We start from the raw sequence: 57,523 nt of genomic DNA on the forward strand, positions 1-57,523 counted from the left end.
CCCGCGCCCAGCCCTGCGAGGAGTTGCCCACGCGCAGGATCTCGCCGTTGCGGACATGCCACAGCGTGCCGTCCACGGCGCGCACCTGGGTGACCCTCAGGCCAACCGACTCCACGGTGCCGGAAGCTTCGCCCAGATCGACCACATCTCCGATGCCGTACTGGTCTTCGGCCACCATGAAGAGTCCGGACAGGTAGTCCTTGACAAGGGTTTGTGCGCCGAAGCCAATGGCAACACCGGCAATACCGGCGCTGGCCAGCAGGGGGCCAAGGTTGAACTCGAGCTCGGTGAGCACCATCAGGATAGTGAGGGTGGCCAGCACGATCGTGGTGATCGAACGCAGCACCGATCCGATCGTCTTCGAACGCTGGGCCCGGCGCACCGCGGCGATCGGCGAATCCTGCATCAGCCAGTAGCGCGGGTCTTTGCTGTTCTTGCGCACCGCTGCGGGATCGAATTTGTCCAGCTTGGCGGTCTCGCCGTCGGCGATCTTTCCGGTGACGCGCTTAATCACCATCCGCAGGACCATATTCGCCAGGAATCCGCCCAGCAGGATCAGCGACACGCGCAGCGGGGTGTCGAGCCAAAAGGCGGGGGTCGCCAGCCGTTCCAGGGTACTAATGTCCACGCGATCCATGGATAAGAACGGTAAGCGCCCGGTCAGGCCGCTGCCAAATGCAGCAACGGAAACGTGGCGAATCTCCCAGCCTGGTGATGGTTCGGGCTAAAGGATCTTGGTCAGGGGTGCGTAGCGCAGCAGCAACCGCTTCTCGCCGGCGTCGAACTTCACCTTGGCCACCGTTTTGTCACCTGCTCCTTCGAGGCTCAGCACCGTGCCGTTGCCGAAGCTGGTGTGGTTAACCTTGTCCCCGATAGACAGCGCGATGACTTCCTTTTGCGGCTGCACGCGGCCGGCCCGGGTCTTGGCGCTGGTGATGGACGGCGCCGATCCGCGCAGGTTGCTGATGTCCTGGTTACTGGCTGTACCGGCGCCCCAGTGGGAGCCTCCATAGCGGCTCGACCCGAAGCTGCCCGCAGAGGCAAACATCGGCCGCGAACTGCCCTCACGTTTCCAGTCGATGAGCTCGGCCGGCACCTCTTCGATGAACTGGCTGGCCGGATTGAACTGGCTCTGGCCCCACATGCTGCGGGACTCGGACCGGGTCAGGTACAGCCGCTTGCGGGCCCGGGTCAGGCCCACATAGGCCAGCCGGCGCTCCTCGGCCAGCTCCGACGGGTCGGACATCGAGCGCTGGTGCGGGAAGACCCCGTGTTCCATGCCGGTGAGGAAAACCACCGGGAATTCCAGCCCCTTGGCGGTGTGCAGGGTCATCAGCGTGACCACGCCCTGGTCCTTGGCCAGCTGCGCGGCCTCGGCATCCGGGGCGTCGGGGATCTGGTCGGCGTCGGCAACCAGCGCCACCTGCTCCAGGAATTCGGACAGCGACCCGTCAGGGTTGTCGCGCTCGTATTCCCGCACCACTGCCACCAGCTCCGCGAGGTTCTCCACGCGGGACTCGTCCTGGGGGTCGGTGCTTTGCCGCAGCATGGCCAGGTAGCCGGTCTGTTCCAGCACGGCTTCCAGCGCTGCGGCGGCGCCTGAACCGGCGGCGACCTCGGCCAGGTCGTCGATGAGCTTCACGAAGCCGGCCACCGCGTTGACCGAGCGGGTGGCCATGCCGGGCGCCTCCTCGGCGCGGCGCAGCGCCGCCATGAACGAGACCCGGTCCCGCTCCGCCAGCGCGGCCACGGCGTACTCAGCCCGGTCCCCGATCCCGCGCTTGGGTTCGTTGAGAATCCGGCGCAAGTTGACCACGTCATCCGGGTTCACCAGGACCCGCAGGTAGGCCAGCGCGTCCTTGATTTCCTTGCGCTCGTAAAAGCGGGTGCCGCCGACTACCTTGTAGGGCAGCCCCACCCGGACCAGCAGGTCCTCAATGGAGCGGGACTGGGCGTTGGTCCGGTAGAACACGGCAATGTCGCCGGGCCGTACCCCTTCAGAGTCCTGCAGCCGGTCGATCTCATCGGTAATGAACCGGGCCTCGTCGTGTTCGTTCTCGCCCACGTAGCCGATGATCTTTTCGCCGTCGCCCTCGGCGGTCCACAGCCGCTTAACCGGGCGGTTCGGGTTTCGCGAAATCACCGAGTTGGCAGCGCTGAGGATGGTCTGCGTGGACCGGTAGTTCTGCTCCAGCAGGATGGTGCGCGCGTTGGCGTAATCCTTTTCGAAGTCGACGATGTTGCGCACGTCCGCCCCGCGGAAGGCGTAAATCGACTGGTCCGAGTCGCCCACCACGGTCAGTTCGCCGGCCGGGAGCGCCCCGTCCTCGGACTCGCGGGTCAGCTCTCGCACCAGCCGGTACTGGGCGTGGTTGGTGTCCTGGTATTCGTCCACCAGCACATGGCGGAAGCGGCGGCGGTAAGAGTCGGCAATCGCCGGGAAGGCCTGGAAGATGAAGACCACTTGGGCGATCAGGTCATCGAAGTCCATGGCGTTGGCCTGGCGCATCCGCTGCGTGTACCCGGTGTAGACCGAGGCGACCGCCTGCTCGAACGGATCCGAATAGTTGGCGCTGGAGGCGAAGGTTTCGTCGTCGATCAGCTCGTTCTTCAGCGCCGAAATCTTGTGCTGGATGGACTTGGGCGCAAAGCGTTTCGGGTCCAGATCCAGGCCCTTGGCCACCTGGCTGACCATCCGCAGCGTGTCCGCCGAATCGTAAATGGAGAAGTTTGAGTTCAGCCCCACGTGCTTGGCTTCGCGGCGCAGGATCTTCACGCACGACGAGTGGAACGTGGAGATCCACATCCGCTTGGCCGGGTCCCCCACCAGCGACTCAATCCGCTCGCGCATTTCCGCGGCGGCCTTGTTCGTGAACGTTATGGCCAGGATCTCGCCCGGGCGAGCCCGCCGGGTGGCCAGCAGGTACGCGATGCGGTGGCTGAGCACCCGGGTCTTGCCGGATCCGGCACCGGCCACGATCAACAGCGGGGAGCCGGCATGCTTGACGGCCTCCTCCTGCTGCGGGTTCAGCCCGGAGAGCAGCTCTTCTGCGCCGGGCAGATGCGGGGCGGGCGGAGAGGCAACATGCGGGTCGAAGGCCGGGTCGGTGAGGAAATCCATGGTTCCTTAAGTCTATTAGCCGCCACCGACACTCGGGGACGGCCGCCAAATCTGCCGTCAACAGGCGGCAGATGCCTGCACCGGCATAATGGAGGCATGTCCAAAACCCCAGCACAGCGCGCGAAGAAACACGGTGCCGCGGCCGCCCCGGCCGCAGGCAGCGGCGCAGCAAAGCCTGCCATCCCTGGCAGCACCAGGTCTCCCCAGCGCGCGGCCGGCAACGCCAACCTGATTGTCATCGCGGGAGCGGTGGCCTCGGCGTTCTTGTTCGGTTATTCATTCCTGCTGGTGATGCCGCAGTTCGCCCAGTTGACCGGCGGATTGGGCCTGCCGGACACCCTCATCGGCGGGTACTCCACCGAATACGCGCAGCATCTCCGGACGGCGTTCGGCGAAGACGGTGCCGGGCAATACAACTACTGGCACAAGACCGCGGACACCATCTTCCCGCTGCTGTTCGGCTTTACCTGGCTGATCCTGCTGGGCCAGCAAGTCCGCTTACGGCTCTGGCGCTGGCTGGCCTGGGCCGTCGTCGTGCTGTATGTGGCAGCCGATCTGGGCGAAAACGTTGCGGTCGATGCCATGCTGGCGACGGACCCGGTGGGCGACGCCTCGCTGGCGAGCTTCCTCACGGTGGCCAAGTCCATCCTGTTCGGGCTGAGCCTGGTGGTGGCTGCGGTTGCGGTCTTCACCCGCAAGCCCAAGCCGGCCGAAAGTTCCGTTTCGGCCGAAGGCTGAGCGGGCCGGGGCCGAGCGAGACGGAGCCGCCGCTGCTTCCGCCGCCCGGCCCGCCGCACCGGCCCTACACGCCACTTAAGCTAAGCTTTTGGCGTTGCCCCCGTAGCTCAGGGGATAGAGCACCGCTCTCCTAAAGCGGGTGTCGGCAGTTCGAATCTGCCCGGGGGCACTGATCCTTACCCGTGCACTGCTGTGTACGCGGCGGCCAGCCATTGTGCGCTTAAGGCCAGCCATTGTGCGCTTAAGGCCAGCCATTGTGCGCTTAAACGGAAACAGGCCCCCGCCTGTGCAACCCCCCACGGAAGCACAGACGGTGGCCGGTTGTAGTGCATTTCCACCGAAGTGGGCAGGAATCCCTGTCAGCGTGGGACCGCTGGTTCCGTTCTTCCCGTTCCTCGGAGCCAGCGGCAGCTTCCTGCCACCTGTTGGCTGGCGACCGCGCCGTTCCCCTGAAGCACGTAGCCGCTCCGGGACCGTTCATTTCCCAGAGTGTGAGTACCCCAGGCACTGCCGCCACTACTTATCTAAATCGATTGGATTTAATAAAGCAAGTCCTGCGGCACGTCTGTCCACACGTCAAGGAATATGACGAAAGCACAGGATGGTTCAGCTGCGTGCGGTAATCCCTGCGGTTCAGCTGCCCAGCAGCAGCCCGCTGGCCTTCGGCGACAACGCGTCGTCCAGGATCAGGCAGGCGCCGCCAATGGCGCCCACTTCGAATCCCAGCGAGGACGAGAGCACTTCCACTCCATGGATGGCCCGGGAGACGAAGCGGGTGTTAATCTCCTCGTGCAGGATCGGCAGCGCCAGGTCCTCCAGTCCGATCCACAGCGGGCCGCCGAAGATCACCCGGTCCACGTCCAGAACATTCACCATCTGAGCCACCGTGCCGCCGACCAACCGGGCAGCCCGGCTGACGATCGCCGCGGCGGCTGCATCGCCCTCAACGGCCATCCGACACAGGGTAATGATGCTTTCGGCGGCCTGGTGTCGGTCGCCCAGCTCGGCGTCGGGCGGGAACACGCCGGACTCCACGGCCTGCTGGAACAGCGTGCCGAAATTCAACGCCATACCTACGCAATTGTGTTTCCCGCACTCGCATAACGGCACCTCCACGTCCACGGGGAAATGGCCGATCTCGCCGATGTTGCTGGAGGCCCCGCGCAGCACCGCGCCGTCGAGCACCACGCCGGCGCCCAGGCCCGTGCCCAGATAGACGAACACAAAGTTCTCGGGCTCCTGCCGTCCGCTGGCCCACAGCTCCGCCACCGCCGCCGCGGTCGTGTCCTTGTCCATCAGCACCGGCAACCCTGTCCGGCGGCTGAGCGGTTCGCGCAGCGGCACCGAGGTCCATTCGCGCATCATCGGCGGGTCCACGACCGTGCCCTCGGCCGCATCGATCGGCCCCGGTGCCGCCAGCCCGATGCCAAGGATCCGGTGGCGCTCGATGCCCGAGCCGGCGATCAGGTCTTCGACCGCCGCGGCCATGGCCGCCGTCATGCCATCGGGCTGGCCGGCACCGGGGTTGTCATGCCGGGCACGGGCCACCACCTCGCCGTCGAGATTGAGCATGACCAGGGTCATGACCACCGGGTCAAGATGGATGCCGATGGCCAACCGGCTGGAAACCTCCAGCTGCAGCACCGTTCGCGGTTTGCCCGGACCGCTGACCGTTTTGCGGTCTTCCCGGACCAGGCCTTCGTCCACCAACCGGCGCACTACGTTGGAGATCGTTTGCGGGGACAGTCCGGTGCGCTCCACCAGCTCCACCCGGGCGATGCCCTCATGGGCGCGGCGGATGGCATCCAGGATCACAGCCTGGTTGTAGCCGCCCAGGCGGCCCAGGTTGGTTCCTCGCTGCATTGCACCGCTTTCGCTCATCTGTCGCCGGGGACCCCACAGCAACTCTAGTCACTGACCGGCCGGAGCACACGCGCGGCGCGGCCGGCCTGTCGGCGCGGAGCGCTTCAACCCATCCGGATCAGGTGGCCACCGCGGCGTCGCTGAGGAACTGGGTCCGGTAGAGCTCGGCGTAGCGGCCTTCCAGCCCCAGCAGCTGGGCGTGCGTGCCCTGCTCCACGATCCGGCCGCCCTCCACCACCAGGATGCGGTCGGCGGAGCGCACGGTGGAGAGCCGGTGCGCAATAACGACGGCGGTGCGCCCCTCGAGTGCCTCGGTGAGCGCCGCCTGCACGGCGGCTTCGTTGGTCGAGTCCAGTGCTGCCGTTGCCTCATCCAGGATGACCACCCGGGGATGGCCCAGCAGCAGCCGCGCAATGGTCACCCGCTGGCGTTCGCCGCCGGAGAGCCGGTAGCCGCGCTCCCCCACCATGGTGTCCAGGCCATCCGGCAGCGACTTGATCAGTTCTTCCAGCCGTGCACGGCGCAGCACGTCCCAGATCTCGGCGTCGCTGGCTTCCGGCCGGGCCAGCAGCAGGTTGGAGCGGATGGTCTCGTGGAACAAGTGCCCGTCCTGGGTCACCATCCCGATGGTTCCGCGCAGCGCCTCGAAGCTCAGGTCCCGCACGTCGATGCCGGAGAGCTCAACCGAACCGGAGTCCACGTCGTACAGCCGGGCCAGCAGCTGGGCCATGGTCGACTTCCCTGCGCCCGAGGAGCCCACCAGCGCCAGCGTCTGCCCGGGTTCCACCCGGAAGCTGATGCCGTGCAGCACTTCTTCGCCGCCGCGCGCGTCGAGGGTCGCCACCTCTTCCAGCGAGGCCAGCGACACCTTCTCGGCGGAGGGGTAGGCGAACCGCACGTCCTTGAATTCAACGGAGACGGGTCCGGCCGGGACGGTACCGGCGTCGTCCTTTTCGGTGATCAGGGGCTTCAGGTCCAGCACTTCGAAGACCCGCTCAAAGCTGACCAGTGCGCTGGAAATCTCCACCCGGGCGTTTGCCAAGGCCGTGAGCGGTGCATACAGGCGGGTGAGCAGCAGCGCCAGCGTCACCACGTCGCCCGGATCCAGCTGGCCGATGATCGCGTAAAAACCGCCCAGCCCGTAGACCAGGGCCAGCGCCAGCGCCGACACCAGGGTGAGCGCGGTGACGAAGACCCACTGCATGACCGCCGTCTTGATGCCGATGTCACGCACGCGCTGGGCCCGCAGCTTGAACTCGCGGGATTCGTCGGCGGGGCGGCCGAACAGTTTGACCAGCGTGGCTCCGGGCGCGGAGAACCGCTCGGTCATCTGGGTGCTCATGGCGGAATTGTGGTTGGCAGTCTCGCGCCGGAGGTCCGCAAGGCGGCTGCCCATCCGGCGGGCAGGCAGAAGGAACACCGGCAGCATCAGCACGGCCAGCAGCGTGACCTGCCATGACGTGTTAAGCATGACGATCAGCGTCAGGATCAGCGCCACCACGTTGCTGACCACCCCAGAGAGCGTGCCGGCGAAGGCCCGCTGGGCGCCGATCACATCGTTGTTCAACCGGCTGACCAGCGCGCCGGTGCGGGTCCGCATGAAGAAGGCGATCGGCATCTTCTGCACATGGTCGAACACGGCGGTGCGCAGATCCAGGATGATGTCCTCACCCAGGCCGGAGGAGATCCACCGGGTCACCATGCTGAGGCCGGCATCGGCGATGGCCACCAGGGCGATCACCACGGCCAGCCAGACCACCAACTCGATGTCGGATTTGGCGACGACCGCGTCCACTACCCGGCCGGCCAGGACAGGGGTGGCAACGGCCAGCGCGGCTGTCACCACGGACAGCAGCACGAAGACGGTGATTTTAACCTTGTACGGCGCAGCGAACGCAAAGGTGCGGCGGACGGTCTCCCGGGAGAACGACTTCTGGTCCTTCGAATGCGAAAGCCTGTACAGCGAACTCCAGGCTGCACCTTCCATGGACATGATGGCTCCTTAGGGCTGATGGTCCTACTGCAACCCTAGAACCTTCCGGAGCCGTCCGCTGTTCCCGCATGCGCCGCCGCGGCCAGAATCTGTCCCGATCCCGGGCAGCGGGGCAGCCCTGAACCCATCTGGCCACCCCGGGCCGTCCCGGTCGAGCTCAGGGCTTAGCGGCCAGATCACCGGTTATACCCCCTGCTCTGGACGCCAAAGGATGACCTCGTCATGAGGTCGGGGGCAGCATCCGATGAGTCGGACGCCAGCCCCGGACCTGGACGCGCACCGGGCCCGACCCACCGGAGACCGGTCAACCGGGGCAGCCCCGTCAGGTCCGGGCCACCGGCGACCGGTCAAGCAGGGATCAGTCCGCCAGCGGCCGCCGCGTCAGCTGAGCTGCTTTTCCTCGTGCGGAATGAAGCGCACCGTCATCGCCTTGAAGCCCGGGGTGTTGGACTCGCGGGCCACCAGGTCCCGGTGGACCAGCGCGTTGGCTTCCGGGAAGTAGGCGGCGGCACAGCCGCGCGCCGTCGGGTAGGCCACCAGCCGGAACTCATCCGCGCGGCGTTCGGTTCCCTTGAACGTGCTGATCACGTCCACCAGGTCGCGGTCGGCGAAGCCCAGTTCGGCCAGGTCGTCGGGATGCACCATCACCACCCGGCGTCCGTTGGAGATGCCGCGGTAGCGGTCGTCGAGTCCGTAGAACGTGGTGTTGTACTGGTCGTGGCTGCGCAGCGTCTGCAGGATCAGGTGGCCTTCCGGCGCCTCCAGGTACTCCAGCGGGCTGACGGTGAACCGGCCCTTACCGATGTCCGTGGCGAAGGACCGGGTGTCGCGCGGCGGGTTCGGCAGCACGAAGCCGCTCTTGTTCCGGATCCGGGTGTTGAAGTCCTCGAATCCGGGCAGCACGCGGGAGATGTGGTCGCGGACCACGTCGTAGTCCTCGGCCATGGCCCGCCAGTCCACCGGGTGGTCGTCGCCGAAGGTGGCCTGGGCCATCCGGGCGATGATCACCGGTTCGGCCAGCAGGTGCTCGCTGACCGGCTCCAGCCGGCCCTGCGTGGAGCGGATCACGGACATGGAGTCTTCCACCGAGAGGAACTGCGCGCCCTTGGGGTGCTTGTCGTCCCGGTCGGTGCGGCCCAACGTGGGCAGGATCAGCGAGGTCTTGCCGTGCACCACGTGGGACCGGTTGGGCTTGGTAGACACGTGCACGGTCAGGCCGGCTTTCTTCATGCCGGCTTCCAGCGCCTCGGTCTCCGAGTTCGCCAGCGCGAAGTTGCCGCCCATCGACACGAAGACGTCCACCTTGCCCTCGGCGAAGGCGTCGATCGCCTCGGTGGAATCTACGCCGTGCTCGCGCGGGGAGGTGATGCCGAATTCCTTGTCCAGTGCGGCCAGCAGCCATTCCTTCGGCTTTTCCCAGATGCCCATGGTGCGGTCGCCCTGGACGTTGGAGTGGCCTCGGACCGGGCAGGCACCGGCGCCGGGCTTGCCGAAGTTGCCCTGCAGCAATAGCAGGTTGATGATCTCGCGCAGGGTGTCCACCGAATGCGGCTGCTGGGTCAGGCCGAGCGCCCAGCAGATGATGGTGGCCTTGGACCTGGCCAGCAGGCCGGCCACCTTCGCGATGTCCAGCCGGGAGAGCCCGGTGGCCTTCTCGGTCTCGGTCCAGTCGATGTGCCGGCGGGCCGCGACGTAGTCCTCGAATCCGTCGGTGTTCGCCTCGATGAAGGCTTTGTCCACCACGGTGCCGGGAGCGCGGTCTTCCTCTTCCAGCAGCAGGTGTCCCAGCGCCTGGAACAGGGCCAGGTCCCCGCCCACCTTGATCTGCAGGAACTCGTCGGCGAGCTGGGTGCCGCCGCGCAGCAGACCGTCCACCGACTGCGGGTCCTTGAACGCCATCAGCCCGGTTTCCGGCAGCGGGTTGACGGCCACGATGGTGCCGCCGTTGTCCTTGCACTCCTTCAGCGCGGAGAGCATGCGCGGGTGGTTGGTGCCCGGGTTCTGGCCCACCACGAAGATCAGTTCGGAGTGGTGGATGTCCTCCAGCGACACGGTGCCCTTGCCGATGCCGATGGTGGGGTTCAGGGCGCTGCCGGAGGACTCATGACACATGTTGGAGCAGTCCGGCAGGTTGTTGGTACCCAGCGATCGCGCGAACAGCTGGTACATGAACGCGGTCTCGTTCGCGGTGCGGCCCGAGGTGTAGAAGACGCAGCGGTCCGGCGTCGTAGCCCGGATACGCTCCCCGATCAGGCTGAACGCATCCGACCAGGAGATCGGCGAGTAGTGCGTCTCGCCCTCGCGGATGATCACCGGCTCGGTGATCCGGCCCTGCTGGCCCAGCCAGTACTCGGTCTTGGTGGCCAGCTCTTCGATAGAATGCCGGGCCCAGAACTCCGGCGTCACGGTGCGCTTGGTGTTCTCCTCGGCCACGGCCTTGGCGCCGTTTTCACAGAACTCGGCCGGTTTGCGCGGCCCGGTGATGGATTCCGGCCAGGCACAGCCGGGGCAGTCGAAGCCACCGCGCTGGTTGATCCGCAGCAGCGAACGGGCGGTGCGCGCGACGCCGGCCTGTTCGATGCCGCGCTCCAGCGCAACTTTTACAGCCGGAATACCGGCGGCAGCCTTCTTCGGTTCCTTGACCTTCAGGGTGCTTTCGTCAATGTCATTCACAGGTGCCGGGCGAGTCATGCCCCTAATGTATCCCGGCTCACACGGATTTCTCGACAGCCGCAGCCGGTCTCACACCAAATGGCCGACGGCGGCGCCAATCCGTGCCGGGTGTGTATACACATTGACGCTGCGGCCGCGGCTGAAACCGGCCAGCGTCAGGCCAACTTTGTCCGCCAGTTCGACGGCGAGCGAGGACGGCGCGCTGACGGCCGACAGGGCGGGGATTCCCGCCAGATGGGCCTTCTGGACCAGTTCGAAGGAGGCCCGCCCGGAGACCTGCAGCACCGTGTTCCGCAGCGGCAGTTTGCCCTCGCGCAGGGCCCAGCCCACCACCTTGTCCACCGCGTTGTGGCGTCCCACGTCTTCGCGCAGGCAGAGCAGTTCGCCGTCGAAGCTGAACAGGCCGGCCGCGTGGACGCCGCCGGTGCGTTCGAAGACCTGCTGCTGTTCGCGCAGCCGGTCCGGCAACTGCAGCAGGATATCCAGCGCCACCTCGCCACCGCCGTCGGTGCCGTCCGTGCCCGGGGCGGCACCGCTGTCGTCATCATGCAGCGCGAAGCGGGAGCGCTTGGTCACCGCGTCGATCGACGCTGTGCCGCAGATGCCGCACGCGCTGCTGGTAACCACCTGGCGGTCCAGCCGCGGATCAGGCAGTGCCACGCCGGGCGCCAACTGCGCCTCCACCACGTTGAAGGTTTGCCGGCCGTTCTCGTCCTCCCCGGCGCAGAAGCGCAGCGAGAGCAGCTGTTCGGGCGACCAGACGATGCCCTCGGAGACCAGGAAGCCGGCCACCAGATCGAAGTCGTCGCCCGGCGTGCGCATGGTGATGGAGAACGCGCGCCCGGCGAGCCGGATTTCCAGCGGCTCTTCCACCGCCATCACGTCCTCGCGGCGGCGCGGCGGCGCGTCAAGACTGAGTTTGAGCACCTTGCGGCGCTGCGTCAAGCGGCCCATGTACTTCTCCTCTATTGCCTGTTACAAGGGTAATCCACGCCACCACCCGCCGCGGCAGCCCGGAGGCGGGAGGCTAACGAGGCGGGCGGCCAAGGGCCGGGTCGCCGACGCCGGATCACCAGGGCAGCCAAGGCCCGGGTCACCGACGCCGGATCACCAGGGCAGGTCAAGGGCCGGTAACTGCTGGCCGGGGTCGGCGCCGGCGGCCGGTACCACCATCACGCCGTCGGCGGCAGCCAGTCCCCGCATCATGGCCGAGCCGATGTGGTCTGCGGGTACGGCGCCGCCGTCCGGAGCCGTACCGTAGGGCACCAGCCGGTCTTGGTTGTGCAGCGGCCGCAGGGCTGTTCCGGCGCGCACGGTGCGCAGCGGTGCCGGCGGGCGGCCGGTCATCCCTGCCAGCAGCGGGTCCGCCAGGGTCAGCAGCGCCATCATCGCCGCCAGCGGGTTCCCGGGCAGGCCTACGAGCGGTCGTCCGTCGGGCAGCCGGGCCAGCAGTGCCGGGTGCCCGGGGCGCATCCGGATGGACGGGACCAGGATGGTGGCGCCGGCGGCGTCCAGGACCCGGCGCAGATGGTCGGCGGCGGACGTGCCGGTCCCGCCGGTGGTGACCACCACGTCGCCGCCACAGCCGGCGATGGCCTCCGCCGTGGCGGCGAAGTCGTCGGGCAGCCGCCGGCTGTCGGCGACCTCGCCACCGAACCGGGCGATGATGGCCGGCAGGGTGGGGCCGAACGTATCGCGCACCCGGCCGGGCGCGGGGATCCCGGAGGTGACGACTTCGTCGCCGGTGAGCAGCAGCGCGACCCGCGGCACCGCGGCAACGGGAAGCGCATCGTGGCCACAGACCGCCGCGACGGCCAGATGCGCGGGGGTCAGCACGGTCCCGGCTGCTACCACGACGGCGCCGGCTGGGGTCTCCTCGCCGGCCGGACGGATGTGGCGTCCGGCGGCCAATTCCCGCTCCGAGGTCCCCGGGCACAACTCAAGCTGCTGCGTCGTCGTGGCCCCGCATTCGCTGCGCAGCACGCTGTCTGCACCGTCCGGGATCAGGCCGCCGGTGACCACCGGGGCGGCCTGCCCCGGCCGCAGCGGCGTGCCGGCCGGCACCAGCTGCCACGGCCCGGTGCCGGCGATGGCCCAGCCGTCCATGGCGGACGAGGCGTAGTGCGGCACCGGAAGCAGCGCCGGCAGGTCGGCGGCCAGCGTGCGCCCGGCGCAAGCTGCCAGTTCCACGGGGGTGGCCGGCCGGATGGCTGCCGCCTGGCCGGCCGCGTAGGCGGCGGCCCGGGCGTCTTCCCAGCGAAGCCCGGAGCTCACTCCTGTACTGCGCCGTGGCGGCGGGCAACTTCGTCGGCCACGCGGGAGGCAGCGCGCATGGCCACCTCCGGTGTGGCCTGCCCGGTGGCGGCCGCGAAGCCGGCGGCGTAGCCCACCACGAAGGTGGTCAGCGGCGCGGCGGGACGGACCACGCTGTGTGCGGCCACGCCGGCCAGCCCTAGCACGGCGTCGATGTCCACCGGCATGTCCTCAAGTTCCAGCGCCTGCAGCAGTTCGCTGACATACGGGGAGAGCTGTTCGGCCGCTCCGGACACAATGGCCTCCGATCCGCCCGGTAAGCGGGCAAGTACGACGTTTGTTTCAGGCTACGGCGCGGGCGGGGCAATGCCAAAGCGGTCCGCGTCTTGCCAGGTGTCGACGTCCGATGTGTACAGCCCGGCCCGCTCCAATAGGAGCTCTACCGCCGGCAGGCCGTCGAGCAGGTTCCGGACCGGTTGGCCGGCCAGCCCGGCCGCTCCCCCGGCCTCTTGCACCGCTGCCGCCAAGGCCGCGCTGTCCGCGCAGCACGCCAACTGCTGCCGCTTGCCGTCGGCGTCCACGGGGATCCAGAGCTTCGCCTCCGGTGCGCGGGCGGCACCGCCCAGCAGCAGTTCGGGCAGCCCGGCCAGCAACGGCATATCGCAGGCAAGGAGCAGGGTGAACGGCGCCCGGCCCGGGGCCCCGCCGTCGTCATCGGCCGTCAGGGCCTGGACCCCGGCCGCGATGCCCGCTGCCGGACCGGAGTACGGCGGGTCTTCCCGGGCCAGCAGGAGGCGGGGTGCGGGATCCACCGACCGGCGGAAAGCGTCCACTTCCGCCAGCAGGTCATCCGGGCCGACGACGGCGATCAGTCGGGAACCGCGGACGGCCTCCAGCGTGCGGCGCAACAGCGTGGACCCGTCGAGTTGCAGCAGTGCCTTGGGGCTTCCGCCCAACCGCGAGGAGCGGCCGCCAGCCAGCACGACGGCGTCGAAATCGGCAGCCGTCACGCGGCGGTATGGGTGTCGAGGAACTGGCTCCAGGCCGGTGCAGGCCGATCCAGGTCACGGATGCGCCAGCGGGCACCGCTGGGCGGACGGGGCGTGAACCGCAGGCTCCAGCCCATGTGGGCGAGGGTGCGGTCGCCCTTGGCGTTGTTGCAGCGCAGGCAGCAGGCCACTAAATTCTCCCAACTGTCCTCGCCTCCGCGCGACCTCGGCTTGACGTGGTCCACCGTGGTGGCCGTCTTGCCGCAATACGCGCACAGGTGGTTGTCGCGGCGCAGCACTCCGCGGCGGGTCACAGCGGTGTCCTGATTGTACGGGATCTTAATGTACCGGTTAAGCAGGATCACCGAGGGACGTCCCAGGATGTCGTTCGGGCCGACGACGGGATCACCGTCCTCGGCGATCACGCTGGCCTTGCCGGTGAGCACAAGAAGCAACGCCCGGCGGAAGGTGACGACCGCCAGCGGTTCGTATCCGGCATTCAGAACGAGTGTGCGCATGCACATTCCTCTTGGAGTGTGGCCTACCCGACCGGCGCTTCAGTTCCGGTCAGGGACTGGATTTTCTGCACTAACAGTCAAAGAGTATGACGGCCGGTACGTTCTGCGCTAACTTTTTTCGCTGCCGGTGGGGCGTATCGGACCGGAGCAGCCAGCTGTTACCGGTTGTTTCCCGGCCGCCGGTGGATCCACCGGCCGCGTTGCCCTGCGGCTTGAAACGCCGCCGGCCCCGGTGCACGCTGGGCGTGGACCGGGGCCGGTGGACGGTCCAGTGGACCGGGAAGGCGAAGCCTAGTTGACGCGGATGGCTACGTAGCCGGATCCGACGTCGGCGCTGGCCAACGCGGTGGTGTAACCGGTCCAGCCGCCGTGGACGGCCTGGCCGTTGCCTACGTAGATGGCGATGTGCGCGACGCCGGCGCCGCCGTCGGAGTAGTAGAGCAGGTCGCCCGGCTGCGGGGTGGAAACCTGCGTGCCGTAGCTGAGGAACTGAGCCGGGGCGAGGTCGCCCACCGACTTACCGGCGGCGCGCAGGGCCTTCTCCACCATGGCGGTGCAGTCCTGCGAAATACCGATCTGGCCGTAAGCGGAGGAGACCAGGGTGGACGCCACGCCGCTGGCGGAGGCAGCGGCCGGCGCGGCTGCCTTGGCGGGAGCTGCTGCGGCCTTGGCTACGGCCGGTGCGGCCGGTGCGGCCTTCTGCACGGCGGCGGGTGCTGCGTCTGCAGCCTCCTCGGCAACCGGTGCCACTTCCTGGGCCACGGCTTCGACCACAGGCTCCGGCTCCGGTGCCGGAGTGGACTTGATGTCGGGGCGCGAGAAGGTCAGTTGGACGGCGCTGGAAGCCTGCACGGTGTCCACCTGCACGCGGCTGGGGACGGACACGGTGGACGCGGTGCGTTCGACGGTGGCTGACTGCGCGGGGATGCCTGCGGTCAGGGCCAATCCGGAGGCGGCAGCAATAACGGCTGCAGAGCGACCCATGGATCCGGCATTGGATGAGACGGCTTTGGAAATCGTCTCCAGCGGGTTGGTGCGGACGGAAACGGCGCGGTGGCGCCCTGTAGCGGTGTTATTGAACACGTTAAAGGCCTCTCCCAATGCCTGCGAGGTGAGCTGTCGGATTCGGATGGGAGTGCACCCGGCCGTAGTCCTCCCCGGCAAAGCCTGAGAGTCCTGACGACTTAACCCCAAGGGTTCCTGTACGGAACCCGAATTTGGTTCCCCCGCCTCTGCCCGCGAAGTTTTTGCGAACGAACTCCGGTTGGTGGCAGAGCTCGGCAAATCCACCCGGAGGTCCCAGCCGTCTGACAGCTGGCACGAGTTAGAGCGTATACGATTCGGCGAGCATTGTCACGTTCTGATCACGGAACGGTAATCTTTAGGTTACGGAGGTTGTTCGGCAGGCACCGAAGCCCCCGCTCCGGCACCCGCATGCCGCCGTCGAACCGCGCCCTTAATGACCGACGGCGCGCCCCGAAAGGCGCGCCGCGATACAAACAGCTGAGAACGTCAGGAAGGCTTAGGCCGCCGGACGGATGAACACCGGGCCGGAGCCGATGTAGGCGCTGCCCAGGACAGTGCTGTAGCCGGCCCAACCGCCGTGGACCGCCTGGCCGTTGCCAACGTAGAGGGCCACGTGGGCCACGCCAGCACCGCCGTTGGAGTAGTAGATGATGTCGCCCGGCTGCGGCGTGGAAACCTGCGTGCCGTAGGCAAAGAACTGTGCCGGGGCGAGGTCGCCGACCGAGTAGCCAGCCGCACGCAGCGCGTTCTCGACCAGGGCGGTGCAGTCCTGGCCCACACCGATCTGGCCGTAGGCGGCGGCGACGATGGCGGCGGCCGCTCCGCTGGCGGCAGCTTCGCCGGCCTTCTTGGTGGACTTACCCTTGTCCGATCCGGCGTCGTCGCCGGTCGTCGGGTTGATCTCGTTCGATACGGCCTGGACGACGGTCTGCGGTGCCGGGGTGGAGGTGATCCCGGCACGTTCGAAGGTCAGCTTCACGGCCGCGGAGGCCTGTACGGCTTCCACCTGCACGCGGGCCGGGGCATCCACGCTACGGTCGGCACTGACGGCCTGTGCCGGAATGGCAGCGGTCAGAACCAGGCCGGTAGCGGCGGCGATCACGGCACCTTGGCGTCCAACAGTTCCGGCGTTTGCGGAAACAGCCTTGGAAATCGTCTCAAGCGGGCTAGTGCGGACAGGGGTCGCACGGTGGCGGCCCGCAGTAATGCTCTTGGACACGGTTGTACCTCTCCCAAATGCCTGCGAGGTGAGCTGTCGGGTTCGGATGGGAGTTCATCCGGCCGGCCGGTTTCCGGGCTGGTGGCCCGGTCCTGATCGGCTTTACCCCAAGGACGTCCTACGATGTCCGGGAAGTGGTTCCCCCGCTTCTGCCATGCGATTCGGTGCGAACGAACTTCGGGCGACGGCAGAATTCGGCATTCCGCCCGAAGGTGCCTGGCAGTTGATGCCAGGCACAGGTGAAACCTTATAACAGTTTGGTGCCTGAGTCACATTCCGGTTACGGCGTGTCAGTCAGAGCCAGCCGGTGGGGTCCACCAGTTTGCCGTTGACCATCACTTCGAAGTGCAAATGGCAGCCGGTGGACGCTCCGGTGGTGCCGCTTTCGCCCAGAACCTCGCCACGGGCCACGGCGGTTCCCACCGTTGTGTCGATGGTGCTTAGGTGGTTGTACGTGGTCTCCAGGCCGTTGCCGTGGTCCACCACAATCCGGTTGCCGCCACCGCCAACCTGGAACCCGGCCTCGACGACGGTGCCGCCGGCCGCGGCATGGACCGGCGTGCCGCAGGGGGCGCCGTAGTCCTGGCCGGTGTGCAACTCTCCGGCGTAACCGGTGATGGGGCTGACCCGGTAGCCGAACGGCGAGGTCTTGATCAGCTCGTCCATCGGCTGCGACAGGGTTCCCTCGCTGCCGATCGCCTTGGCCCTTCCGCCGGAGGCGACCATGACCTGCTTCAGCTTGGTGTCCGGGTCGAACTTGCTGGTCAGCGCGGCCCGTTCAAACGTCAGGCGCGCTTCGGTGGCCGCGGAAATGCTGCTGGTTGCCAGGGCTTCCTGCGGGGCGTCGGCTGTGGCGCCGGCCGTCGTCGGGAGCATCACGGTCAGCACCATGCCGGAGGCGGCGGCGACAATCGCGGTTTTGTGGCCGACGTCGCGGGCGGCCGCTGCTACCGGCGACGGTGCCGGCTGCGCCCGCCGCCGTCCGGCTGTCGCTGCGCGAGGGCGTGGGTGCTCGACCGGGGCGGTTAAACGGCGCCGTCCCGAGGCTTTATGTCCTGCCAAATCTATACCTCTCCCAAAGCGCCTGCGAAGTTAGCTGTCGGATTCGAGTCAAGAGAAAACTCGGCCGCACCGCACAGAGCAACAGTGGAACGATTCACCGAGGCTTTGCCCGCTGCGGCTTCACCCCAAGGCAGCGAACAAACTGCCGCTTGGTGGGTCCTCCGCCCCTGTCTCACGGATACACTCCCCCGCCGACAGGGTTCGGCTTGCGGAGGGTGCGGGACCGAAGTCTCGGTGCCCGGCACAACTATACGGAAAATCACTCGGAAGTAATAAATCCGTTATCCACGCCGCGGGATTCCGCGGCGCAACGTTTCATTCCATCGAAACAAAGATGTGGGCAGCGACTTCCGGAGGCAATTCCAAGGCGCCCTCGATTCCCGGCACGCGCACGGAAATGTACTCGCCCGCCGTCTCCAACTGCAGTGTCGCCCCGGGCTTCAGGCCGCCCTCTTCCAGCTGGATCAGCAGTTCCGGCTCCACTTGGATCGGCTCCGCAAGCCGGATGATGCTGACCTGCTTATCGGGCGTATAAGTGCCCATGGCCTGTGCCAGGTTGAGCAAGCCGAAGCTGGTTTCCTGAGCGGGCTGGCCGCCGAGCGCTTCCAAACCCGGGATCGGGTTGCCGTACGGGGAAACCGTCGGCTTGCCCAGCAGATCGTAGAGCCGCTGTTCCACCCGCTCGCTCATCACGTGTTCCCAGCGGCAGGCCTCGTCATGGACATAGGCCCAGTCCAGGCCAATGACGTCCGAAAGCAACCGCTCGGCCAGCCGGTGCTTGCGCATGACCTCGGTTGCCTTGCGCCGGCCCAGTTCGGTCAGTTCCAGATGCCTGTCACCGGTGACCACTACCAGTCCGTCCCGCTCCATCCGGCCGATCGTCTGGGAGACCGTGGGGCCGGAATGGCGCAGCCGCTCGGCAATCCGGGCACGCAGCGCGACGATGTTCTCTTCTTCGAGCTCGAGGATGGTGCGCAGGTACATCTCGGTGGTGTCGATGAGATCAGTCAATTGTTTCTTGCTCCTCGGCGCGCGGTGAAAAGGCTGCTCCAGCAGCAGGCATGAGGGTGGGGCCCCTCTCCAGCCTAGCCTGTTTTCCCTACACGACCGGCAGTTTCGCCACCGGTAGACGCGCCGGTGTGGCACGCAACATTGCCGGTTACAACTAACGGCGCCTGCCGGCGTTGGGGCAGAATGATACGGGCGTTCAACGGTGAACTGCCATCGAGATCACTGCCACCACGCCAGGAAAGGTATTCATGAGCGATACCCAGTCCATCCGCATTCCCGCCGACCTGCTCCCGAAGGACGGGCGTTTCGGCGCCGGTCCGTCCAAGGTCCGTCCGGAACAGGTCGACGCGCTGGTCGCCGCGGGCAGCAACCTGCTGGGAACGTCCCACCGCCAGGCTCCGGTTAAAAACCTGGTGGGCAGCGTCCGCGAGGGACTCCGCGAGTTCTTCAAGGCTCCGGATGGCTATGAGATCATCCTGGGTGTCGGCGGCTCCACGGCATTCTGGGATGTCGCCTCGTTCGGACTGGTCGAGCAGAAGGCCCAGCACCTCTCCTTCGGCGAGTTCAGTTCCAAGTTCGCCTCGGCCACCAACAAGGCCCCGTTCCTGGCCGAATCCAGCATCATCACCGCGGAGCCCGGTTCCCGGCCGGAGCCGCGGGCAGAGGCCGGCGTGGATGTGTACGCCTGGGCGCAGAATGAAACCTCCACCGGTGTCGCCGCTCCGGTGCAGCGTGTGGAAGGTGCCGACGACGGCGCCCTGGTTCTCATCGACGCCACCTCGGCTGCCGGCGGGCTGGCCGTGGACGTCAGCCAGAGCGACGTCTACTACTTCGCGCCGCAGAAGAACTTCGCTTCCGACGGCGGCCTCTGGCTGGGCGTCTTCTCCCCCGCGGCACTCGAACGCGCGGCCCAGATCGGCGCCACCGGCCGCTGGATTCCGGACTTCCTCAACTTGGAAACCGCGATCGACAATTCGTTGAAGAACCAGACCTACAACACGCCCGCGCTGGCCACCCTGGTCACGCTCAATGCGCAGATCGAGTGGCTGAACAGCAACGGCGGTCTGGACTTCGCCTCCGGCCGCACCGCCGATTCTGCCGGGCGGGTGTACCAGTGGGCCGAGGCCTCAGCGCTGGCCACGCCGTATGTGGTCAACCCGGAGCACCGCTCGAACGTCATCGCGACCGTCGACTTCGACGAGTCGGTTGATGCCGCGGCCGTGGCCAAGGTGCTGCGCGCCAACGGCGTGGTGGATGTGGAACCGTACCGCAAGCTTGGCCGCAACCAGTTGCGGATCGCCACCTTCGTCGCGGTCGATCCGGAAGACGTCAGCGCCTTGCTCGCCTGCATCGATTACGTGGTGGACCGTCTGCAGGGCTAAGCCCCGCACCGTACCTCGATAGGGTCCGGCTTCCCGATCGCGGGGAGCCGGACCTTATTCTTTTGGGTCCGTACCGGCCGCCGCTTAGACCGGCCGGTCCGGCACGCCATAGGTAATGCTCAGCTTCCGCCGGGCCGAGCGGTCGAACCGCAACCGCATGTGGTGCGCGCGCCAGGCCCACACAATCCCTACGGCGGCGGCGGCCACACCGGACAACGCCGCCACCCCAAGCCCCCAGCGCGGGCCGAAGCTATTGGACACCAAGCCGACCAATGGGGCACCGATCGGGGTCCCGCCCATCAGGATGGCCATGTACAAGGACATGACGCGTCCACGCATCATCGGGTCGGTGGTGGTCTGCACATACGCATTGGCGCTGGTCATGATGGTGATGGCCGCTGCCCCCACCGGCACCAGCGCCAGCCCGAAGAGCCAGACCGTCGGGGCCAGTCCCGCCGCCGTGCAGGCAACGCCGAAGGCCAGCGACGCGCCAAAGACATAGCGCAGCCGCGGCCTGTCCCGGCGCGCACTGAGCAGCGACCCGGTCACCGAACCGGCCGCCATCACCGAGGAGAGCACACCGAAGTCACCGGCATGGCCGCCGAATTCGGTGCGCGCCATGGACGCCACGAAAACGGAGAAATTCAGGCCGAAGGTGCCGATGATAAAGATGGCGGCCAGCACCACCACCAGATCCGGCCGGTCCTTCACATACCGGAAGCCCTCGCGGATCTGGCCGCGGCCCTTGGCCACCTTCTGCCGCGGGTGGAGTTCCTGCCTGCGGATGGCCAGCAGCGCCGCGATCATCGCCGCGAACGTGGCGGTGTTGATCAGGAACACCGGGCCCGGCCCGATGGCTACGGTCAGCACGCCGGCAATGGCCGGACCGATCATTCTGGCCAGGTTGAACGAGGTACTGTTCAGCGCCACCGCGTTGGGCAGGTAGTCGTCGCGGACCACGTCCGAGACGAAAGTCTGCCGCGCCGGCGCATCCACCGCCGTCACCATGCCCAATGCCAGGGCAAAGGCATACACGTGCCACAGCTGAGCCACGTCCGCGATCACCATCAAGCCCAGCGCAAGGCCCAGCACGGCCATTGAAATCTGCGTGGCCATCAGCAGCTTTTGCCGGTCGAACCGGTCGGCAATCAGCCCGGCCCACGGGGCCATCACCAGCTGCGGCCCCATCTGCAGCGCCATCACAATGCCCATGGCGGCGGCGTCCTGCTCGGTGAGGATGTCGTAAACCAGCCAGTCCTGGGCCGTTCGCTGCATCCACGTGCCGACGTTGGAGATCAGCGCGCCGATGAACCAGATCCGGTAATTGAACAGCCTCAGGGAACGAAACACGCTTTACCGCCCCTTCCGGCTGCAGAACCTGCCTCGTCGATCGGTCACGTCAGGACGTGGTTTTGGTGAAATCCTCGGTCGCGCCGCTTTCGGCTGCCTCTGTCAGATTCTCGCCAACGGGAGCAGCAGCCGCCTCGGCTGCGGGGGCCGCCTCGTCCGCTGCGTGCTCGTCCGCGGTTGCAGGGGCCGCCTCGTCCGCTGCGTCCTCGTCCGCGGTTGCAACGGCTTCGTCGCCCGCGGCCCCGTCACGGCCCGCAGTCTCGGAGAGGTCCTCCGCCATGTCCGTTGCGGGAGCCGCCTCGGCGCCTTCCTGTGCCTCGGACCCCGCAGCAGCCGGCTCGGCACCCTCCGGCGTCTGGGCCGCCTCTGCTGCCTCGGCCGCCTCCGCTTCCGCCGCAGCTGCCACCTCTTCAGGCCGCACCCGGTCCGCCCAGGGCACCCACTCGGGAGCCAGCAACGATTTCTCGGACGGGAGCAGTCCCACTTCGCAGACCGTGGCCTCCTTGCCGCGGGGGACCCGGGCCAACGTGGCATACCACTGCCAGCCCGCATAGCCCGCCAGCTTCGCCTCGAACCGGTGGGTGACGAGGCGGTCGCCGTCGGCATAGCTGCCGACGTGCGCACCGATTTGTTCGGACGGGGCAATCTCCAGCACGCCCTCCCGGGCACGGTCGACCGCGGCGGCCAGGACTAGGTCCAGTTTGGCGGTGCGGCGCGCAGCACGACGCCGGGGCGCAGCCTCGGCCTCGGACCCACCGGCGACGGGCTGCTCCACGGGCGCGGTTTCAGCGTCGGAGTCGATCAGGTTTTCAGTCATCAAGTCCGCTTAGGCGTCCAGGTCGTCGGCTACACGGCGGAGCACCGCAGCAACCTTGGACGCGTGGGAGCGCTCCGGATAGCGGCCCTTGCGCAGGCCGTTGGAGATGCCGTCCAGCAGCTTGATCAGGTCTTCGGTGATGACGGCCATGTCCTCGGCCGGCTTACGCGTTGCGCGCACCACCGAGGGAGCCGCGTCGAGGATGCGTGCGGACAGTGCGGACGGGCCGCGGCGGCCGTCGGCGATGCCGTACTCCATCCGCGTTCCCGCCTTCACGTCCTTGACGCCGGCCGGCAGCGCAGAAGCATGCAGGAACACTTCCTGGCCGTCTTCGCTGGCCAGGAACCCGAAGCCTTTTTCCGTGTCGAACCACTTGACTTTGCCGATGGGCACTTTGCTTACCTCGTTCTGCTTAATGTTGCGGCGGTACCGCCCGCTGCTGCGTTCTTACCATGTGCCCCGCCGGCAGTACACCGGCCGCAGGTGCGGCCGCGGCGTGGCGGGGAAAGTCTGTCTCTAGATTAGCTTGTTCCGCCGACGGCGGAGTGCGGTCCGCGGCCGTTTCCGCTGCCGGCTTGTGGGCGGGATTGGGCCGCGGCACGGCCGGGCGTTAATCTGGTGCCATGTCCGGAACCGTCCCCGCCCAGAACGCGCCCCGCCCCGCCGAGTCGGGTGCGCTGCACCGCGTGCTGGTCTTTTCGGCCGTCGTTCTACTGCTGGCAGGGTTGGGCAGCCTGGGCGTCGTTCTGGCAGGCGCCATGACCGGAACCACGGTGTGGACCGGTTTCATGGGGCTGGCGTGGTTCTGCTTCCCTATCGCCTTCGTGTTGATGGTAGTGCTGCTGGCCGGCAGCATCCGGCGCCGCCGCAGCAGCTAGCCGCACCGCCGGAGCCGGTGGAGGCGGTTCGCCGCCGGCGGCGTCGGCCGCAGTGCTGCGGGGTAACGTTAATCCGGTGTCCTCCATCCGTGCCTTGGCCGGCCAGTTGGCCGCCCGCAGCGACGCCGAGCTGCGCCAGCTGTTCAGCGCCCGGCCGGACCTCTGCCTGCCGCCCGTCCCGGACTTTTCCGCGCTAGCCGCCCGGGCCTGTACCCGGATCAGCCTCCAGCGGGTGCTGGAGAACCTCTCCCGGCCTGAGCTGGAAGTGCTTGAGGCAGTGGTGCTCAGCACCGATGTTGATGCCGGCCGCGCCGCCGACGCCCGCTCCCTTCGGCCCCTGCTGGTGCCGCAGGCGGACTCACCCGTCCGGCAGGATCTGGACTCGTATCTGGACCGCCTGCGGGACCTCGCGCTGCTGGTGCGCGTGGAACTGCCCTCATCTGACAACCATGCTTTTCCGGCCGACGACGGCGGGGGCCTCCCGCTGCCCCCGGCCTACCTCCCGGTGGCCAGCCTGGCCGAAGCGCTGGGACCGTATCCGGCCGGCCTGGGCCGCAGCTACGCCGCTTTGGCCGCCGCCGGCACGGTGGCCGCGGACCATCTGGTCCGCACGGTGCCGCTGCTGAATGAGGCCGGCTATGAGCTGCCGGCCATCATCCCCGAGCCAGATGGGGACGAACGCGCCGGCACAGCGGCAGCCCGGGCGGCCGCTGCCCTCGACGGCTGGCTGGCCGACCCGCGGACCTGGCCGGCACTGATGGCCCAGGCACCGGAGCACACCGACGAGCTGCTCGGGAAATTCCGCCGTTCCCCGCTCGGCGCGCTGCCGCACCCGCTGGCCGGCTCCAGCCCCGGCGAGGCGACGTCACCGATCGATTGGCTGGCAGCGCACGGGCTGCTGGTTCCCATCGACGCGTCGCACGTGGAACTCCCCTGGCCGGCCGGCCTGGCGGTACGCGGCGGCGCAGTGGCCGATCCGTGGCACACCCTGCCGCCCGCGCTGGCCGCCGGGCAGGTCCGGAATTCCTTGCGCGACAACGCGGCCTTCTCCGCCGCGGCCGAGACGCTGCGGCTGGTGGCCGAGCTGCTGGTCCAGGTCCGCCGGAGTCCGGTTGCTACGCTGCGCGCAGGCGGTGTGGGCGTCCGCGAAGTCCGCCGGCTGGCGGACACCCTGCGGATCGAACCGGACGAGACCAGTTGGCTGCTGGAGCTCGCCGCCGCCGCCGGACTGCTCATCCTGGACGTCGATACTTCCCGCTGGGTGGTCCATGCCGACGCGATGTTCGGCTCCTTGGCGCGCCAGGACCAGTGGCTGCTGCTCGTGTCGGCCTGGCTGCAGCTGGACCGCGCGCCCTCGCTGGTGGGCGGCAGGACGCCGTCGGACACCGTCATTAATGCGTTGGCCGCCGAAGCGTCCCGTCCCGATGCGCCGACCGTCCGGCGCCGCGTGCTGGAGGCGCTGGACGAACTGTGCACCCCGGCGGCTCCCGCCAAGGGCGCCGCCGGGCCAACCGTCGCACCGGACGCCGCGCCGGACTCCGCCGCAACCGGCAGCACCCCTGCCCCCTCGCCGGACGCGGTCACCGGCTACTTGGTCTGGCGCCGGCCGCGCCAGCAACGGCGGTTTGAGCGGCTGGTGCCGGGCATCCTTGCCGAGGCGGCGCGGCTGGGGCTCCTGGGGTCCGGCGCGCTGACCGGGTTGGGACGCGCGCTGGCGCAGGACAGGCTCGCCGATGCCGCCGAACTGCTGGCGGATCAACTGCCGGAACCGCTGGTCGAATTCGTGCTGCAGGCGGACCTGACGGCGGTGGCTCCCGGCTACCTGGCGCCGGACATCGCCGCCGAGCTGTCCCTGCTGTCCACCGCCGAAGGCCAAGGGCCGGCCACCATCTACCGGTTCTCAGCGGACAGCATCCGGCATGCGCTGGACGCCGGGCGCGATGCAACCGGCATCCTCGGCTTTCTGAACCGCCACTCGGCCACCGGCGTGCCGCAGCCGCTGGAGTACCTGGTGGAGGACACCGCGTCCCGGCACGGTGCGCTGCGGCTCGGCGCGGCCGCCAGCTTCCTGCGCAGCGACGACGAGGACACGCTGACGGACCTGCTCGCCGACCCGCGCACCGCCCGCCTGGGCCTGCGCCGGCTGTCCCCCACGGTGGCGGTTTCGCGCACCGCTGCCCGCGAGCTGCTCGCCTCGCTGCGCCAGCTTGGCTATGCGCCGGCGCCGGAGGCCGACGACGGCGTGGTGCTGGGCGGCGCGACGGGCACCGGCGGCGGTACCCGCGGCGGCGGCGGTATCCCTGCGGACGGCACCCCGGCGGACGGTGCCGCGACGGCGAAAGCCGGCCGGGCGCCGTCGTCGTTCCCGGTGAAGATTAATCCATGGGAACTCACCGCCGAAGCGACCGACGCCCAACTCGCGGCGCTACGGAGCACCGGAATTCCGGCCCGGCCGGCCGCCGAGGCGGGGCCGCTGCTGACGCTGGAGACGCTGCGGACCGCCATCCGGTTGAAGCAGCGGGTGCGGATCGGGATTGTGGAGCCGGACGGCAACCACCGACGGCAGGTCATGCTGCCGCTGTCCGTCAGCGGCGGCCGGCTTCGCGTGTTCGATCCCGACCGCGAGAGTGAACGCACCGTGTCCATCCACCGGGTGATGGACATTGAACTACTGGAGGGCAGCTGAGTGGCCGACGGACCCTTGATCGTCCAGAGCGACAAGACCATCCTGCTGGAGGTGGACCATGAGCAGGCGAACGAGGCCCGGCATGCCATCGCCGCGTTCGCGGAACTGGAGCGGGCACCGGAGCATATGCATTCCTACCGGATCACCCCGCTGGGACTGTGGAACGCCCGCGCCGCCGGCCTGGATGCCGAACAGGTGCTGGACACGCTGCTGAACTACTCGCGCTTCCCGGTGCCGCACGCGCTGCTGGTGGACATTGAGGAGACCATGTCCCGGTACGGGCGGCTGCGGCTGGAGAAGGATCCCCAGCATGGCCTGGTGTTGCGCACCACCGACTACCCGGTCCTCGAAGAAGTCATGCACGCCAAGAAGATCCAGCCGTTGCTGGGTCCGCGGATTGACGCCGAGACCACGGTGGTGCATTCCTCCCAGCGCGGGCAGCTCAAGCAGCTGCTGCTCAAGCTCGGCTGGCCCGCGGAGGACCTGGCCGGCTACGTCGACGGCAGGCCGCATCCGATCGCGCTGGCCGAATCCACGGAGCCGGGCGGTTGGCAGATGCGGCCCTACCAGCGGCTGGCCGTGGAGAACTTCTGGGCCGGCGGATCCGGCGTGGTGGTGCTGCCCTGCGGGGCCGGCAAAACGCTGGTGGGCGCTGCGGCAATGGCCACCAGTTCCACCACCACGCTGATCCTGGTGACCAACACCGTCGCCGCACGGCAGTGGAAGGACGAGCTGGTCCGGCGGACCTCGCTGACCGCCGAGGAGGTGGGTGAATACTCCGGCTCGGTCAAGGAAATCCGGCCGGTCACCATTGCCACCTACCAGGTGCTGACCATGCGCCGCGGCGGGCTGTACCCGCACCTGGAGCTGCTGGATGCCAACGACTGGGGCCTGATCATCTACGACGAGGTGCATCTGCTGCCCGCCCCGATGTTCCGGATGACGGCAGACCTGCAGGCACGGCGGCGGCTGGGGCTGACCGCCACATTGGTGCGCGAGGACGGCCGCGAGGGCGAAGTGTTCTCGCTGATCGGGCCCAAACGCTACGACGCCCCGTGGAAGGACATCGAGGCGCAGGGCTACATTGCTCCGGCCGACTGTGTGGAAGTCCGGGTGGATCTGCCGCGGGACGAGCGGGTGGCGTACGCCATGGCCGACGACGGGGACAAGTACCGGCTGTGCGCCACCTCCCCGACCAAAACACCGGTGGTGGATGCCTTGGTGAAGGCGCACGAGGGCGAACAGCTGCTGGTGATCGGACAGTACATCGACCAGTTGGACGAGATCGCCGAGCATCTGGACGCGCCGGTGATCAAGGGCAGCACCTCGGTCAAGGAACGGCAGCGGCTGTTCGACGCGTTCCGCCGCGGCGTGCTGCAGACGCTGGTGGTCTCCAAGGTGGCCAACTTCTCCATCGACCTGCCCGAAGCCACCGTGGCCATCCAGGTGTCCGGATCGTTCGGTTCCCGGCAGGAGGAAGCCCAGCGACTGGGCCGGTTGCTGCGGCCCAAGGCGGACGGCCGGTCCGCGCGGTTCTACACCGTGGTTGCGCGGGACACGCTGGACCAGGACTTCGCCGCCAAGCGGCAGCGATTCCTGGCCGAGCAGGGCTACGCCTACACCATCAAGGACGCCAAGGACGTGCTGCAGGGGTAACTTTTTTGCAAATGGGCCCCGACGCCACGGTGAGGCCCGGGCACCTATCGGCAGGAGTCCGGCGGGGCATGCTTGCACTGGTGGAGCTGTGCAGCCGCCTCGATTAACTGTGGGGCCGGCCGTCAGCGCAGGCCATGATTGCCTGCAGCATCCATTCAGCAAACTCCCAGAAACCGGGAGCACACTGGGAACGTGAAAAAGCCTGAGCCCGAAGCCAAACTGCTGGTCGTCGACGACGAGCCGAACATCCGGGAACTGCTGTCGACTTCGCTGCGGTTCGCCGGTTTTGAGGTAGTGGCTGCCGCCAATGGCCGCGAGGCGTTGGACGCCGCCGAAGCACATATGCCCGATTTGGCCGTGCTTGATGTCATGCTTCCGGACATGGACGGCTTCACCGTGACCCGCAAGCTCCGGGCCTCCGGCCGCCATTTTCCGGTGGTCTTCCTGACCGCCCGGGACGAGACCGAAGACAAGGTCACCGGCCTGACGGTGGGCGGCGACGACTACGTGACCAAGCCTTTCAGCCTGGACGAAGTGGTGGCCCGCATCCGGGCTGTGCTCCGCCGCACCCGGCCTTTGCTGGAAGACGACGCGGTCATCCAGGTGGATGACTTGGCGCTTGACGACGACGCGCACGAAGTCCGCCGCGGCGGCGAAGTCATCGATCTCTCCCCCACCGAGTTCAAACTGCTGCGCTACCTGATGCTGAACCCGAACCGCGTGCTGTCCAAGGCGCAGATCCTGGACCATGTTTGGGAGTACGACTTCAACGGAGACGCCTCAATCGTCGAATCCTATATCTCCTATCTGCGGCGGAAGATCGACACGAATCCGGACACGCCGCCGCTGATCCAGACCAAGCGCGGCGTGGGCTACCTGCTGCGTACGGCCGACCGCCGTTGATCGATGGTTGAACGCTGGAGGTCAGCATCCCTGCGGTCGCAACTGGTCCTGATTATGGGTGTGCTCATGGTCGCCACCCTGACGATCATTTCGGTGCTCACCCTGACCCTGCTGCATGACACGCTGGTGAAGCAACTGGACAACGACTTGGCCAAGAACCGTCAAGCCATCTCCTCCTTCCTGATCCGCCAGGCGACTAACCCCACCGAGACCTCGTACTCGGAGAGGTACTACGGCGCTTTGCTGTCACGCGACGGCCAGATCAGCATCGATACCAACCCCGTCGGCGACCGCCCCGACCTGCCGCCCATTACTCCGGACGAGGCGGCCGCCGTCCAAGGCAAAGACTTCTATGTGCCGGGGACCAAGCGGGACAGCGACGGCTGGCGGGTGTCGTTGACGCCACTGCAAAATCGCGCCGGTTCAGTCGCAATAGCGGTGAGCTACAAGGAGGTGAACGACACCTTCAACAAGGTTTCGGTGAGCACGCTTCTGATCGGCGTCTCGTCCACGGTTGCGGCCATCGGCATTGCGTGGCTGGCGGTGACCCGGTCCTTCCAGCCCCTGAGCCGGGTGGACAAAACAGCCGCAGCCATTGCCGCCGGCGACCTCTCGCGCCGCGTCGAGGTGGTCAACCCCGCTTCCGAGGTCGGCCGGCTCGCCAGTTCGTTGAATGCCATGCTCGCCCACATCGAAACGGCCTTCGCCTCGCGTACCGCGTCCGAGCAGCGGATGCGCCGCTTCGTCCAGGATGCCTCGCACGAGCTGCGCACCCCGCTGGTCACCATCCGCGGCTTTTCGGAGCTGTACCGGCACGGTGCGCTGCAGTCGCCGGAAGACGTCGGCGCCGCGATGGGCCGGATCGAAAGCGAAGCCAAGCGTATGGGCCAGTTGGTGGATGACCTGCTGACGCTGGCGAGGGTGGACGAACAGCGTCCCCTCGAAGCCAAACCACTGGACCTTCTGATGCTCGGCAACGATGCCGCCTTGGACGCGCGGGCCAGCGCACCGGACCGGGCGATTACCGTGGTGGGGCTCGACGGCGGGGCGCCGCGTCCGGCGCCCATCCTCGGCGACGAAGCCCGGCTGCGCCAAGTGGTGGCCAACCTGGTCACCAACGCCCTGCGGTACACGCCGGAGGGTTCGCCGCTGGAGATCGCCGTCGGCGTCCAACCGGTGATCGACGACCGGTTGGATTCCGTCCTCGAGATCCGCGACCATGGTCCCGGCATCTCCGAAGATGAGGCGGCGCAGGTGTTCGAACGCTTTTACCGGGCGGACACCTCCCGCCACCGCGAAACCGGCGGGACAGGATTGGGCTTGGCCATTGTGGCAGCCCTAGTGGCCCAGCACGACGGTACGGTCCGGCTGACGGAGACGCCGGGCGGTGGCGCCACCATGTCCATCAGGATCCCCTACCATCCGCAGGCGGACGAGGACGAGCCCTTCGACCTCAGCTAGTCCTCCACGCCCCTCCCCTAGCACTCCGGTTATCCACAACCGACTGCTGGAGCCTCGCTGCAGCTTCCGCCGCTGTCTAGCCTGAACGGTGTCGGATAGGTACACCCCCAGCGGAGGACATCATGGCCGTATTCCAAGTAGACAGCGAGGCCCTCGCCGCCAAGAGCATGGCGGTGCAGGGCACCATCGGGCGGCTGCAGGCGGAGGTGAACACCATGCAGTCCGGACTGCGCGAGTTGGAGTCCCTCTGGACCGGTGCGGCGGCAGCGAACTTCCAGCAGTTGGTGACGGACTGGCGAGCCACCCAGCTGAGGGTGGAGGAATCCTTGGCCAGCATCAACGCGGCGCTGTCCCACGCCTCGCAGCAGTACCTGCAGGCGGAGGAAGCCAACGCCCGGATGTTCCTGGCCTGAACGCTGTTTGGCCGGGCGCGGGCGCGCCCGCTCAGCCCTGTTCGGGGGTGCCCTGGTGGAAGCGCAGGCGCCACTGCTGGCCGTCCCGCAGCCAGAGCGAACTGCGCAGGGCGGACCCCTCGCGGCGGATACTGCGGTAGGTCAGCAGGATGCTGTCTTCGCCGAGCCGTTCGACGGCGAAGACCTCCAGCGAGGCATCCAGCTCAGGGCTCTCCTGGAGTTCGCTGATCATGGCGTCCCGCGTCCACATCCGGCCGGCCTCGCCGATCTCGGCGAAGTCAGGATGCAGCAGCACAGCCAGCCGGCCGTAGTCTGCGCGGACCACGGGGCTGAGAAGTTGCTGTTCCAACCGGACCACCAGCTCTTCCGGCGAGCCCTCGGCCGCATCGTCGCTGGCGAAGTCCTCCAGTTCGGAGAACAGATCGGGCTCGGGCGTCATTGCCGGTGCCGGCCGTGCCCCGTTCCGGGCAGGAAGGGGTGCCGCTGCCGGGCGGACCGCCGGGCTTGTTCCGGCGCCGGCTGCGCCGGCCGACGCAGCTCCCAGGACTGCGCTGCCAGAGGTGCCCGGCCCGCCCGGGAACCCCGGACCAGCCGGTGCACCGGTCCCGTTCTGGAAGGCCACGGCCACTGCGCGGGCCCGTTCGTCGGCGGCCTCGTTCAGCGGGTGGCCGGCATGGCCCTTGACCCATTCGAACTCGTAGCTGCGCCCCTTGATCACCGAGTCGATGTCCTTGAGCAAGTCGACGTTCAGCACCGGCTTCCCGTCGGCTTTCTTCCAGCCGCGCCGTTTCCAGCCCGGCATCCACTTGGTCACGCAGTTGATCACGTACTGGCTGTCGCACAGCACGCGCAGGTGCTCCTGGGGCACGTGCGCGGTTGACCGGAACAGATCCAGCACGGCCATCAGCTCGCCTTGGTTGTTGGTGCCGTGCGGCCAGCCGCCGGCAGCCCACGCCGTGTCGTCGATGTACCAAGCCCAGCCGGCCGGTCCGGGATTGCCGAGGGCGGAGCCGTCAGCGGCAGCAGTGATAGTCATGATTTCCATCTTTTCAGATCCGGCCGACATTCCTGGCCCTAGGCTGGGCAGGTGGCAATACTTATCGATCCTCCGCTCTGGCCGGCCCACGGCACGCACTTCTCGCACCTCGTCTCGGACAGCTCGCTGGCCGAACTGCACCGCTTCGCCGCGGCGGCCGAAATCCGCGAGCGTGCCTTCGACCGGGACCATTACGACGTGCCGGTCAGCCGCTACCGCGAACTGGTCGAGTTGGGAGCAGTCGAGGTCAGCGCCGGCGAGCTGACCCGCCGGCTGCAGGCCAGCGGGCTCCGGGTCCCGGCCCGGCAGCGCCCGGAAAAACTGCGGCGCGTACTGCTGCGGCGGTGGAACGAGTTGCTGCCCGGGCAGGAGGATCTGGGCCGCGAGCTGCTGGAGCGCTGGGCGGAGCCGCACCGCCACTACCACGGCCCGGGCCATCTGCTGGCAGTCCTGGAAGCGCTGGGGCAGCTCGCGCCGGCCGTGGGCTCCGGGCTCCGGCAGCGCGCAGTGTGGCTGGCGGCCTGGTTCCACGACGCGGTCTACAACGGCCGGGCCGGCCAGGATGAACAGGATTCGGCGGACCTGGCCGCTGCCAGCCTGCCGACCGCGGGCGTCGGCCCTGACGAGACGGCCGAAGTGGTCCGGCTGGTCCTGCTCACGGCGGGACACTCCCCCGGCCCGCAGGACGAGTCCGGGGCGCTGTTGTGCGATGCCGATCTGGCCGTCCTCGGCGGAGCGCCGGCGGAGTACCGCAGCTATGTCCGCAACGTCCGCCAAGACTATGCCCACGTGGCCGACGCCGACTTCGCCACAGGACGCACCGCCGTCGTCCGCCGGCTGCTGGAACTGGACCCGCTGTACCGGACACCTGCAGCGCGGGAGAAGTGGCTGGAAAGCGCCAAACGGAACCTCTCCGCGGAGCTGGATGCCTGGCAGTCCGATGGCCCGGACTGGCTGCGCGCGGACAGGAGTTAAAGCCGCAAGGCGCGGCTCCCGTGCTGGGAACCGCGCCTCGCGTAACCATGGCCTGTTGACCAGGCCGAGGTAGGTGCAGGGAAGCTTAGAAGCCGCCCATGCCGCCCATCTCGTCGCCACCCGGCATGGCCGGAGCGGCCTTTTCCGGCTTGTCGGCGACAACGGCTTCTGTGGTCAGGAACAGACCGGCGATGGAGGCCGCGTTCTGCAGGGCAGAGCGGGTCACCTTGACCGGGTCGTTGACGCCGGCAGCCAGCAGGTCCTCGTAGACGCCGGTGGCGGCGTTCAGGCCGTGGCCGTCGGCCAGACCCCGGACCTTGTCCGCCACAACGCCCGGCTCCATGCCGGCGTTGAGGGCGATCTGCTTCAGCGGAGCGTCGATGGCAACCTTGACGATGTTGGCGCCGGTTGCTTCGTCGCCCTCGAGGCTGAGGTTGGCGAATGCCTTGGCGCCGGCCTGGATCAGGGCCACGCCGCCGCCGGCGACGATACCTTCCTCAACGGCAGCCTTCGCGTTGCGGACGGCGTCCTCAATGCGGTGCTTGCGTTCCTTGAGCTCAACCTCGGTTGCGGCACCGGCCTTGATGACTGCCACGCCGCCGGCCAGCTTGGCCAGGCGCTCCTGCAGCTTCTCGCGGTCGTAGTCGGAATCGGAGTTGTCGATCTCGGCGCGGATCTGGTTGACGCGGCCGGCGATGGCGTCGGCTTCGCCGGCACCTTCGACGATGGTGGTCTCGTCCTTGGTGACAACCACCTTGCGGGCCTGGCCCAGCAGGTCCAGGGTGGCGTTCTCCAGCTTGAGGCCGACCTCTTCGGCGATGACCTGGCCGCCGGTCAGGATGGCGATGTCGGCCAGCATGGCCTTGCGGCGGTCGCCGAAGCCCGGAGCCTTCACGGCCACGGACTTGAAGGTGCCACGCATCTTGTTCACGATCAGGGTGGCCAGGGCCTCAGCCTCGACGTCCTCGGCGATGATCAGCAGCGGCTTGCCGGACTGCATGACCTTCTCCAGGATGCCAACCAGGTCCTTCACGTTGGAGATCTTGGAGTTGACGATCAGGATGTACGCATCCTCAAGGACCGTCTCCTGGCGCTCGGCGTCGGTGACGAAATACGCCGACAGGTAGCCCTTGTCGAAGCGCATGCCCTCGGTGAGCTCGAGCTCCAGGCCGAAGGTGTTCGACTCCTCGACGGTGACGACGCCTTCCTTGCCGACCTTGTCCAGGGCCTCGGCGATCAGCTCACCGATCTGCGGATCTCCGGCGGAGATGGACGCGGTGGCGGCGATCTGTTCCTTGGTCTCGATTTCCTTGGCGGAGGCGATCAGCTCGGCGGTGACAGCGTCAACAGCCTTCTCGATGCCGCGCTTCAGGCTCAACGGGTCGGCGCCGGCAGCAACGTTGCGCAGGCCTTCCTTGACCAGGGCCTGGGCCAGAACGGTCGCGGTGGTGGTACCGTCACCGGCGACGTCGTCGGTCTTCTTGGCGACCTCCTTGACCAGCTCTGCGCCGATCTTCTCGTACGGGTCGTCCAGCTCGATCTCCTTGGCGATGGAAACACCATCGTTGGTGATCGTGGGGGCGCCCCACTTCTTCTCGAGCACGACGTTGCGGCCACGCGGGCCGAGGGTTACCTTTACGGCGTCGGCGAGGATGTTCAGTCCGCGCTCGAGGCCGCGGCGGGCCTCTTCGTCAAATGCAATGATCTTTGCCATAGCGGCTTACGTCCCTTCTGGACAATAGACACTGGACGCAGCTTTTGACGGCTGCTGGCCACCTGCGGTGCCCGCGACGGACGGCTCACGACGACGGCGAATTCGGTACGCCGCGCCGCTCACCTCACTACAGGTGGCGGGTTTCACTCCCCACGGCGACTTCTTAGCAGTCGGCCCGCGAGAGTGCTAACTCAATAATTAGCACTCGACGGTGCCGAGTGCAACCTGTTGGGCGGACCGATCGCTCAGCTTCGCGGAGGGCGAATCACCCTGACCGACCCCGGGCAAACAATCAGGGTGGACCCCCATGGATACGGCCGGGGCCTCGCGCGTAGATTGGCAGTAAGAGAAACCAGCTTTTAGCAGCCCGGCAACGGGCAAGGTCGGAGAAACCATGACTGCATCAGGCGACGAGAAGAACGCCAGCAACCCCACCGAGCCCTTGGGAACGGGAGCCAACCCGACGAGGCCGCTCGGGCAGCCGCCGCACGGCGGCCCCGCCGGACAGTCCTCTGGCCAGCCGCCCTTCGGCGCGTCCGGACAACAGCAAGGCACTCCCGCCCAGCCGCCCTTTGGCGCTTCCGGCCAGCAGTATCCGCCCCAGCCTGGTCAGCCCTACGGCCAGCCGGGGCAGCCGGGTCAGTACGGCCAGCCTGGTCAGCCGGGACAGTACGGCCAGCCAGGTCAGCCCCTCGGCCAGCAGCAGTATTACGGAACTCCGCCGGGCTACTACTACCCGGAGCAGAAGTCGCGTCTGGTCGGCGGCCTCCTGGGCATCCTGCTGGGCGGCCTCGGTGTCCACCGCTTCTACCTCGGCCACGTCGGCATCGGCGTGCTGCAGATCGTGGTCACGTTCCTGACCTTCGGCGTCGGCGCCGTGTGGGGCTTCATCGAAGGCATCATGATCCTGGTCGGGGCGGAGCCGTTTAAGCGCGACGCCCGCGGCGTGCCGCTGAAAGAGTAGCCCGCCCGCTCACGTCACGAAGCCGCCACGCGGTGCGGCATCCGCGGCGCTGCGCAGCGCGTCCCATTCACTACGCAGCACGGATCATCCACTGCTGAGCCAGCCCGGCGAAAAAGGCGGTGGAGGCAACCGAGCCTTCACCGCCGTCGTCGTTAATGTCCTGCTAAGGAGCGACCCGGACTTCTTCGGCCTGCGGACCCTTTTGGCCCTGGCCGATCTGGAATTCCACGCGCTGCCCTTCATCCAGGGAACGGTAACCATCCATTTGAATTGCGGACCAGTGGACAAATACATCGGAATTTTCTTCGTCCACGGTAATGAAGCCGTAGCCCTTTTCCGCATTGAACCATTTGACGGTTCCCAGCGCCATAGTGTTCTCCATACTCAGTAGTTCCGCCTCTGCCGCAGACGGTTCAGCGGCAAGGTGGTCTCACCCTATCTACGCAAGGAGCAGAAAGTGACCTCAGGCACACTTAATGTTATTGAGGTGTAACCGAAATCCTCAAAAAGGGGTGCGGGCGCCTAGTGGTAGCCCGGGCCGAGCGCCACGGTGACGTACTGCGAGACGTCGCCGTTTTCCTGCAGGTCGGTAATGCCGAGCAGTTCCCCGAGGGCCTGGGCGTTGGCTTCCTGGCCCGGGTTGTAGAAGATCACCGATCCGGCCAGCGGTGCGCCGCCCCAGTTGTCCACCACGGCTATGGTCCAGCCGTCGTTCTGCACCCTCTGCGATACCGTGCCGGCCAGCCCGGACACGCCGGCACCGTTGAGGATCATCACCGGATCCTGCTTGTTGACCGCCGCGGCCTCTTCGGTGGGTTCATCGGTTGCCTCTTCGGTGGGCTCCGGCGTGGCCTCGTCGCTCGGCTCCGTGGTGGCTTCCGCTTCAGCGCTTTCGGTTTCCTGCTCCGTTGCCGAGGGCGATGCCGAGGCTGTTGCGGCGGGAGTGCTGGTTGGTCCGGCAACCGGGGTGGAAGGTCCTCCGGTCCCCAGCAGCGGCAGCACGAAGAAGGACAAGGCTCCGACCGCCAGCGCCAGGACAGCGGCCAGGATGATCAGGCCGAGGCCGTTGGACTTCGGCGTCGCCATGCGGGCGCGATGCACACCGTGGCGGTCTGAAGTTTCAGGGACCTGGTCGAACTCATCCCGGGGGTACTTGGTCATCGCGGTGCTGCATCCTTGGTGGTGGAGTATCGGGAACCGCCTCCCGGGCGTGCCCGGAGTTAGGCGTCGGTGCCCAGCCGGCGAGCAGTGCGCGCGCGCTGGCGGGACGTACGTAGTCTACGCAATCTCTTCACCAGCATCGGATCGTGCGCCAGCGCATCCTCGGTGTCGATCAGCGCATTGAGGATCTGGTAGTAATGCGTGGCGGACATGTCGAACAGTTCGCGGATGGCCTGTTCCTTGGCGCCGGCGTACTTCCACCACTGCCGCTCCAGCGCCAGCATCCGCTGGTCGCGCTCGCTCAGCGGGCTGGCGTCGTCAACCTCGGCCTCGGGTGAAAACGCGCTGGCCTCGGCCGAACCTGCCACAACACACCTGCTCTTCCTAGTACTTGCCGACGGCAATCAATACTTCCTCCATGATAAGGGCGAATCACAGGCCTGTCATTCACACCCCCGCTTACTTCATCCACTCCCCTTCAGTCGGGCCTGATTGCCGGCCGGCGGGCAATATCCGCAAAGATAGAACGGTGAACTACGACGACGGTGCCCTCTTTCCGCTGCCTGCCCACCCGCCTGCCGCGGACTTTCGCGCCCCGTATCCGTTCGCCGCACCGCAGGAGCTTGCGGGCGTGATTCACCCCGAGTGGGCCGAGGTGCTGGCGCCGGCCGAACCGATGCTCTGGGACCTTGCCTCCTACTTGGACGGCGAGCGCGCCGCCGGCAAGACCCTGCTGCCCGCGCCGGGGAACGTGTTGCGGGCATTCCAGCGGCCGCTGTCCAAGGTCAAGGTGCTGATCGTCGGCCAGGACCCGTACCCAACGCCGGGACACTCCATCGGCTTGTCGTTCGCGGTGGAACGGCATGTCCGGCCGCTGCCGCGCAGCCTGGCCAACATCTACAAGGAACTTCAGATGGATCTGGGTTTCCGGCCGCCGCAGCACGGAGACCTGAGCGCGTGGAGCGACCAGGGCGTGCTGCTGCTCAACCGCTGCCTGACCGTTGAAGTAGGCAAGGCCGGCTCGCACCGGAACAAGGGCTGGGAGCAAATCACCGAACTGGCGGTGCGGGCGCTGGCCCAGCGCGGCGGCCCGCTGGTGGCGCTGCTTTGGGGCCGGGAAGCCCAGCAACTGGCGCCGGTGCTGGAACACGTACCGCGGATCGAGACCGCTCACCCCAGCCCGCTGTCCGCATCCCGCGGGTTCTTCGGCTCGCGGCCCTTCAGCCGGGTCAACGAACTGCTGGCCGCCCAGCACGCCGAGCCCGTGGAGTGGGCGCTGCGCTGAACGGTGGCGACGCGGCAGCGCGCGCTGCTGAGTTGAGGCGAGGTCCACCTTTTTTCCGGCCCATCGCAGCCCAGCTCCGTCTGTGTCCACGTTTTGCCCGGCCGTTCCGCGCCCCGCGTCGAGGTCCACGTTTGCCCGGCCGTTCCGCGCACCGCGTCGAGGTCCACGTTTTTCCCTGCCCATCACCGCGTCGCGGTCCACGTTTTGCACCGACGTTCGGCATCGCCGCAGGTCAGGAGCTCGCGTCTCGCCAAGACGTGGACAGTTCCTGCTGAACATGGACAGCAACTGCCGAACGTGGAGAGATCCGGCAGCTGGTGGACAGCAGAAGCCCGAAGTTCCACGACCAGCGGCCGCGCTTCCCGGCCAATGTGACCTTTCACGCCAACAAATTGGGAATCCCTTGACCGTGAGTTAGGTTGGCCTAACTAGTAGTTACCCTTTGTCAGGAGTAGTACCCCTATGCAGACGCAACCGGCAGCAGCCCCCGCCCGCCCCGGACGGAGCGGCCGGCCGCCACGGGTGCAGACCAACCTTCAGGTGACGCGCACGGAGTGGCTCTCAAAGCACATGGTCCGCGTGTATGCCAGCGGGGACGCCTTTGATTCGTTTGCCCAGAGGTATGCAGCGAAGGAGGCGACGGACCCGTACATCAAGATTTTCTTCCTGGATCCGTCCCTGAACGTGGAGCTCCCGGTCAATGTGGCGGAGCTCAAGGAAACGCTGCCGGCGGACAAGCTGCCCGTCACCCGCACCTACACAGTTCGGCGAGTCGACCGCGAGACGCGCGAACTCGTGGTCGACTTTGTGGTCCATGGCGAGGAAGGCCTCGCCGGACCCTGGGCTGCGCGGGCCAAGCCGGGCGACTGGATGATGTTCAACGGCCCCGGCGGAGCCTACCGGCCCGACCCCGACGCCGACTGGTACCTGCTTGCCGGCGACGATTCGGCACTCCCCGCCATTGCGGCGGCCATCGAGGCCTTGGCTCCGGATGCCCGTGGCCATGCCTTCCTGGAAGTGGATTCCGAGGACGACGTCCAGGAACTGGAAACCCCGGCCGGCCTGAAGATCCACTGGTTGTTCCGCCACGGACAGACGCCCGGGACCGCAACCATGCTGCGTGACGCTATCTCCGCCTTGGAATGGTCCGAGGGCCGAGTGGATGCCTTCGTCCATGGTGAGCGCGGCGAGGTGAAGTCGCTGCGCGACGTGCTGTTCAAGGACCACGGGCTGTCCCGCGATCAGGTCTCGATCTCCGGCTACTGGGCCTACGGCCGGGCCGAAGACGCTTTCCAAGCTGAGAAGCGCACCGAGGTGGGGCAGATCTTCCCGGAGAACGAACGGGCCTGATCCGGCCCACCCCGGCGCCCTTCCGCAACGATCCCCAGGCCTGATCCGGCCCGCGCTGGCGGCCCCCGGCCTGCCCCGTCCTTACCCGAGCGCCCCCGCCGGCACCCGTGTGCCCTACCGGCGGCGGGCCCGCCGGCTTTCGTTCGATCCCAGTCCCTTGGTGAACGGGCGGGCCAAGTTGTCGCCCAGCACCGCGCCGCCGGCGATCGCCAGGATCACTGTCAGCGCACCGAACAGCCCCAGAATGCCATTGAACGGCGCCTCCGAGTTGACGGTCAGTTCGAAGATGGACCGGAACACAGACAGGCCAGGCAGCAGGAACAGCACTGCGGGGACGGCCACCACCAGCTGCGGCGAGCCCATCCGCAGGCCGACAATGCGGCCCAGGAAACCGATCACCACGGCGCCGACGGCCGGCGCGATCCGGTCCCCGATTCCTGCCCACAACACGAAGTCGTAGATCAGCAGCCCCGCCAGGCCCACGGCGGCCGTGGGCAGCAGCATGTTCAGTTTGGTCTGCTCGGTCATGCAGATGGCCATCGTCGCCACCACCAGCAGGAGCGCCCGCACCACATAGGGGTAGTTTCCCTCGCCTTGCACAAAGACTTCAGGCAGGCTGATGCCGGCCATGGTGCCTCCCACCAGCCCCACCGCGACGCCCGCGGCAATCGCGGCGAAGGTGAAGAAGGCGGAGAGGTAGCGCCCGGAAGCGGTGACCGGGAAGCCGTTGATGGCGTCCTGCGTGGCTGAGACTAAACGCCCGGTGGGCAGCAGGAACAGGATGCCGCCTGCGATCACCAGCGAGGGGCTCAACGGAACGTGCAGGGCCCAGAACAGCAGCGCCATCACCGTGGCCAGGCAAGCGCCGATGCCGGTGATGAAGAAGTCCGGCATCCGCCACTTGCTCAGCTTCTTCCCCACCAAACCCATCAGCAGGGTGGAGATGCTGCCCACGAGGGCAGCGAAAATGCTGCCGCCGAGGAAGGCAACGATGGCTCCGGCGAAAACGCCGCCGGCGCCGATCGCCATCCAGCGCGGGAAGGGCTTGGGTCGGGAGGTTATTTCCTGCAGCCGCTCCTTGGCTTCGCTGCGGCCTACGCCACCGTTGACGATGTCGGTGACCAGCTCATGCACCAGGGACAGGCCGGCGTAGTTGTTGGTCCAGGAACGCACCACGCGCATCACGGTGATCGGCACGGTGTCCGGTTTGGCGTAGTTGATCAGCACGGACTGGTTGGTGATGTCCACGTCGATGTCGCTGAGGCCGAACGCCGCCGTGACCGCAATGATGCTCGTCTCCACCTCCAGCGCGCCGGCCCCGTAGCGGAACATGGTTTCCGCCACGTCCAGGGCAAAGTCCAACGTGATCCGCGCGGAGGCATCGATTCCGGCAGCCTGGATCATCGGATTGGCGTACGGACTGCCGGCCAGCCGCTCCACAATGCTCATCGGCGCGGTGGGCGGCGCCTCGCCCTGCACCAGCTTGCGCAGCATCCGGCGCGCCGCCGCGTTGGAGCGCGATGCCGCCGCTGAAGCGCGCAGCGGTGCGGTTCCGGTCGGAACGGGCTTGACCTGCTTGGCCACCGGCCGATCCGTCGGACGCGGCACGGGAGGATGCGTGGGCTGTGGCCCGGCGGTGGAGCCGGTGCGTCCGGGGGCGGCGGAACGGCCGGAGCCGGCGTCGGGAACAGGAACATTCTTCGGCTTGATGATTGGCAGCATTCCCGCCTGCGGAGTCATGGGCGACATGGATTCCTGGTCTGGGTCCTTGTCCTGCACTCCCACTCCGTTCTGCGTCATCGCCGCCGTCACGGCGGCGTCGTTGATCCCGGTTTAAATCCTTGCACACTGACACCGCGAGAACACTCCCGAAGCGGCAGAGAGCCGCGTCACCCCTCGCTGATTTCTCCGCTCACGACGTCGAGGCTGAACTCCCGCGTTCGGCCCACCACCGCGGCACTTCCGGAAGCGGCGTTCACCGGGGCTGCGGTACAGGTGAAGGCTACGGTGAAACGGCCGGCAGCGACGTCGGCGGTGGTCACCGTGTGGACGGGATGGAAGTAGTGCGCTTCCCCGCCCGGCCCGAGTCGCTGCGGCGGAAAACTCCCGGCGTTGTCGAACGCACCGGACAGCTGCACGCTCAGGTACTCCGGTCCCAATACCCGGGCCCGTCCGGCAAAAACGAGCATATCCCCGGTGCGATAGCCCGGCTCCGGGGGCCCCTTGTCCGTACCGACGATGTCGTGCAGCACCATGTCGAAGCGCAACGGATAATCTCTGGCCAGCGGCAGCGGGCCGGTCTCGGGCCGCGATCCTCTGCCTTCGCCGGGCTTTCGCGTCACCGCTCCCCGGGGCCATGCCGTCCGCAGCATCCCGGGATCGGCGGTGTCGTAGGCCAGTTCGAGGCCGCCCTGCCGCTCGTACAGCACGCCAATCCGCCCGTCGGCCAGCCGCACCACAGACGGGCCACTGGCTCCGCCGCCCCAGATGGTGAGTTTGTGCGGCCAGGATTCCCCGTCGTCCCGCGACAGGCTGAGCACCACGTTCCGGTTCAGCCCGGCATCCTGGCAGTTGGCAGCGAGCAACCAGTGGCCGCTCACCGGGGCGGCCAGCCCGCCCAAGGCTGGCAACCCGTCGAAGCGAATCAGGGAGCCGGCGCTGCCCGGATCGGGCAGCTCCTCGACGGGCTTGAGGGGTCCATAGCTGTGCCCGCCGTCGTCGGAGACGGCAGCCCACCGGATGGGAGCGGCGCCAATCTGCAGCAGCACTCGGCCGTCAGCCAAGCAGGCCGCAGCGCCCGGGTCCGGCTCCGGCGTTTCCAGTGCCGGGGAAACCGGCGGCGCCTCGAAGGTCTCGGAGGCCCCCAGCACCTCCGAGACCGTCGGATTTGAGGTCGGCGCATCCAGCGGCTCGCCCACAGTCCAACTGTCACCGTGATCGTCGCTGTAGCCGGACGCTGCACCAGACCGCCCGCCCTTGGCCGTCACGCCGAACTGCACCAGCAGCCGTCCGGTGAATGGCCCGGCATGCAGCCCGCTCCCTGAGCCGGCACCGGCCAGCCCGGTCACGGCGTCCGAGGCCAACCGCGGGGTGACCGTCCGGTGCTGCCAGGTGGCGCCGTCGTCGTCGGATGAAACCAGCTCAAAGCGGCGGTCCGCGGCGGCGGGAGCAACCGGGCCAACGCTGCTGGCCTTCTCCCGGGCCACAAAGGCCATCAGGATCCGCCCGGTCGCGGCGTCGGACAGCAGCCCGGGCCGGCCCGGAGCCTGCCCGGCTTGGCCCGCCCAGACCACCTGTTGCGGCTCCCAGCTGGCTCCGCCGTCGAAACTGCGGCGCAGCAGGAGGTCACCGGAGCGGCGTAATCCGCCCTGCCCGTCCAGGCCTGCATAGGCGGCCATCACACTGCCGGTGGGGGCGACGGCGAGCGCCGGGGCCCGGTAGCGGCGGTAGCCCCCCACGCCCCGAACGGCGAGGACCTGTTCCATATCTTCCACCGTACCGGCCACGCTGCCCTTAGGGCAGGGGGCGCCGGGACGGCCCGGCCGTGGGAAAGGTGGCGCGACACGCCGAGCGAATCCGGTTGCCTAGCTTAACTATCAGTCAGGATGTGAACTGAAACACATGTTGCAGTTTTGCCTCGCACCCCGTCTTTGAAAGGACGCCCAACGATGAGTTGGTTGGAGCGATCGCGTACGATCGCCCCTCCGGGCTTCAACCGCTGGCTAATTCCGCCAGCGGCCCTGGCCGTGCATCTGTGCATTGGCCAGGCCTACGCCACCAGCGTGTACAAGAACGCGCTGGTGGCCCATTTTGACGTGAGCTTGACCGAGATCGGCATCATCTTCTCCATTGCCATGGTGATGCTGGGTCTGTCCGCCGCGGTGATGGGCACCTGGGTGGACCGCAACGGCCCGCGAATGGCCATGTTCACCTCGGCTCTCTTCTGGAGTTCCGGCTTCCTGGTCGGTTCGGTGGGCATCTTTACCGGTCAGCTCTGGCTGGTCTATCTGGGCTATGGCGTGATCGGCGGCATCGGCCTGGGCATCGGCTACATCTCCCCCGTGTCCACGCTGATCAAATGGTTCCCCGACCGCCCCGGCCTGGCCACCGGTATGGCGATCATGGGCTTCGGCGGCGGCGCTCTGATCGCCAGCCCGGTCTCCACGGCCTTGCTGCAGTTCTACGACCCCAGCTTCGACGGCACGCCGGGCTGGGTGGCCAGCGGCGACGCGGTCGGCAAACTCTTCCTGACCCTGGCCGTGGTCTACCTGGCCTACATGCTGTTCGGCGCCTTCACCATCAAGGTTCCGGCAGCCGACTGGAAGCCGGACGGCTTCGACGCCGCCAAGGTCAAGACGAAGGCACTGGTCACCACGGCGAACGTCTCGGCGAAGAACGCCATCAAGACCCGCCAGTTCTGGCTGGTGTGGATCGCCCTGTTCTGCAACGTCACGGCGGGCATCGGCATCCTGGAACAGGCCTCGCCGATGATCCAGGACTTCTTCCGCCAGCCCGACGGCGTCTCGCTGGTGACGGCGGGCGTTGCCGCCGGTTTCGTGGGGCTGCTCTCGATCGCGAACATGGGCGGCCGGTTCGTCTGGTCCACCACGTCCGACTATCTGGGCCGCAAGAACAACTACATGTTGTACCTGGGCGTCGGCGCCGTGCTCTACGTGGTGCTGGCCCTGTTCGGCTACTCGTCCACCGGGCTGTATGTGCTGCTGGCCGCCGTCATCATCAGCTTCTACGGCGGCGGCTTCTCCACGGTTCCGGCCTACCTGCGCGACCTGTTCGGCACCTTCCAGGTGGGCGCCATCCACGGCCGGCTGCTCACGGCCTGGTCCGCCGCCGGCATTGCCGGACCGCTAATCGTCAACGCCTTCTTGGACGCGCAGGGCAAGCCCGGCGAGCTCACAGCGCAGGCCTACCAGCCGGCACTGCTGACCATGGTGGGCCTGCTGGTCATCGGTTTCCTTGCCAATCTGATGGTCAAGCCGGTGGACAGCAAATTCCATGAGGCCCCGGCCAGAGAAACCGGCGAAACCGCGATGGCCGGAAAGGAGGCCTGACATGAAGAAAGCACAAGTAGCCCTCGGCTGGGTGCTGGTCGGCATCCCTCTGCTCTACGGAATCACCCAGACCCTGATGAAGGTCCCGGCGCTCTTCGGCTGATCCTTCAAACCGTTTGGCCGGCAGCCCCGGTCAAACGAGACGCATCCGCAGGCCCGGCTCTCATGAGCCGGGCCTGCCGCGTGGAGAGGGGCCCGCACGTTGTCTGGACCCGCTCCCTTCGGCCGCGTCACTGTCCGACCCCGGGCCCGCAGTTATGGCCGGACCCGCTGTCTTGACACTAGACCGGTCCGCCGTAGCGTTGGAGGTGCCATGGAGTGGTTCAGCGCCGAGGGGTTCGAGCTGGCGCGGCAAGTGCTGCAGCGCGGCATCGCCGCGGTGTTCCTGATTGCCTTCGCATCCGCCCTGGCCCAGTTCCCCGCCCTGTTGGGCGAACACGGGCTGCTCCCCGTGCCACAGCTGCTGGAACGGCGTACGCCGCGCGGCTTCACGCTCTTCCGTTGGGGCTACACCGACGGAAGGCTGCGCGCGGTGGCGGGCACCGGCGTCGTGATTTCAGCGCTGCTGGTGGCCGGACTGCCGCAATGGGGACCGCCGTGGCTGCCGCTGCTAGCGTTCCTGGCCCTGTGGTTCCTGTACATGTCCATTGTGAATGTGGGCCAGACCTTCTACGGCTTCGGCTGGGAGACGCTGCTGCTGGAGGCGGGGTTCCTGGCCGCGTTCCTGGGCTCGGACCGGGTGGCGCCGCCGGCTCCGGTGCTCTGGCTGTTTATTTGGCTGGTGTTCCGGCTGGAGTTCGGTGCCGGCATGATCAAGATGCGCGGCGATACCGTCTGGCGGGACCTGACCGCCCTGTACTACCACCACGAGACCCAGCCGATGCCGAATCCTGCCAGCTGGTTCTTCCACCACTTGCCCAAACCGCTGCACAAGGTAGAGGTGGCCGGCAACCATTTTGCCCAGCTCGTGGTGCCCTTCTTCCTGTTCTTTCCCCAGCCGGTGGGCAGCATCGCGGCTGCAGTGGTGATCATCACGCAGCTGTGGCTGGTGGCCTCCGGCAATTTCGCCTGGCTGAACACCCTGACCATCCTGCTGGCCTTCTCCGCGGTGTCCGACCACGCGGTGCAGGCCGTCCTGCCCGTCGGCGACTTCACTCCGCAGTACCAGCCGGAGCCGGTGTGGTTCACCGTGCTGGTGCTGGCGGTCAGCGCCCTGCTGGTGTATCTGAGCTACTGGCCGCTGAAGAACCTGTTCGCCAAGCGCCAGCTGATGAACGCCAGCTTCAATAGCTGGCACCTGGCCAACGCGTACGGCGCGTTCGGGTCCATCACCCGGCAGCGTTACGAAGTGGTGGTGGAAGGGTCGGCGGACGGGGTCCACTGGCAAGAGTACGGTTTCAAGGGCAAGCCCGGGGACCCGCGGCGGATGCCGCGGCAATTCGCCCCGTACCACTTGAGGCTGGACTGGCTGATGTGGTTCCTGGCCCTGGGTTCCCCCGGCGCAAGCTGGTTTATCCCGCTGCTGCGGCGGCTGCTGGAGGCGGACAGGGCCACGCTGAAGCTGCTGCGGCACGATCCGTTCAACGGGGAACCGCCGCTGATGGTCCGCGCGATGCTGTACCACTACCGCTTTTCCACCTGGGCGGAGCGGCGGCGGACCGGGCAGTGGTGGATCAGGAACGAGTCGGGCCAACTGGTGCCCCCGCTCTCCCGGCCGCGCACGGCGGAATAACCTGACCCTCCCCGCGGTTTCCGCCTGTAACCACAAGATGCATTTGCATGCACCCCTCAACGCAGACGAAAGGCGGCCACCGCGTGGCGCAAACAATCGAACTCGGGCTGGACACCTTCGGGGACGTCACCACCGGGGCGGATGGAACACTCCTGCCGCACGATCAGGTAATCCGGAACGTTATCGCCGAAGCCAAGCTGGCCGACGAGGTGGGCCTGGACTTCATCGGCATCGGCGAACACCACCGCGAGGACTTTGCCGTGTCCGCACCGGACGTGGTGCTCGCCGCCATCGCCGGCCAGACCAGCCGGATCCGGCTGGGCTCCGCCGTCACCGTGCTCAGCTCGGACGATCCCGTCCGCGTCTTCCAGCGCTTCTCCACCCTGGACGCCGCCTCCAACGGCCGCGCCGAGGTCATCCTGGGCCGCGGCTCCTTCACCGAGTCCTTCCCGCTGTTCGGCCTGGACCTGGCCGACTATGACGTCCTCTTCGACGAGAAGCTCCAGCTCTTCACCGAACTGCTCAAGGAGGAACCGGTCACCTGGGCCGGCCGCACCCGGCCCCGGCTGGACAACAAGCGGATCTACCCGCCCACGGCCTCCGGCAGCCTGAAGACCTGGATCGCCGTTGGCGGCACGCCGCAGTCGGTGGTCCGCGCCGCCCACTACGGACTGCCGCTGATGCTGGCCATTATCGGCGGCGCGCCGATGAACTTCGCGCCCTTCACCGACCTCTACCAGCGCGCGCTGGACCAGTTCGAAAAGCCCGCGCTGCCCATCGGCGCGCACTCGCCCGGCTACGTCGCGGACACGGACGAAGAAGCCCGCGAGGAGATGTGGCTGCCGTATGCCGACATGCAGGAGCGGATCGGCCGCGAGCGCGGCTGGAGCCGGATGACCCGCGGCCAGTTCGAAGCCGAGGCGGGCCCGGACGGCGCCCTGTTCGTCGGCTCGCCGGAGACCGTGGCCACCAAGATCGTCAAGGTGGCCAAGGGCCTGGGCCTCTCCCGCTGGGACATGAAGTACAGCCTGGGAACACTCCCGCACGAGAAGCTGATGAAGTCCATCGAGCTCTACGGCACCAAGGTGGCCCCGCTGGTGCGGGAGAAGCTGGCGCAGTAGCGCCCGGCAGCTTCACTTAAGTACGACGCCGGCGGGAGACTTTCGCGAGAAAGCCTCCCGCCGGCGTCGTATGTCTTTGTTCTTGGGTTGGACCGGAGCCGGGCCTGATTCCGGCCGATTCTTCCTGGCCCGAGGCCTGCCTCGGACCTGATTTTCCCCGTCCCCGCTATCCGTTAGCACTCCGAAGGGTGCCGCGAGATGGGTGAACGGTTTACCCTGAGTGGGTGCGCACCTCCATAAAACCTTTCATCGCAGCGGTCCTGCTGCTGGCCCTGGCCTTTGCCGGGCTTTCGCCGGCCTCGGCCGCAACCCGGACCGCCAAGGATCCCTTCGTTGCCGAAGTGCTCCGGTTGACCAACCTGTACCGCGCACAGAACGGGTTGTCGCCGGTGGTCTGGAACCAGAATGCGGGCAATGTTGCGCAGCAGTGGTCCGAGGAACTGAATACGCGGATCAATAAGAACAAGTTGGACATGGAGAAGATCCACCGGTCCGGCTACGGCAGCAAGGAAATCCCTAGCGGCTTCGACTGGTACACCGAGAACATCGCCATCAACCACACCGCCCGAGACGTTGTGGACTGGTGGATGGACTCCCCCGCCCACCGCGCCGGGCTGCTCAGCCCCAACGCGACGGACATCGGGGTGGGTTACATGAAAACCACGCACAAGGATTGGTACGGGATGACGGTGGCGGTGGCGAACATCGCCGGCTACGCATCCACGAGGGCCAAACTGCCGCCGCACCCGGGCATGGTCAGGGCCAGCTTCCAGCATGGGGACATCGCTGCCGTTGATTCCGCCGGAAACCTTTATGTCTATGATTCGGCCAAGGGCCATGACCTCTACAAGCGCCGGTACGTCGCCGGCGGGTTCAAGGGTGTGGCCCAAGTGGAGGTAGCCGATTGGAACGCCGACGGCGTGCTGGATCTGGTCGCCCGTTGGAAGTCCGGAAAGCTCACCGCCCACTTCGGCAAGGCGACCGGCGGCCTGCAGAAAGCTGCCACCATCGGCTCCTCCGGCTGGGGTAACTACGACGTCACCGTTACCGCCTGGAAACAGGCCGACACGTACCCGACGCTGCTGGCCCGCAACACGGTTACCGGCCGGCTGTACCACTACGCGAACCCGGCCGGCCTCAAGCACGGCAGTCGCACCAATTTGGGGACCGGTTGGAAGTCTTTGTCGATCTTCTCCGCAGACATCGACGGCGACGCGAAGATGGACGTGGTCGCCAAGACCACCACAGGGCAACTCAAGCTATACCGCTCCAATGGCGCCGGCAAGTTCGTCTCCGAGTCACGGCGGATCATCGTGCCGTCAGGCTGGAATGGGATGAAACACCTGTCGATGATCCAGAACCATCTCGGCGACGGGAAAACCGGATTGCTGGCCCGGGACAGCCGCGGCAACCTGTATCACTACCAGATCCTGGCCAACAAGCTGGGTAAACGTGCGGTCATTGGCGTTGGCGGCTGGGAGACGCTGACCATCGGGAGTTGACGGACGTGCCCGCTTGGGCCCCGGACGCCTCGCTTAGCCGTGGGCGTGCCTGCTCTCATCCGGCGCGTGCACATGGGTGTCACCGACGAGTTCCACCAGCCCTTCGACCGCCGCGGACAGGGACAAATCGGGAGTCCGGGCGATGAAGGGCAGCAGCACGCGGTTCTCCTTCTCGATGTGCAGGGCAAATACGCGGGACAACGACGAGGCAACGGAGGCAGCCTCGATTCCCGCGGCGCCTCGGAGCTCATCCAGCAGCGCGGCCAGGTCTTTGTGGTCGGCCGTCAGCGCCTCCACCAGCAGCCGGGCTTCCTCCCTCGCTCCGGCCCGCCCGTATAGCTGGGCCTCTTCCGCCGCGGCGTGCGGCAGCATTTCCCGCTCGCCCCACTCCAGCAGGATGCCGTGCGCGTTGTAGGCGGTGTCCTCGTCTCCGATGTCGATGGCGCGCGTGAGCTCCGCCGTCGTCGCCTGCACCCGCGCCACTAGTTCGGTGTGATGGCGCACCATTGCGTCCACGGCCGCGTTCTCTGCCTCAACATTGGTCTCGGTCACTAGGTGCTCCTCGGGTTGAGGTGGCCCGCCGCTCGACAGGCTGGGTTCGTCCATTGTCGACGTGGACCACCAGCCTGTCGAGGGTCCGGCCGCCGCAAGCGTGCAGTCGTCCGATCGTGGACCACGCGGGAGGAGCACTGGCCGGTTTAATGACCGCCGGTCCCTGGCGTTGCGCTCTCTACTGGTCGCCCCGGCCAGACGGGTGCAATTGCCGGTGCCGGCGCCAGAGCAGTGCCGCGGCAACGATGTAGCAGATCGGCCACCAGACCATCACCCAACGGTAGGCGCCCTCGCCCGCGGCCAGGGTGATGGCCCAGCTGCCCAAAGCCACGGCGAGCGCCAGATAGAGATAAATCTTCGTCTGGTGCAGCCAAACGTAGGGCAGGAAATGTGCGCCGCCGATCGCCGCAAAGACGGCCGGCACCAGAGCTGGATTCTGTGTGTACATCATGATCACCGCAGGCAGCGCGACGATCTGCACCATAGCCAGTTGAACCGACAGCGAGCGCAAGGGATGGTCCGGGGGCATGGGCGCGGTTCCCAGCCGACGTTCGAGGGCGAAGGCAAGCGGCAGGGCTACGCCTCCCTGGAAGACGGCCACCAGAACGGCGACTTCAAGCGGCAGAAGGAAGGAAAGCACTGCAGCGATGGACAAGGTGCTGCCGAAAGCAATGAGCCAGGCCGCGCCTTGGGCTGCCGTACCGGATGCAGTGCTCCGCGCTTCGTTCACGGTCCATTCACGAACGGATTGTTCAGTCACGAAAATAGTCAAGAGGTCTCAAGGATAAAAGACAAGGAAGAGCCCAAATGTTCATCTTTGTTACGGTGTTCACCGTTTAGGATTCTTTCATGCCTCCTCAATGGACCTTCCTTATCGCTATCCATGCCGTAGCAGCGGCATTTTCCATCTTGTTCGGTGCCTTTCAGTTGCTACACCCCGCCAAAGGCGAGGCCATCCACCGCACAATAGGCCGTTTATGGGTGTTCGCGATGTACGTTGTAACGCTGACATCGTTCGGCATTCAAACCCTGAATGGCGGATTTACTTGGCTACATGGCCTGGCCGTGTTTACTTTCTTCACGGTGTCCATCGGCTTATGGGCCGCACGAAAGAAGAAGATCCAAGCACACCGTTCATTTATGAAGGGTAGCTATTTCGGCGTGCTGGGAGCTTTCATCGGCGTCGTCGTGGTCCCGGAGCGCCGGATACCTCAAATGGCGATCCATGATCTGACTGGCCTATCACTGTGGATAGCGGCGATCGTCCTCGCTGCGCTTTTCACCGTCCTCGGATTTTCACGCCTTCTGACGGAAACAAAAGATCTGCCAGACAAGCCGGCCACACCTCGAGATGTGGTCGGCTCAGCCGCCGATGGCTAAGCGCAGCGATGAAGGATTGCCCCGCTTCATGAAAGCGATTACCCGGATGTGGCCAAGCTGTCCGCCCCGAGATCGAATTGGGTCATGCTTGAGGGATGATGGCGTAAAAGATGACCCAGTTCATTGCGAGGTTAAATCCCGCATGGGCAGTTATGGCGCCGACTAAGGATCCCGTCAACATCCGGAAGCCATAGAACGCCAGCGAGGCGAGAAACATGGCCGAAACCCAGAAAAGCGCGGGCAGCGGCAGGAATGCCCAGGCTCCTGCCACGAACACGAGGCCGAAGTGTGCGAGGTGGGTGACTGCGAACGCTGCCGCGTCGATAATCGCTGCGCGTCTGTCACCTAGGCCCGCAGCGATACTCTCGTGAGCGACGCCCCGATACAACAACTCCTCCCCGATCGGACTGAAGAGCATCCCGACCACCGCGAAGATGATGAAGTAGATCAGGCGGTCTTCGTCAGAAGGCGACGCCGGCACGTCCGAGTACGAGCGGGCGATATAAGCGAACGGGTGGGAGAGCGTATGGCCCCACAGCGCGGCGGCTGCGGCGTGGACCGTGAGTGCCATGGCGACTCCGGCAATCAACGCCGGCACTACCCACCGCCACCGTGACGGTCGTACCGAACCAATGCGCGTGCGCCCTTCCCGTGTGAGCATTATCAGCGGCAGCACGATCATCGCCACGAACACGAGACTCACAATCTGATAGCTTCCGGTCACGTTCGCCTGCAACACGAGGGCTACCCGCACCACCCCAAAGAGGACAAGCAGCAGGATTCCGGTGCGCAGGTTCAAAGCGAGGAGCGGGCGGAATGGGGCGCGGACGGCTAGGTTCACAAGCGCGAGTGTAGGCGACGGAGACGAAGGCCCGGCTCAAGCTGGCGAACCCTCCGGCGCCGTGTTGCCGGCGGATACCGTCCGAGGACGAACTCGTCCCCACGGCCGAGCAGTTGCCCGAATCCGCGTCGAACGCTTGGCGCTGGCTCCTGTGCCCCGAGCAACTCGCGGCAATTAACGGCTGAGAGAAAGCCCCGAGAGCGCGCAATACCGGGGCGCTGGCACGGCCCTGCCTGCCCCGGTCCGCTCTGTTGGCATGGCAGGATCAGGTCCAGCCGACTCGCACTGAATCCGTCCGGGATTTGAGCCGGACACACACGGGGGATCATGAACACGCTTATTAACCGCCTGGGTATTAACCGCCTGGGCCGGCCGCTGGCCGCCATCGTCACTGCCGGGGCCCTGCTGCTCGGGGGTTTCTCCGCCGCGACTCCAGTCGAAGCCGCTAGCTCAAAGGCCACCACCAGCGCTTCCTCGGTACTGAACACCCTCCCGGTCAAGGGCAAGGCCGCCAAGACCGGCTATGCGCGGGCCAAGTTCGGCAACGGCTGGAAGGACCCGGACCGTAATGGCTGTGACGCCCGCAATGACATCCTCAAGCGCGACCTGACCAAGGACCGTTTCAAGCCCGGCACCCGCAAATGCGTCGTCGCCTCCGGGACTCTGGAAGACCCTTACACGGGCAAGACCATCAGGCACGTCCGCGGCGGCAACAAGGTGGACATCGACCACGTCGTCGCCCTCGGCCAGGCTTGGGTGTCCGGTGCCCAGAAGCTTTCCACCACGCAGCGCACCGCGTTCGCCAACGACCCGCTGAACCTGCGCGCCGTGGACGCCTCCGCCAACCGCGCCAAGGGCGACCGGGAGGCTAGCGCCTGGCTGCCCAAAAACAAGGCCTTCAGGTGCACCTACGTAGCCACCCAGATTGCGGTGAAGAAGAAGTACGCCCTGTCGGTTACCTCCGCCGAAAAAGCTGCCATGCAGCGGGTCCTCACCGCGTGCCCCGGCCAGAAGGTCGTGAAGGTCACCGCCATCAAGCCCGCTGGCAAGGCCTCGACGCCCAAGACTCCGGCCAAGAGCACCACCCCGGCCAAGACCGTCAAGGGCGTGCATCCCGGCGCCTTCTGCGCCGCAGCGGTCAAGGGGCACAAGGGCATCAGCGCCAAAGGCAAGACCTACACTTGCAAGGCTTCGTCCATGGACAGGCGCCTGCGCTGGCGGGTCTAACCGCCCGCAAGAAGTCCCCCGGTCCAGTCCGGAGGGACGTCTTGTTTCACGCGAGTCAGTGGCCCACCAGCCCACCCGCTGCGGGTGGGCTGGTTGACCGACCCTTGCCACCTCGTCTCCGTGGGGCGCTTAATGAACCTGTTCTCACCGAAAAGTCGATGGAGGCAGCCGTGACTGAGCAGAGCAGCGCTGCTGAACCGGTCCCGTTCACCGCCAATGACTTCGCCATGCGGCAGCAGCGAGCTGCCCGGGCCGCGCACGAAGCCGGGCTCGCGGGCCTGCTGCTGACGCCGGGGCCAGACCTCCTCTACACGACCGGCTACGCTCCGGTCGCGATCACCGAGCGCATCACCATGCTGGTCATACCAGCGGACGGCGAGCCAGCGATGATCGTTCCGAAGCTGGAACGGCCCGATGCGGAGAACGCACCCGGCGCCTCCACCTTCCAGCTGCTCGATTGGACAGACGGCAGCGATCCATATGAGGCGACGGCGAAGCTGTTGGACGCTGCCGGGCGTTACGCGGTATCGGACTCGGCATGGGCCATGCACCTGCTCGGATTGCAGGGCAGACTGGCGTCGTCGTCGTACGTGTCGATGACTACAGCGCTCCCCATGCTGCGTGCGATCAAGGACGCCGACGAGGTGGGGCGGCTGGCCGCGGCTGGCGCGGCCGCTGACCAGACGTACGAGGAGATCCTCAAAGTCCGATTCGCGGGCCGTAGCGAGACGGACGTGGGCGCGGACCTAGCCGAGTTACTACGGCAGTTCGGACATTCGCAGGTTGACTTCACAGTTGTGGGCTCGGGTCCGAATGGGGCAAACCCCCACCACGAGATCGGTGACCGGATCATTCAGGACGGCGACATGGTGGTGCTCGACTTCGGCGGCCTCAAACACGGCTACGGGTCGGACACCACCCGGACCGTGCACGTCGGCGAGCCCACCGAGGAGGAAGGTGAGGTGCACGACGTCGTTCGCCGAGCACAACAGGCAGGCTTTGAGGCCGTGAGGCCCGGTGTCGAATGCCAAGAGATCGATCGCGTGTCACGAGCCGTGATTACCGAAGCCGGCTACGGCGACTACTTCATCCACCGCACCGGTCACGGCATCGGGCTCACCACCCACGAACCGCCATACATGGTGGAGGGCGAAACCCACCTCCTCCAGCCCGGCATGTGCTTCTCAATCGAGCCAGGCATCTACCTCCCCGGCCGCTTCGGCGCCCGCATCGAGGACATCGTTACGGTCACCCCGGATGGCGGGCGCCGACTGAACCAGACCCCGCACGAGATGGCGATCGTCTCGTAGCCATCAACTCCGATTCAACCGGCTGTCTAGTCCCGAGCACTCCCGTGGGTCTGGCAGCTGTTCGGCCGTTAGGCGGCCTGCTTCTTCAGGAGGTCGAGGGCGACATCTACGATCATGTCTTCCTGGCCGCCGACCATTTTGCGGCGGCCGAGCTCGATCAGGATCTCGATCGTCGGGATCCCGTACTTGGCAGATGCCGCTTCGGCATGGAGCAGGAACGACGAGTAGACGTTGGCATAGCCCAGCCCGAGCGTCTCGCGGTCGACCTGAACCGGGCGGACCTGGAGCGGGCGCACGATGTCATCGGCGGCGTTCATAAGGGCCATCAGGTCGGTTCCGTGGTTCCAGCCGAGCTTGTCTGCAACGGCGATGAAGACCTCAAGCGGAGCGTTGCCTGCTCCCGCCCCCATTCCGGTGAGGCTGGCATCGACGCGGTTCGCGCCCGCTTTCACGGCGGCGATCGAGTTGGCCACACCCAAGGAGAGGTTGTGGTGCGCGTGGATGCCGATCTCGGTTTCCGGGTTCAGTACGTCGCGCAGCGCGTTGACGCGGTCGGTGACGTCATCCATAGTCTGGGCCCCCGAGGAGTCAACGACGTAGACACACTGGGCCCCATAGCCCTCCATGAGCTGTGCCTGCTCGGCCAGCTCCGCGGGTGTGGTCAGCGCGCTCATCATCAGGAAGCCTGCGGTGTTGAGGCCGATTTCGCGAGCGGTCGCGATGTGCTGCGCCGAGACATCCGCTTCGGTGCAATGCGTTGCAACCCGCACGTAGCTGACCCCGGCGGATGCTGCCCGCTTGAGATCGGAGATGGTCCCGATGCCCGGGATGAGCAGGGTTGCGATGGCAATGTTCGATGCAACCTCGGCTGCCGCCTCGATCAGCTCGACATCGGAATGCCGTGAGAACCCATAGGTGACGGTGGAGCCGTTCAGCCCGTCGCCGTGGGCGACCTCGACACTGTCGACACCGGCGGCATCGAGAGCCGTGACGATGTCGAGCACGTCTTTTTTGCTGTACTGGTGCCGGACGGCGTGGCTCCCATCACGGAGCGTGACGTCGGAGATGAACAGCTTTTCGGGAACTAGGGAATCGGTCATGGCTATGCCACCTCCATGGTCAGCGTCCGGGCGGCGATCGTCTCGGCGGTGCGGAGCGCAGCCGAGGTCATGATGTCGAGGTTGCCCGCGTAGGAGGGCAGGTAGTGGGCAGCACCCTCGACTTCGAGGAACACGCTGGTCTTGAGCCCTGTGAACTCGCCGGCGCCGGGAACGTTCACCGGTTGGGTGATGTCATCAAACTGCACCCGCTGCTTGAGCCGGTACCCGGATACGTAGGCGTTCACTTTCGCGACCATCTCGTCGACGGATGCTTCGATTGCGTCGCGGTCGGCGGCATCCGTCAGTACGTACACGGTGTCGCGCATCATCATCGGGGGTTCGGCCGGGTTGAGGACAATGAGCGCCTTGCTGGCCTTTGCACCGCCGACGCTCTGCAGTGCCTCGGCGGTGGTCTCGGTGAACTCGTCGATGTTGGCCCGCGTACCTGGGCCGGCGGACTTGCTCGAGATCGAGGCGACGATCTCGGCGTAGTGCACGGGGGTGATTGCGGAAACTGCAGCGACGATCGGGATTGTCGCCTGACCGCCGCAGGTCACCATGTTGACGTTGAGCGCATCTAGATTCTGTTCGAGGTTCACAACGGGAACGCAGTAGGGGCCGATCGCTGCCGGTGTGAGGTCGATCAGGCGGATGCCGGGCTTCGCGGCGCGCAGCTTCTCGGCGTTGTATCGGTGGGCGCCCGCGGAGGTGGCGTCGAAGACGATCTCGATGTCGGCGAACTCCGGCGAGGCGATGAGGCCGTCGACTCCGGTGGCGATCGCGGTGACGCCGAGGCGGGCCGCGCGGGCCAGGCCGTCCGACTCAGGGTCGATGCCGACCATGGCCTTAACCGAGAGGATTCCGCTGCCTCGGAGGATCTTGATCATCAGGTCGGTGCCGATGTTGCCGGAACCGATGATCGCTGCGGGAACGCCTTGTGGCATACTCCGCTCCTTTCACTTCGTTGTGATACTTCGTTCGAGCCTATTGTTCGAAACTTCGACACCTGTTCTAGATATCGAACATGACCAACAAGTCTTTTGTCAACGTCGGCCCATTTGCGGCATGCCGTTTTCCCCGGTATTCATAAGGCATGGCCCGACTGACTCCCGCTGTGCTGCGCACTCTCGACATCCTCGAGTTGTTCCTCGATGACAGCGCACCGCTCAGCGCGCCGGACGTTGTGCGGAGGACCGGCCTGCCGCGCACATCGGTCCATGAACTCCTGGCGACGCTCGTCGCCCGCGAATACCTGCAGAAGGACGAAGTCACCGGCACCTTTCGTCTGGGCGTTAGGCTGCTCCAACTCGGAAACGCTTATTCAGCCCGATTCGACATGCTGTCGACGGCAAACGATGTCGCCCGCGACCTTGCCACCCGGAGCGGTGAGACCGTCAGTGTCGCCCTCCTTGAAGGAGGAGACGTCTTCTACCTGGCGAAGGTCGAAAGCCAGGACAACCTTCGGCTCCCCTCCAGCATCGGCCAGCGCCTGCCGGCCAATGTCACCGGTCTGGGCAAGGCGCTGCTCGCCTATGCGTCGCCGCAGTCACTCGCTTCTCGATTCAATGACCACGACAACCTGCCCCGGATGACTGAGCACAGCATCGGCACTCTCGCGGACCTGGAAGTGGAGCTGGCCCGCGTCCGGAAGCGGGGCGTCGCCTTCGAGAACGAGGAGTCGACCCCCCACATCCGCTGTGCCGCTGCCCCCGTGCGCGACGGCACGGGAGCAGTCGTCGCCGCGATCAGTGTCTCGCTATCGAAGTCGCGATGGGATCAACATCCGGAGGAACACTGGGTCGAGCTTGTGCGTGACGGCGCCGCACGCTTCTCAGCTCTGCTCGGCTTCGCCGCCTAAACCCCACAGCGCACCCAAGCTCGATCGGACAGACGGCGATGGGTGCCATCCATCCGAATCGTGCGACAGGCGGACGTCAGACGGGGTCTAATCCCGCGTCAGTGACGAACGGCTGGCGAACCGCTCATGATGGCAATCGCCCTTTCCGCCCACTCGATCCGGAGCGTCGCGGAATCGATCAGGTAGTCGAACACGTGGGTCTTGAGATTCACGATCCGGGCGTGATCGGTAGGGTCCCGCCGCTGCAGCCTCTCTTGGATTAGCGGTGTATCTGCGGCCGCCAGCCGGGCGCGGTGTGCGGCCCACTGCTCGCGTCGATCCTGGATTTCGGCGACGTGCGTGCGAAGAACTGCTTCCGCTTCCGCGGGCGGGATCATGTCGAGAAAGAGAGTCTGTAGCAGGAACGCGTCCCGGACATTCGGCTCGGCATGGGACTCAGCCAGCCAGCGGCGCAACTCGGCCAAGCCTGATTCGGTGATCGAGTATGACGTGCGCTTGAGTTTGCTGCCGCGCACCTGCTCCTCGCCCGCAATGAGTCCGTCCGTCGCCATCTTCGTGAGCAACGGGTAGATCTGGCTTTGCGGCGCGGTCCACACCCAGCGAGCCGTCGACTCGAAGAATTGTGTGAGCTCATAACCGGTCATCGGACGTGCCTCAAGCACGCCCAAAACCGCATACTGCAGGGACATACGCCCATCCTAACCATTGACATGTCTTGGTTGACATTTCTATCCATACATGTAGGCTCATTCCATTCTACAAAGGAGTATGAGCGTGCTCACAATTGCCCAGACGGAACTGCACGACGCTGCGGCGGTCATGGCGGGTGCTGGACTCACCGATGCGTTCGGCCACCTCTCGGTGCGCACGTCAGCGACCGAGCTGGCGATCACACCGCCCGTTGCCCTGTCCACGCTCACTGCCGATCACGGGCTCATCACCCTCTCAGCCGGTTCTACAGATCTGCCGAGCGCCGCACCGAAGGAAGCCTGGATTCATGTGGCCCTGGCCGACGCCCGCTCAGACATCGGGGCGATATGCCGTGCGCAGCCGCCCGCAGTCGCGGCGCTCGTCGCGGCCGGCCGGCCGGTGCTGCCCCTCAACGGCCATGGTGCATTCCTCGGCGAGAGGGTGCCGGTTTATGAGGACTCTCGCCTTATCCGTGATGCCGCCAGCGCGACGGCGGTGCGAGACACACTGGGCGACGCGAACGCAGTGATCCTTCGAGGAAATGGCGCCGTGACAACCGGGCCTGACCTCGGGAGCGCTGTGGCGCTGATGTGGGTGCTGGAGAAGACTGCGGAGCTCAACCTCCGCGCACTGGCCGCGGGCAC

Annotated in this window: 52 protein-coding genes, 1 tRNA gene and 3 riboswitches (1 of these 56 cut by a window edge); of the genes, 23 read left to right on the plus strand and 30 right to left on the minus strand. The window is 66.8% G+C overall.

From position 1 onward, the window contains the following. The coding region (locus tag AC5RWT_RS12450; protein WP_494080473.1) for a mechanosensitive ion channel family protein at positions 1-637 on the minus strand (637 nt) is incomplete at its 3' end. An 87-nt stretch (positions 638-724) separates the two neighbouring features. Next, positions 725-3,121, minus strand: coding sequence for a DNA helicase PcrA (gene pcrA / locus AC5RWT_RS12455; RefSeq protein ID WP_494080474.1), 2,397 nt, complete (start codon positions 3,119-3,121; stop codon positions 725-727). Positions 3,122-3,217: 96 nt separating this feature from the next. On the opposite strand from pcrA, the gene AC5RWT_RS12460 reads away from it, so the two are divergent. After that, complete coding sequence (locus AC5RWT_RS12460) at positions 3,218-3,859, plus strand: hypothetical protein (RefSeq protein WP_494080475.1); 642 nt, start codon at positions 3,218-3,220, stop codon at positions 3,857-3,859. A gap of 96 nt (positions 3,860-3,955) precedes the next feature. Then, positions 3,956-4,028 (plus strand) — tRNA-Arg (locus AC5RWT_RS12465). A gap of 464 nt (positions 4,029-4,492) precedes the next feature. Here the strand turns inward: AC5RWT_RS12465 and AC5RWT_RS12470 are convergent. The 12 genes from AC5RWT_RS12470 to AC5RWT_RS12525 all read right to left on the minus strand — a co-directional run bounded on the left by AC5RWT_RS12470 (position 4,493) and on the right by AC5RWT_RS12525 (position 18,466). Next, on the minus strand, positions 4,493-5,722 hold the full coding sequence (locus tag AC5RWT_RS12470; protein ID WP_494080476.1) for an ROK family transcriptional regulator: 1,230 nt from the start codon (positions 5,720-5,722) through the stop codon (positions 4,493-4,495). 118 nt (positions 5,723-5,840) lie between these two features. Beyond that, positions 5,841-7,715 (minus strand): ABC transporter ATP-binding protein, encoded by a 1,875-nt coding sequence (locus AC5RWT_RS12475; protein WP_494080477.1) that lies wholly within the window; start codon positions 7,713-7,715, stop codon positions 5,841-5,843. Between the two features lie 381 nt (positions 7,716-8,096). Continuing rightward, positions 8,097-10,406, minus strand: a complete 2,310-nt coding sequence (locus AC5RWT_RS12480; RefSeq protein ID WP_494080478.1) for an FdhF/YdeP family oxidoreductase — start codon at positions 10,404-10,406, stop codon at positions 8,097-8,099. Between the two features lie 51 nt (positions 10,407-10,457). Further along, positions 10,458-11,342: a formate dehydrogenase accessory sulfurtransferase FdhD gene (gene fdhD / locus AC5RWT_RS12485; RefSeq protein ID WP_494080479.1), complete on the minus strand. Its 885-nt coding sequence runs from the start codon at positions 11,340-11,342 to the stop codon at positions 10,458-10,460. Positions 11,343-11,495: 153 nt separating this feature from the next. Next, positions 11,496-12,662 carry a molybdopterin molybdotransferase MoeA gene (locus AC5RWT_RS12490; protein WP_494080480.1) on the minus strand — a complete coding sequence of 389 codons (1,167 nt, stop codon included), beginning with the start codon at positions 12,660-12,662 and terminating at the stop codon, positions 11,496-11,498. Beyond that, positions 12,659-12,937: a DUF6457 domain-containing protein gene (locus AC5RWT_RS12495; RefSeq protein ID WP_494044266.1), complete on the minus strand. Its 279-nt coding sequence runs from the start codon at positions 12,935-12,937 to the stop codon at positions 12,659-12,661. The genes AC5RWT_RS12490 and AC5RWT_RS12495 overlap by 4 nt, the downstream gene beginning before the upstream one ends. A gap of 51 nt (positions 12,938-12,988) precedes the next feature. Beyond that, complete coding sequence (locus AC5RWT_RS12500) at positions 12,989-13,651, minus strand: nucleotidyltransferase family protein (RefSeq protein ID WP_494080481.1); 663 nt, start codon at positions 13,649-13,651, stop codon at positions 12,989-12,991. After that, positions 13,648-14,148, minus strand: a complete 501-nt coding sequence (locus tag AC5RWT_RS12505; protein WP_494044264.1) for an HNH endonuclease — start codon at positions 14,146-14,148, stop codon at positions 13,648-13,650. Before AC5RWT_RS12505 ends, AC5RWT_RS12500 begins: the two co-directional genes overlap by 4 nt. A gap of 291 nt (positions 14,149-14,439) precedes the next feature. Continuing rightward, positions 14,440-15,231 carry an NlpC/P60 family protein gene (locus tag AC5RWT_RS12510; protein ID WP_494080482.1) on the minus strand — a complete coding sequence of 264 codons (792 nt, stop codon included), beginning with the start codon at positions 15,229-15,231 and terminating at the stop codon, positions 14,440-14,442. A gap of 4 nt (positions 15,232-15,235) precedes the next feature. Then, positions 15,236-15,410, minus strand: a riboswitch (cyclic di-AMP (ydaO/yuaA leader). 260 nt (positions 15,411-15,670) lie between these two features. Beyond that, entirely contained in the window at positions 15,671-16,393 is a 723-nt protein-coding gene (locus tag AC5RWT_RS12515; RefSeq protein WP_494080483.1) for an NlpC/P60 family protein, read from the minus strand. A 3-nt stretch (positions 16,394-16,396) separates the two neighbouring features. Continuing rightward, positions 16,397-16,570: riboswitch (cyclic di-AMP (ydaO/yuaA leader) on the minus strand. A gap of 117 nt (positions 16,571-16,687) precedes the next feature. Next, positions 16,688-17,455 carry a M23 family metallopeptidase gene (locus AC5RWT_RS12520; RefSeq protein ID WP_494080484.1) on the minus strand — a complete coding sequence of 256 codons (768 nt, stop codon included), beginning with the start codon at positions 17,453-17,455 and terminating at the stop codon, positions 16,688-16,690. A gap of 3 nt (positions 17,456-17,458) precedes the next feature. Then, positions 17,459-17,672: riboswitch (cyclic di-AMP (ydaO/yuaA leader) on the minus strand. 98 nt (positions 17,673-17,770) lie between these two features. Continuing rightward, positions 17,771-18,466, minus strand: a complete 696-nt coding sequence (locus AC5RWT_RS12525; RefSeq protein ID WP_494044260.1) for an iron-dependent transcriptional repressor DtxR — start codon at positions 18,464-18,466, stop codon at positions 17,771-17,773. A 248-nt stretch (positions 18,467-18,714) separates the two neighbouring features. Between AC5RWT_RS12525 and serC the strand changes: the two genes are divergently transcribed. Beyond that, positions 18,715-19,848: a phosphoserine transaminase gene (serC, locus tag AC5RWT_RS12530; RefSeq protein WP_494080485.1), complete on the plus strand. Its 1,134-nt coding sequence runs from the start codon at positions 18,715-18,717 to the stop codon at positions 19,846-19,848. A gap of 84 nt (positions 19,849-19,932) precedes the next feature. Here serC and AC5RWT_RS12535 read toward each other — a convergent pair whose 3' ends face one another. From AC5RWT_RS12535 to AC5RWT_RS12545, 3 genes are read right to left on the minus strand one after another with little or no spacing between them, the layout of a single operon-like run. After that, positions 19,933-21,198, minus strand: coding sequence for an MFS transporter (locus AC5RWT_RS12535; RefSeq protein WP_494080486.1), 1,266 nt, complete (start codon positions 21,196-21,198; stop codon positions 19,933-19,935). 49 nt (positions 21,199-21,247) lie between these two features. Beyond that, positions 21,248-22,015 carry a DUF3027 domain-containing protein gene (locus AC5RWT_RS12540; RefSeq protein ID WP_494080487.1) on the minus strand — a complete coding sequence of 256 codons (768 nt, stop codon included), beginning with the start codon at positions 22,013-22,015 and terminating at the stop codon, positions 21,248-21,250. 9 nt (positions 22,016-22,024) lie between these two features. Continuing rightward, positions 22,025-22,408: a cold-shock protein gene (locus tag AC5RWT_RS12545; protein WP_136786865.1), complete on the minus strand. Its 384-nt coding sequence runs from the start codon at positions 22,406-22,408 to the stop codon at positions 22,025-22,027. Between the two features lie 230 nt (positions 22,409-22,638). On the opposite strand from AC5RWT_RS12545, the gene AC5RWT_RS12550 reads away from it, so the two are divergent. The 6 genes from AC5RWT_RS12550 to AC5RWT_RS12575 all read left to right on the plus strand — a co-directional run bounded on the left by AC5RWT_RS12550 (position 22,639) and on the right by AC5RWT_RS12575 (position 30,012). Continuing rightward, complete coding sequence (locus tag AC5RWT_RS12550) at positions 22,639-22,893, plus strand: hypothetical protein (RefSeq protein WP_494080488.1); 255 nt, start codon at positions 22,639-22,641, stop codon at positions 22,891-22,893. Between the two features lie 76 nt (positions 22,894-22,969). Further along, a complete protein-coding gene (locus tag AC5RWT_RS12555) occupies positions 22,970-25,579 on the plus strand; it encodes a helicase-associated domain-containing protein (protein WP_494080489.1) in 2,610 nt (869 codons plus the stop codon). Further along, positions 25,580-27,235 (plus strand): DNA repair helicase XPB, encoded by a 1,656-nt coding sequence (locus tag AC5RWT_RS12560; protein ID WP_494080490.1) that lies wholly within the window; start codon positions 25,580-25,582, stop codon positions 27,233-27,235. A gap of 192 nt (positions 27,236-27,427) precedes the next feature. Next, on the plus strand, positions 27,428-28,138 hold the full coding sequence (locus AC5RWT_RS12565; RefSeq protein WP_494044253.1) for a response regulator transcription factor: 711 nt from the start codon (positions 27,428-27,430) through the stop codon (positions 28,136-28,138). A 66-nt stretch (positions 28,139-28,204) separates the two neighbouring features. Further along, positions 28,205-29,599: a sensor histidine kinase gene (locus AC5RWT_RS12570; protein WP_494080491.1), complete on the plus strand. Its 1,395-nt coding sequence runs from the start codon at positions 28,205-28,207 to the stop codon at positions 29,597-29,599. Positions 29,600-29,721: 122 nt separating this feature from the next. Further along, positions 29,722-30,012 (plus strand): WXG100 family type VII secretion target, encoded by a 291-nt coding sequence (locus tag AC5RWT_RS12575; protein WP_493940448.1) that lies wholly within the window; start codon positions 29,722-29,724, stop codon positions 30,010-30,012. Between the two features lie 31 nt (positions 30,013-30,043). Here the strand turns inward: AC5RWT_RS12575 and AC5RWT_RS12580 are convergent, their stop codons facing one another. Continuing rightward, positions 30,044-31,048 carry an RNase H family protein gene (locus AC5RWT_RS12580; RefSeq protein WP_494080492.1) on the minus strand — a complete coding sequence of 335 codons (1,005 nt, stop codon included), beginning with the start codon at positions 31,046-31,048 and terminating at the stop codon, positions 30,044-30,046. A gap of 51 nt (positions 31,049-31,099) precedes the next feature. Here AC5RWT_RS12580 and AC5RWT_RS12585 point away from each other — a divergent pair, with 51 nt between their 5' ends. Then, positions 31,100-32,023 carry a DUF4031 domain-containing protein gene (locus tag AC5RWT_RS12585; protein ID WP_494080493.1) on the plus strand — a complete coding sequence of 308 codons (924 nt, stop codon included), beginning with the start codon at positions 31,100-31,102 and terminating at the stop codon, positions 32,021-32,023. Positions 32,024-32,108: 85 nt separating this feature from the next. Here AC5RWT_RS12585 and groL read toward each other — a convergent pair whose 3' ends face one another. Further along, positions 32,109-33,737, minus strand: a complete 1,629-nt coding sequence (gene groL / locus AC5RWT_RS12590) for a chaperonin GroEL (RefSeq protein WP_494044249.1) — start codon at positions 33,735-33,737, stop codon at positions 32,109-32,111. A 394-nt stretch (positions 33,738-34,131) separates the two neighbouring features. Here groL and AC5RWT_RS12595 point away from each other — a divergent pair, with 394 nt between their 5' ends. Beyond that, positions 34,132-34,701 (plus strand): TM2 domain-containing protein, encoded by a 570-nt coding sequence (locus AC5RWT_RS12595; protein WP_494080494.1) that lies wholly within the window; start codon positions 34,132-34,134, stop codon positions 34,699-34,701. A 163-nt stretch (positions 34,702-34,864) separates the two neighbouring features. Here the strand turns inward: AC5RWT_RS12595 and AC5RWT_RS12600 are convergent, their stop codons facing one another. The 3 genes from AC5RWT_RS12600 to AC5RWT_RS12610 form a co-directional block, all read right to left on the minus strand. Next, positions 34,865-35,071 carry a cold-shock protein gene (locus AC5RWT_RS12600; RefSeq protein ID WP_127515201.1) on the minus strand — a complete coding sequence of 69 codons (207 nt, stop codon included), beginning with the start codon at positions 35,069-35,071 and terminating at the stop codon, positions 34,865-34,867. 152 nt (positions 35,072-35,223) lie between these two features. Continuing rightward, complete coding sequence (locus AC5RWT_RS12605; protein ID WP_494044247.1) at positions 35,224-35,862, minus strand: LytR C-terminal domain-containing protein; 639 nt, start codon at positions 35,860-35,862, stop codon at positions 35,224-35,226. A gap of 59 nt (positions 35,863-35,921) precedes the next feature. Then, positions 35,922-36,230 (minus strand): DUF3263 domain-containing protein, encoded by a 309-nt coding sequence (locus tag AC5RWT_RS12610; protein ID WP_494080495.1) that lies wholly within the window; start codon positions 36,228-36,230, stop codon positions 35,922-35,924. A 161-nt stretch (positions 36,231-36,391) separates the two neighbouring features. On the opposite strand from AC5RWT_RS12610, the gene AC5RWT_RS12615 reads away from it, so the two are divergent. Then, a complete protein-coding gene (locus AC5RWT_RS12615; RefSeq protein ID WP_494080496.1) occupies positions 36,392-37,147 on the plus strand; it encodes a uracil-DNA glycosylase in 756 nt (251 codons plus the stop codon). A gap of 462 nt (positions 37,148-37,609) precedes the next feature. Then, positions 37,610-38,497 (plus strand): siderophore-interacting protein, encoded by an 888-nt coding sequence (locus tag AC5RWT_RS12620; protein WP_494080497.1) that lies wholly within the window; start codon positions 37,610-37,612, stop codon positions 38,495-38,497. Between the two features lie 114 nt (positions 38,498-38,611). On the opposite strand, the gene AC5RWT_RS12625 is transcribed toward AC5RWT_RS12620, so the two are convergent. Next, the gene (locus AC5RWT_RS12625) at positions 38,612-40,297 is read right to left on the minus strand and encodes a threonine/serine exporter family protein (protein ID WP_494044244.1); all 1,686 of its coding nucleotides are present in this window, start codon (positions 40,295-40,297) and stop codon (positions 38,612-38,614) included. An 89-nt stretch (positions 40,298-40,386) separates the two neighbouring features. Beyond that, complete coding sequence (locus AC5RWT_RS12630; protein WP_494080498.1) at positions 40,387-41,982, minus strand: exo-alpha-sialidase; 1,596 nt, start codon at positions 41,980-41,982, stop codon at positions 40,387-40,389. Positions 41,983-42,165: 183 nt separating this feature from the next. Between AC5RWT_RS12630 and AC5RWT_RS12635 the strand changes: the two genes are divergently transcribed. From AC5RWT_RS12635 to AC5RWT_RS12655, 5 genes are all read left to right on the plus strand, one after another. Continuing rightward, positions 42,166-43,566 (plus strand): OFA family MFS transporter, encoded by a 1,401-nt coding sequence (locus AC5RWT_RS12635; RefSeq protein WP_494080499.1) that lies wholly within the window; start codon positions 42,166-42,168, stop codon positions 43,564-43,566. Between the two features lies 1 nt (position 43,567). Beyond that, complete coding sequence (locus AC5RWT_RS12640; RefSeq protein ID WP_414962484.1) at positions 43,568-43,669, plus strand: MFS transporter small subunit; 102 nt, start codon at positions 43,568-43,570, stop codon at positions 43,667-43,669. Positions 43,670-43,879: 210 nt separating this feature from the next. Then, a complete protein-coding gene (locus tag AC5RWT_RS12645) occupies positions 43,880-45,298 on the plus strand; it encodes a lipase maturation factor family protein (RefSeq protein ID WP_494080500.1) in 1,419 nt (472 codons plus the stop codon). Positions 45,299-45,381: 83 nt separating this feature from the next. Further along, positions 45,382-46,419, plus strand: a complete 1,038-nt coding sequence (locus AC5RWT_RS12650; protein WP_494080501.1) for an LLM class flavin-dependent oxidoreductase — start codon at positions 45,382-45,384, stop codon at positions 46,417-46,419. 224 nt (positions 46,420-46,643) lie between these two features. Continuing rightward, entirely contained in the window at positions 46,644-47,921 is a 1,278-nt protein-coding gene (locus AC5RWT_RS12655; protein WP_494080502.1) for a CAP domain-containing protein, read from the plus strand. A gap of 33 nt (positions 47,922-47,954) precedes the next feature. On the opposite strand, the gene AC5RWT_RS12660 is transcribed toward AC5RWT_RS12655, so the two are convergent. Beyond that, positions 47,955-48,473: a hemerythrin domain-containing protein gene (locus tag AC5RWT_RS12660; RefSeq protein WP_494080503.1), complete on the minus strand. Its 519-nt coding sequence runs from the start codon at positions 48,471-48,473 to the stop codon at positions 47,955-47,957. Between the two features lie 178 nt (positions 48,474-48,651). After that, entirely contained in the window at positions 48,652-49,233 is a 582-nt protein-coding gene (locus AC5RWT_RS12665) for a DUF7010 family protein (RefSeq protein ID WP_494080504.1), read from the minus strand. A gap of 89 nt (positions 49,234-49,322) precedes the next feature. Here AC5RWT_RS12665 and AC5RWT_RS12670 point away from each other — a divergent pair, with 89 nt between their 5' ends. Then, entirely contained in the window at positions 49,323-49,853 is a 531-nt protein-coding gene (locus tag AC5RWT_RS12670; protein ID WP_494080505.1) for a DUF2306 domain-containing protein, read from the plus strand. An 82-nt stretch (positions 49,854-49,935) separates the two neighbouring features. Here the strand turns inward: AC5RWT_RS12670 and AC5RWT_RS12675 are convergent, their stop codons facing one another. Beyond that, on the minus strand, positions 49,936-50,694 hold the full coding sequence (locus AC5RWT_RS12675) for a CPBP family intramembrane glutamic endopeptidase (RefSeq protein WP_494080506.1): 759 nt from the start codon (positions 50,692-50,694) through the stop codon (positions 49,936-49,938). A 327-nt stretch (positions 50,695-51,021) separates the two neighbouring features. On the opposite strand from AC5RWT_RS12675, the gene AC5RWT_RS12680 reads away from it, so the two are divergent. Then, positions 51,022-51,921 (plus strand): HNH endonuclease family protein, encoded by a 900-nt coding sequence (locus AC5RWT_RS12680; RefSeq protein ID WP_494080507.1) that lies wholly within the window; start codon positions 51,022-51,024, stop codon positions 51,919-51,921. 227 nt (positions 51,922-52,148) lie between these two features. After that, positions 52,149-53,231 carry a M24 family metallopeptidase gene (locus AC5RWT_RS12685; RefSeq protein ID WP_494080519.1) on the plus strand — a complete coding sequence of 361 codons (1,083 nt, stop codon included), beginning with the start codon at positions 52,149-52,151 and terminating at the stop codon, positions 53,229-53,231. Between the two features lie 68 nt (positions 53,232-53,299). Here the strand turns inward: AC5RWT_RS12685 and dmpG are convergent, their stop codons facing one another. Together dmpG and AC5RWT_RS12695 are read right to left on the minus strand one after the other, a co-directional pair. Continuing rightward, a complete protein-coding gene (gene dmpG / locus AC5RWT_RS12690) occupies positions 53,300-54,331 on the minus strand; it encodes a 4-hydroxy-2-oxovalerate aldolase (protein ID WP_494080508.1) in 1,032 nt (343 codons plus the stop codon). A 2-nt stretch (positions 54,332-54,333) separates the two neighbouring features. Continuing rightward, positions 54,334-55,275, minus strand: a complete 942-nt coding sequence (locus AC5RWT_RS12695) for an acetaldehyde dehydrogenase (acetylating) (protein WP_494080509.1) — start codon at positions 55,273-55,275, stop codon at positions 54,334-54,336. A gap of 149 nt (positions 55,276-55,424) precedes the next feature. Between AC5RWT_RS12695 and AC5RWT_RS12700 the strand changes: the two genes are divergently transcribed. After that, positions 55,425-56,189 carry an IclR family transcriptional regulator gene (locus tag AC5RWT_RS12700; protein ID WP_494080510.1) on the plus strand — a complete coding sequence of 255 codons (765 nt, stop codon included), beginning with the start codon at positions 55,425-55,427 and terminating at the stop codon, positions 56,187-56,189. Positions 56,190-56,287: 98 nt separating this feature from the next. On the opposite strand, the gene AC5RWT_RS12705 is transcribed toward AC5RWT_RS12700, so the two are convergent. Beyond that, entirely contained in the window at positions 56,288-56,878 is a 591-nt protein-coding gene (locus tag AC5RWT_RS12705; protein ID WP_494080511.1) for a PadR family transcriptional regulator, read from the minus strand. A 79-nt stretch (positions 56,879-56,957) separates the two neighbouring features. On the opposite strand from AC5RWT_RS12705, the gene AC5RWT_RS12710 reads away from it, so the two are divergent. Next, positions 56,958-57,523, plus strand: the 5' portion of a protein-coding gene (locus AC5RWT_RS12710; protein WP_494080512.1) for a class II aldolase/adducin family protein. Its footprint extends 109 nt past the window's final position; 566 of the gene's 675 nt are visible here — the first part of the coding sequence; the start codon lies at positions 56,958-56,960; its stop codon lies off the right edge, out of view.

This window comes from Arthrobacter sp. Dra40 (genome assembly GCF_059091905.1).

Coding starts and splice junctions, on each gene's coding strand:
- pcrA (WP_494080474.1), bottom strand. CDS start 3,121: ATGGATTTCCTCACCGACCCGGCCTTCGACCCGCATGTTGCCTCTCCG.
- AC5RWT_RS12460 (WP_494080475.1), top strand. CDS start 3,218: ATGTCCAAAACCCCAGCACAGCGCGCGAAGAAACACGGTGCCGCGGCC.
- AC5RWT_RS12470 (WP_494080476.1), bottom strand. CDS start 5,722: ATGCAGCGAGGAACCAACCTGGGCCGCCTGGGCGGCTACAACCAGGCT.
- AC5RWT_RS12475 (WP_494080477.1), bottom strand. CDS start 7,715: ATGTCCATGGAAGGTGCAGCCTGGAGTTCGCTGTACAGGCTTTCGCAT.
- AC5RWT_RS12480 (WP_494080478.1), bottom strand. CDS start 10,406: ATGACTCGCCCGGCACCTGTGAATGACATTGACGAAAGCACCCTGAAG.
- fdhD (WP_494080479.1), bottom strand. CDS start 11,342: ATGGGCCGCTTGACGCAGCGCCGCAAGGTGCTCAAACTCAGTCTTGAC.
- AC5RWT_RS12505 (WP_494044264.1), bottom strand. CDS start 14,148: ATGCGCACACTCGTTCTGAATGCCGGATACGAACCGCTGGCGGTCGTC.
- serC (WP_494080485.1), top strand. CDS start 18,715: ATGAGCGATACCCAGTCCATCCGCATTCCCGCCGACCTGCTCCCGAAG.
- AC5RWT_RS12540 (WP_494080487.1), bottom strand. CDS start 22,015: ATGACTGAAAACCTGATCGACTCCGACGCTGAAACCGCGCCCGTGGAG.
- AC5RWT_RS12550 (WP_494080488.1), top strand. CDS start 22,639: ATGTCCGGAACCGTCCCCGCCCAGAACGCGCCCCGCCCCGCCGAGTCG.
- AC5RWT_RS12570 (WP_494080491.1), top strand. CDS start 28,205: ATGGTCGCCACCCTGACGATCATTTCGGTGCTCACCCTGACCCTGCTG.
- AC5RWT_RS12575 (WP_493940448.1), top strand. CDS start 29,722: ATGGCCGTATTCCAAGTAGACAGCGAGGCCCTCGCCGCCAAGAGCATG.
- AC5RWT_RS12580 (WP_494080492.1), bottom strand. CDS start 31,048: ATGACTATCACTGCTGCCGCTGACGGCTCCGCCCTCGGCAATCCCGGA.
- groL (WP_494044249.1), bottom strand. CDS start 33,737: ATGGCAAAGATCATTGCATTTGACGAAGAGGCCCGCCGCGGCCTCGAG.
- AC5RWT_RS12595 (WP_494080494.1), top strand. CDS start 34,132: ATGACTGCATCAGGCGACGAGAAGAACGCCAGCAACCCCACCGAGCCC.
- AC5RWT_RS12600 (WP_127515201.1), bottom strand. CDS start 35,071: ATGGCGCTGGGAACCGTCAAATGGTTCAATGCGGAAAAGGGCTACGGC.
- AC5RWT_RS12605 (WP_494044247.1), bottom strand. CDS start 35,862: ATGACCAAGTACCCCCGGGATGAGTTCGACCAGGTCCCTGAAACTTCA.
- AC5RWT_RS12620 (WP_494080497.1), top strand. CDS start 37,610: ATGCAGACGCAACCGGCAGCAGCCCCCGCCCGCCCCGGACGGAGCGGC.
- AC5RWT_RS12625 (WP_494044244.1), bottom strand. CDS start 40,297: ATGACGCAGAACGGAGTGGGAGTGCAGGACAAGGACCCAGACCAGGAA.
- AC5RWT_RS12630 (WP_494080498.1), bottom strand. CDS start 41,982: ATGGAACAGGTCCTCGCCGTTCGGGGCGTGGGGGGCTACCGCCGCTAC.
- AC5RWT_RS12635 (WP_494080499.1), top strand. CDS start 42,166: ATGAGTTGGTTGGAGCGATCGCGTACGATCGCCCCTCCGGGCTTCAAC.
- AC5RWT_RS12640 (WP_414962484.1), top strand. CDS start 43,568: ATGAAGAAAGCACAAGTAGCCCTCGGCTGGGTGCTGGTCGGCATCCCT.
- AC5RWT_RS12645 (WP_494080500.1), top strand. CDS start 43,880: ATGGAGTGGTTCAGCGCCGAGGGGTTCGAGCTGGCGCGGCAAGTGCTG.
- AC5RWT_RS12670 (WP_494080505.1), top strand. CDS start 49,323: ATGCCTCCTCAATGGACCTTCCTTATCGCTATCCATGCCGTAGCAGCG.
- AC5RWT_RS12680 (WP_494080507.1), top strand. CDS start 51,022: ATGAACACGCTTATTAACCGCCTGGGTATTAACCGCCTGGGCCGGCCG.
- AC5RWT_RS12685 (WP_494080519.1), top strand. CDS start 52,149: ATGCGGCAGCAGCGAGCTGCCCGGGCCGCGCACGAAGCCGGGCTCGCG.
- dmpG (WP_494080508.1), bottom strand. CDS start 54,331: ATGACCGATTCCCTAGTTCCCGAAAAGCTGTTCATCTCCGACGTCACG.
- AC5RWT_RS12695 (WP_494080509.1), bottom strand. CDS start 55,275: ATGCCACAAGGCGTTCCCGCAGCGATCATCGGTTCCGGCAACATCGGC.
- AC5RWT_RS12700 (WP_494080510.1), top strand. CDS start 55,425: ATGGCCCGACTGACTCCCGCTGTGCTGCGCACTCTCGACATCCTCGAG.
- AC5RWT_RS12705 (WP_494080511.1), bottom strand. CDS start 56,878: ATGTCCCTGCAGTATGCGGTTTTGGGCGTGCTTGAGGCACGTCCGATG.